Source organism: Mesorhizobium sp. B3-1-6, from assembly GCF_006439555.1.
Classification (GTDB): domain Bacteria; phylum Pseudomonadota; class Alphaproteobacteria; order Rhizobiales; family Rhizobiaceae; genus Mesorhizobium.
The window spans coordinates 1-57,671 of sequence record NZ_VFTM01000023.1 but is presented as its reverse complement, the minus strand read 5'-3'; the positions used below and the strand labels follow the sequence as shown (position 1 = coordinate 57,671).

Below are 57,671 nucleotides of genomic sequence, written 5' to 3'. Positions count from 1 at the left end.
CATGCGTTGGAGATTGGCCTAAACGCCCGTCGCGATCGTCATTCCAGGGCGAAGCAGGAGCGAAGCTCCGTCGCGAAGACCCTGGAATGACGAGGTTGGGGCGGCTTCGACAATCCCCGGCGTTTGCGCTGAAATCCTGCACAAGGCAACGACAGCCCTTCAAAATCCCTGTGTCGGGGAACTAGCCGCTTCACACTTTTCCTGAAATTGCTTTGAATCAGGCGAATTTGCGCGGCGCGGCGCAGAAGCTGGCGATGATCTGGCAAAGGTCGGGCTCGTTGACCATGCGGACGGCTTCGTTCGGGCCAACCCATTTGCGCGTTCGTGCGCGCTTCTCTTTCCAGCGATCCGCGACACGGTCGACATGCAGCGGAAAGACCAGGACCTCGCAAGGCACTTCCTCGCCGGAGGCGAGGACTTTGGCATAGAAATAGCGACCGGCTTCAAGATGCGATACCTTGCCGCGCAACCCGGCTTCCTCGCCTGCTTCACGGGCAGCCGCCTCGCAAAGCGGCTCCCTGGCCTCCGGCCAGCCCTTGGGCAGCACCCAGCGCCCGGTGTCGCGGCTGGTGATCAGCATGATCTCGACGCCGTTCTCGCCCTCGCGCCACGGCAAGGCGGCAACCTGCAGGCGACAAGGCGCGACGCCGAAGAGCCGCCGGACTCTTTCGGCCATCTGGTTGTGCGTCGTTGGCCTCGTCAACATGGTAAGAAGCTGCCCCAAGCCTCCAGAATCGTTTTGCCACCTTACGAATCTTAGGGCGAATTGTGGGCTTTAAAAGTAAAAAACTTCACTCCACCGGAAAACCCCACCAGAAAAAGTCAGTCTCGCAAAGTAGTCGTGCCCGTCAACTCGACCACGCGACGCCGTTTGAGGCAGATTCTCTGGAAAATATGATGGCCGTTCAGCCGGCGTGATCGTCCGCGATCGGCTTCTGATAAGTGAAGCCCATGTCCCAGGGAAAGTAGATCCAGGTGTCCTGGCTGACCTCGGTGACGAACGTGTCGACCAGCGGCCGGCCCTTCGGCTTGGCATAGACGGTGGCGAAATGCGCCTTGGGCATCATGGCGCGCACGATACCGGCCGTCTTGCCGGTATCGGTCAGGTCGTCGATGATGAGCACGCCGGCCCCGTCATCGGCGAGCAGCGGAGGCGAAATCTCCTTGAGGACCTGCAGCTGACCCTGGCTGGTATAGTCATGATAGGAGGCGACGCACACCGTCTCGATGACGCGGATGCCGAGCTCGCGCGCGATGATGGCCGCGGGCACCAGGCCGCCGCGGGTGATGCAGACGATTGCTTTCCACTGTCCCTTGTTGGCGCCGGACAGCCGCCAGGAAAGCGCGCGGGCATCGCGGTGGAACTGGTCCCAGGAGACGGGAAAGGCTTTTTCGGGAAGGGACATGGTTCGCACTCCGCAAGGCGCGCCGTGGCGCGCAGAAACACTGGAATGCAGGCGGAATTAGCCGGAAAGCGCCAGGCTTGGCAAGGGCAGGGCCGGCGATGGCTGTGGACTCAGGAAATACACCCTAACGCGATAGGAAAGCCGCCACGTTCGTGGTGCGCAGCACCGTGCGGGTGACGCCGCCGAACAGAAGCTGGCGCAGCCAGGAGTGACTGTATGCGCCTAGCACCAGAAGATCGGCGCCGGATTCTGCGATCCTGGCCTGAATCATGTCGTCGACCGAAGTGCCGCCGGATTTCTGCACGCAGACGCTGACATTGGCGCCGTGGCGAGACAGCGCCGCGGCGATCTCGGCGCCGGCGGCTTCCGGAGATTCATCCAGCGTCTCCGGCGGATCGATGACGAGAATGTCGGTCTTGTCGGCCTCGGCGATGAAGGGCAGGGCATCGAACGCAGCGCGAGCCGCTTCCTTGCTGCCGTTCCAGGCAAGCAGCACACGTCTGAAGGTGGTGACCAGCGGTCCGGCATGGGGCACGACCAGCACCGGCCGGCCGGCGTCGTAGACCAGCGTGTCGACGTCGGCGCTCGGGTCGCCGCCGGCATCGCGCTGCGCGGCGATGATCAGATCGGCGGCGCGCACGCTCGATATGCCGGTCAGCGCGCTGTCGCCGGAGAAGCTCTCCAGGCTTCGCCATTCGAAGGACAGGCCGGATTCCTCGATCCGCTGCAGGAAATAGGCCTGCAATTTGTCGGCGCGTTCCTTGTTCATCTCGGCCGAGACCTGCAGGAATTCGGTATCCGGGAAGCCGGTGGCCGACGTGTAGGGCACGGGAAGCGCCTCGGCATGGATGCCGACGAGGTGGCTCTCGAACCTGTCGGCAAGCGGAATGGCGCAATCGAGCACGCGCTCGGCGTCCTGTTCGTTCTGCAATATGGCGACGATTGTCTTGAAGCGCATGACCGGTCCCTCAATTGTCTTGCCTGCGCATCCGCGCGGCAAAGGGAACGCCTCAGCGCGTTGACTGGTTCCAGCCGAACCGCCGGGTCAGCCCGCCTCGGCGAACCCCGCCACCATCGCCTCGACGTCCTTGCGCGCGGCCTCGAGGGCTTCCTCGCTGCGGGCGCGGACGACGAGCTCGGTCCAGAACTTGCCGTCGCCATATTTGGGGTACGAGCCGATGATGGTGTCGGGATGCGCTTTTTGGATATCGGCCAGCGGCCCGCCGATCAGGCCTTCGCCGAACGGGCAATGCACGGTCGCCGACAGCATTTTTGTGCCGGCCTTGAGCGTCGGCACCACATTTTCGAGCATGGCCTGGAAGATCGACGGCACGCCGGCCATGACATGGACGTTGCCGATGCGGAAGCCCGGCGCGACGGAGACCGGATTGTCGATGTGGTCGGCGCCGCGCGGCATGCGCGCCATGCGCTTGCGCGCTTCGGTGAATTCGATGCCGCGCCCGGCATAGCTTGCCTCGAGCAGCGCGTAGGCCTTGGCGTCGTATTCGCAGGGCACGCCGAAGGCCTTGGCGATGGAGTCGGCGGTGATATCGTCATGCGTCGGGCCGATGCCGCCGGTCGTAAAGACATAGGTATAGCGGGCGCGCACGGCATTCACCGCGGCAACGATCTCGTCCTCCTCGTCGGGGACGATGCGCACTTCCTTCAGGTCGATGCCGATCGCGGTCATGATGTCGGCGAGGTGGCCGATGTTCTTGTCCTTGGTGCGGCCGGAGAGGATTTCGTCGCCGATGACGAGCATGGCGGCGGTGACGATTTCAGGCATGGCGGGCTCCGGCGCAAAAGGTCGCCTGAGATAACGCGGCCGGCGGCCGGCCGCAATGTGAAAGCCGGATATCCGCTTGTGGCGGCGGCCGTTGCGGATATGGTGCGGTCGGTCGGCCTGGGGTGAAAGCATGCTGATATGGGTTGTCTCGTGGCTGGTTGCCGGCTTGCTCGTTGCGGTGGCCATCATCGTGCTTGCCCTGATGGTTGCGACCTGGCGGATCGCGGCAAAGGCCGAGAGACTGGTGCCGGCTTGCGGGAAATTCGTCGAGATCGACGGCAACCGCATCCACTATGTGGAAGAGGGCGACGGCAGGCCGATCGTCTTTGTGCACGGGCTCGGCGCCCAACTCCACCATTTCCGCCACACGCTGTTCGGGCGCTTCGGCGCCGGCTACCGGCTGATCGCGCTCGACCGGCCGGGCTCCGGCTATTCGGTCCGGGCAAGCGGCGCCACCGGCCGGCTGCCCGAACAGGCGGACATCGTGCGGCGCTTCATCGAGGAATTGCGCCTGGAGCGGCCTTTGGTCGTCGGCCATTCGCTCGGTGGGGCCATCGCGCTTGCGCTAGCGACCGGGCATCCGACAGCGATTTCCGGCATTGCGCTACTCTCGCCGCTGACGCATCTGGACGCGAGGCGTCGTCAGGGATTTGACCTGCTCTATGTTCCGTCCCGGCTGCTGCGCCGCGTCCTGGCCCATACGGTGGCGATACCGCTCGGCCTTCGCTACGCGCAGCCGACGCTGCGGTTCATTTTCGCGCCGCAAGCGGTTCCCGTGGACTACATGATCGGCGGCGGCGGTTGGCTCGGCTTGCGTCCGTCCCACTATTTCGCCACATCCACTGACGTCGTGGCCGTGGAGCGGGACCTTGGCCAGATCGAAAAGCGTTACCGCGACATGGCGATGCCGGCAGGCATTCTGTTCGGCGCCGGCGACCAGGTGGTCGCCGAGGCCGTGCATGGCGAACCGATGCTGGACAAGATCGGGGGCCTCGACTTCGAACGGGTCGAAGGTCTCGGCCACATGCCGCAATTTGCGGACCCCGAACGGGTCGTCGGCTTTATCCAGCGTATCGCCGAGCGCGCCTTCGCCAAGGTGGATTGATTTCGGCCGGCGGCTACGGCAATGCCTTGCGGCTCTTCACGCGGCGTCACGCAAAAGTGTCGGACATTCTGTCCCACCCGGAAATTCCAGGGGAACCTTCCCACCCAACCCAGGGTTTCGTTTTTGTCGCTGTGGGGCTGTGGTCCCACGAACTTTGCGATCAAGAGAATGGAGAAATCCGATGCTTACAAGACTTATTGCAGCTTCGGCGCTGGTGCTGGCCATGGGTGGCGCGGCCATGGCGCAATCATCAGATGACTGGTGGTGGTGGCACCGCGACCATCGTCCCGCCGTGAGCGAGCAGGTGGATCCCTATACCACAGGCAGCATCAACGGAAGCTCCGGGCTGGCTACCTACGGCAGCACCGGTGCTATCGGGCCATGCGCCGACACCACACCCGGTCCGGATGCCAACTCGCAACAGAACGTCAACGACCATTATTGCGGAAAGTAGCGCCGCATAGCCACCGGCGGCCGGCATGAAGCCCATAGGGCTTTGCCGGTCGCGGGGCGGTTCCTTAGTCGGAGACTTCGGTCTGCGGCCGGTCGCGGCCGTCGGCAAGCTCGTCATGCCACGTGCCTTCGGCGTCCTCATATTGGATGCCGTCGGTGGTACCGGCGACCTGCTGCTCGGACGAGGCGATCTCGGCGGCGCGCAGCGCCTCTTGGTGCGTGCGGAAAGTCTCGGAAAACGTTGAGCCGACCTTGTAGGCCCAGCCGCCATCATGCTCGACGATCTTGTAAGTCAGCTTCGCCATGGAATCCTCCGGTTAAGAAGCATGCTCAGTGCAGCTTTCCGTCGGGCAGCCTGTCGTCGGGAACCAGAACTTCCGATTCCCTGGCCGCCTCGACAAGGGCGCGACGTGCGTCCGCTGTCGAACGATAACCTTCTAGCGCTTTGAGGCAAGTGTCGAGAGCATCACGATGGCGATCGCCGCGATTGAGCGGCCAAACAGTCATCAGGCACTCGGCGGCCTCGCGGGTGCTGCTTATATGGCGGTATTTGCCGACATGGCCGAGTTCGACCACCACCGGCTTTTCAAAGGGTTTGTTGTCCATCATGGCCGCCAACGTAAAGCGGCCAAATTGGTTGCAGTTGTGACGAGGATCCTGCGCCCAAACGTCTCAGGACCCTGCCGATTTCCGATTTTGTTTTGACGCAATTCCGGACGGAAGGCCACGGCGAAGCCGCCGAGCCTGACCGTGTCGCACTTTTCCTGGAATTGCTTTAGCCGACGGCCTTCATCCAATGCCGCATCGTCGTCACCGAGCGCGCCAGTTGCGGCGCCGGATGGATTTCCTCGCCGAACGCCGCCGCCGCGCGCCAGCCCCAGCGCGGGTCGGCGAGGAATGCACGCGCCAGCGCCACCATGTCGGCATGACCGTCGGCAACGATCGCCTCGGCCTGGCTCGGGTCGTCGATCAGTCCCACGGCGCGCGTCGGGATACCGGCGCCCTTGCGCACAGCTTCCGCCAGATGCACCTGGTAGCCGGGGCCGGGCGGCACCTGCTGCAGGGGCGAATTGCCGCCGCTGGAGCAGCACAAATAGGCGACGCCCTCGGCCTTCAGCGCCTTGGCCACCTCGATCGCGTCCTCGACGTCGAAACCGCCGTCGACCCATTCCTTCACCGAAAGGCGCGCCCCCAGCATCATGGACGGGGCGGCCTTCCTCACCGCCCTTGCGATTTCGACCACGAAGCGCATGCGGTTTTCCAGCGACCCGCCCCAGCGGTCCGTCCGCTGGTTGGAGAGCGGCGAGAGGAACTGGAAGATCAGATAGCCATGCGCGGCGTGCAGTTCGGCAAAGTCGAAGCCGGCGCGTTCGGCGCGCACGGCCGACTGCGCAAAACGCGCAATGAGTTCCAGGATCTCGTCATCCGACAGCGCATGCGGCACATTCCAGCCCGTGTCATAGGCGATGGCGGAGGCCGAAACCGTCTGCCAGGGGTCTTCGCCAGGCTGCAGCGGACCGCCGCCTTCCCAAGGTTTGCGGTTGGAGGCCTTGCGGCCGGCATGAGCGAGCTGGACGCCGAATTTCGTGCCGGGCGCGGCGACGCGCCTGGCGGCGTCGAGCGTGCGCTTGGCGGCCGCCTCGTTGTCGTCGGAATAAAGCCCGAGGCAGCCGTGCGAGATGCGTCCGCGCCGCTCGACATCGGTCATCTCGACGGTAACCATGCCGGCGCCCGACATTGCCAGGTTCATCCAATGATAGAGATGCCAGTCGCTGGCCGAGCCGTCCTCGGCCGAATACTGGCACATGGGGGCGACCGCGATGCGGTTGGAGAAGGTGAGGCCGCCGAGGGTGATCGGCTGGAAAAGCGATGACGTCATGAAACGGGCTCCTGGGAAGATATCGCTATCTAGGCAGTCGCGGCGCGTCGCGCCAGACACGAGCCGGTGAAACGCCCGCTGGACCAGTCGGTTTCGAGGCCAATCGGTTTCCTGGATTGCGTGCGTCACCTTTCATCGTTACCCCTTTGCCGCGAATACGGAGGTCGCCATGGAAGATCGCATTCGCATCCGTTCGGAGGAGGTCCTTTCGGACGACTGGGCGGTGCTGAAGAAGACGGTGCTCGACTATCGCCGCCGCGACGGGCGATGGGAGACACAGACCCGCCAGACCTACGATCGCGGCGACGGCGCGGTGATCCTGCCCTTCGATCCGCAACGCTCGACCGTCCTTCTGGTGCGTCAATTCCGCTTTCCGGCTTACGCCGTGGGCCACCGCGAGCCGCTGATCGAGGCCTGCGCCGGGCTGCTCGACGAAAACGACCCCGAAACCGCCATCCGCAAGGAGGCGGAAGAGGAACTGGGTTACCGCCTGAAGGATGTCGAGCGGCTGTTCTCGCCGTTCATGAGCCCGGGCAGCGTGACGGAACGGCTCTGGTTCTTCACCGCGCGCTACTCGCCGGCCGACCGCATCTCGGCCGGCGGCGGCGCGCCGGAGGAGGGCGAGGATATCGAGGTTCTGGAAATGCCATTGGACGAGGCGCTGGCCGGTATCGCCGACGGCCGCATCGTCGATGCCAAGACGATCATCCTGATCCAGCATCTGAAGCTCAATCCGATCAAGGTTTGACTCTGTCTCGGCTGCGATGCTTCGGCATTCGGTGGCCTGCCACCCGAAGCTCGAAGAGCGAGGGGTGGTGCGGACGACGGGAATCGAACCCGTACGATCAGAGATCGAGGGATTTTAAGTCCCTTGCGTCTACCAATTCCGCCACGTCCGCAGGCGTGCCCCTTTTCAAATGCCTGATATGAGCCGTCAAGCGATGTTTCCGATCGTCCGCAGTTTACGCGGGCGGCCATCGCGTAGGTTTAATATTAGTGATGTTTAAAATACAAAGCTCTCCAAACCGATCTCATTAGCGTTTGTCTGCGAGCATGTGGCCGGCTTTGATGGTGGAACCATGCGTGGGGCGGGCTGGATCAGAGGGCTACGGGAGGCGGAGGCGCGGCAGCTGCGCTCCGAGATCGATCGGCTCGAGCGGGGACTGATCGAGGCCGCCAATTCGAAGGCCAAATGGAACCTGCATGAAGTCGCGCACACGCTGCGCTGGCAAAAAGCGCGGCTGCGGCGGCTGGAGGAATGCCTCAAGGCGATGCCGGAGGGAAAGACCGTCTCGCGCCGATCCTGACCGGTCGCCCGCAACCTTTCGGCAAACATATCAGCCATGTTCGTCCGCAAGGTGGCAAAGTGGCGCGATCGCGGAATTACGGATTGCTGAAGGAGCGCTAGGTTTGGCCACGCGGCGGATCGATCCGCCGAGGCCGGCGTCTATCAGGCCCCTACCCATTCCCCCGCCCCCTGCGGGCGCCGGCCACCTGAATTTTCAAGACATGCGGGAGGGGTGTTCCGCATCGTCGCGGCGCCGCGAGCCTCAGAACTTATAGCTGAAATTCACGCCAAGCGTCTGCAGCTTCACGTCCTGATCGCGGTCGGCGAAGGTGTCCGGCGCATCGAAATGCTCCTTGCCGAAATCGTAGTAGCGGTATTGCGCGCCGACGACGACATTGTTGGTCAAGGCATAGTCGACGCCGGCGCCGAGGGTCCAGCCGGTGCTGGTGCGGGTTCGGGCAAAGGCCGAGCCTGCCGCCGCCTGCGAGGTTTCGATGCCGGCGAAAGCGACGCCGCCGATGCCATAGATCAGCACGCGATCCATGGCGTAGCCGGCCTTGGCATTGATCGATCCGAACCACTTGACGTCGGTGCCGAATGTGTTTGCCGGCCCGGCGCCGGCGGTGCCGTCGATCGAGGCGTAGTTGAGATCGGCCTCGGCGCCGATCACAGCCTGGTCGAACTGCCAGAGCCCCGCGACATGGCCGCCGACGAAACCGCCGTCGATGTCGGGCTTCACCGAAAACGGGCCGCCATCGTCGCCGGTGATTTCGGACCGGCCCCAGCCATAGCCGGCCTGCATGCCGGCATAATAGCCGGTCCAGTCGAAGCCGGCTGCGGTCATCGGCAGATCGCTACCCAGATCCGCCGCCCGGGCAGATCCGGACAGCAGGGCAAGAAAGCCAGCACTGGCGAACGTCAGTCGACGCATCGAGCGCTCCGAAATGGCGGTTTCGAACAACTCCTCGCAACAGACTAGCTCCATTCGCCACGAAACGGAATTGCATCTCTGCAACAGTGGTTTACGACCTGACGCTCTGGCTCCGGACGCCGACATTTGCCAAAGTGGCCCATGCAGAGGACTCGCCGATGACGAACGCCAAGCCGACAAGCGCCGCAAAGCCAAAGCCGTGGACGGAGGTGGCGACACATCTGGTCGACGTCGCGATGGGCCGAAAGCCGGCCGATCTGGTCATCCGCAACGGTCGCTGGGTGAACGTCCATTCGGGCGAGATCATCCCCGGCACCGATATCGCGATCGCCGCCGGCCGTTTCGCCTATTGCGGGCCGAACGCCGGCCATGCCATCGGGCAGGGAACGAAGGTCGTCGATGCCGGCGGGCGCTATCTGGTGCCCGGCCTTTGCGACGCGCACATGCACGTCGAGAGCGGCATGGTGACGGTGACGGAATTCTGCCGCGCGGTCATCCCGCACGGCACGACCTCGATGTTCATCGACCCGCACGAGATCGCCAATGTGCTTGGATTGCCGGGCGTGCGGCTGATGCATGACGAGGCGGTCGCAATGCCGATCAACGTGCATGTGCAGATGCCGTCCTGCGTGCCCTCGGCGCCGGGGCTGGAACATGCCGGCGCCGAATTGACGGTCGCCGACGTGGCCGAGGCCATGACCTGGGAAAACATCATCGGCCTCGGCGAGGTGATGAATTTCCCGGGCGTCGCCGCCAACGATCCGGTGATGTCGGGCGAGATCGCCGAGACGGTCAAGGCCGGCAAGACGGTCGGCGGGCATTATGCATCGCCTGATCTCGGCCTGCCGTTCCATGGCTATGTCGCGGGCGGGGCGGAGGACGACCATGAAGGCACACGTGCCGAGGATGCGATCGCGCGTGTGCGCCAGGGCATGAAGGCGATGCTGAGGCTGGGGTCGGCCTGGTACGACGTCGCGGCGCAGATCAAGGCGGTGACGGAAGGCGGCATCGACCCGCGTAGCTTCATCCTGTGCACCGATGACAGCCATTCCGGCACGGTCGTGCATGAAGGCCATATGGACCGGGTGGTGCGGCACGCCATCAGCCAGGGCCTGAAGCCGGTGACGGCGATCCAGATGGCGACGCTCAACACCGCGCAGCATTTCAGGCTGGAGCGCGAGATCGGCTCCATCGCGCCCGGACGGCTCGCCGATCTGCTGATCGTTTCGGACCTTGCCCAGATGACCATAGATGAAGTCTATGCCCGCGGTGTCCGGCTGGCGAAGGGCGGCAAGCTGGAGATCGACATTGCGGCCTATGACTATCCGCAATCGGCGAAGAACACGGTCAAGCTCGGCAAGAAGCTCGCGGCGAAGGACTTCGACATTCCCGCGCCGCAGGGCGCCAACGAGGTGCGGGCGCGGGTGATCGGCGTGATCGAGAACCAGGCGCCGACGCGCGCTCTGGAAGCCGACCTGCCGGTCGAGGACGGGCTGGTCGCCATGGATCGCCGCAACGACATCTGCCAGATCGCCCTGGTCGAGCGGCATCGCGGCACCGGCGGCGTCACCAACGCCTTCGTTTCCGGCTTCGGCTATGTGAAAGACTGCGCGATGGCGTCCAGCGTGGCGCATGACGCGCACCACATCATCGTCGTCGGCACCAACAAGGAGGACATGGCTTTGGCCGTCAACCGGCTGAGCGAGGTGGGCGGCGGCGTCGTGCTTTATTCCAAGGGCAAGGAACTGGCGCTGGTCGAGATGCCGATCGCCGGCCTGATGTCCGACGAACGCGCCGAGATCGTCGCGGCCAAAGCCGAGCAACTGACCGAGGCGATGCGCAAGGTCGGCTGCTCGCTCAATAACGCCTATATGCAGCACTCGCTGCTGGCGCTGGTGGTCATTCCGGAACTCAGGATCTCGGACGTCGGCCTTGTCGACGTGACGACGTTCCAGAAGGTCGATCTTTTTATCTAGACTAGGGCAAGTCATCCGCCGGTGGCGATGGTCAGCACCTTGAACGGCGTGGTGATGACGACCTCGGCGACCGAGCCGACCGCCTTGCCGAGGCCCTGGCCGATATTGTTGAGCTGCACCGGGTCGGGCTCGTCCGAAGCAAGCCCGGCCGGCGTGCGCAGCCGGTTGCCCAGCAGTTGCACCAGGATCGGGTTGTCGGCGAATTTGGCATGGTTCAGGCCGCCGTCGCCGCCCTTGGCCTGGGTCAGGTCGACGACCGTCACGCCATAATTGGCGAGATCGGCCGCGTTGCCGTAGTCGCCGACGCGCGGTTTGTCGCCGGAAATGAAGCTCGACAGCTTCAGCGCCCGGTCGTCGCCCGAAAGCAGGATGGCGAAAGGCTTGTCGGGCTTGCCGTAGCGGATCATCTGCTTCTTGAAGACATCGACGTCGATGTCGGGCGAGGCGAGGATGACGTAGCCGAGCTTGCCATTGAGATCGCGGTCGCCGGTGATGGCAAGCTGGCGCAGCGCCTCCATCGTCAGCCAGGTGCCCATCGAATGGGCGATGATATCGATGCTCTTGACCTTCGTCTTGGCAAGCATCCGCAGCGTCGCCTCGAGGTCGTCGCGCGCGGCGGTCGAACTGTCCTTGTCGTAGATGTAGCCGGTCGCCTTGGCGCTCGACGCCCATGAGAACAGCACCGGCGTACCCGGATATTTGGTGTCGTGCGCGATCTGCGTCAGCCGATAGATGCCGTCGTCAAAACCGTTGTTGAAGCCGTGCACGAACACCAAAGCGCGGTCGCCGCGCATGGAAATGTCGGCGCCGACCGCCTTGGCGAATTGCTGCGCGTCGCCATAGTGGACGACATCGGTGGCGGTGAACTGCTTGGCCGGGTTAGAGTCGGCCGAGCCCTTGGCGCGCTCGATCGCGCCGACCTGATGGATCTTCGGCACGGTGACGTCGACGCGGGCATAGAGGGTGGTCAGCGAACGGTCGCCGTCGAAGACCTGGCGCGGATCCTTGGTCGCCTGCTGGCGGGTCGTGGCGACGAAGATCTCGTGTGTGCCGGCTATGTCGGAGGCAGACGCCGCGACCGCCTTGCGGTTGAGCAGGTCGTGCGTGGGACCGGCGCAGCCGGCGAGGGCGAGCGTGAAGGCAAGGCCGACAACGATCTTCACATGCACAGTCACCCGGGATCCCCCAAGGGCGGCAAACCTCTCTATTACTCCGATAAAGCCAGAGAGCGGCCGGGTCCAGTTCAAAGTCCCTACGGGCGCGGAACCCGCACCGATACGGTTACTGCGCAGCCAACTGACGGATGCGGTCCGTCACATCACGATCGCTGGCAAAGCCATCATCCTCGCGCAGACGCTGTCCGATCATCTGCACCATCATCGGGTTGTCGGCGAATTTGGTGTGGTTGAAGCTGTCAGCGCCCTTGACCTTGGAAAGGTCGACCACGGTGACGCCGTAGGAGGCGAGATCGGCGGCATCCCGATAATCGCCGACGCGCGGCCGCGAGCCGGCGATCAGGCCGGAGAGCCTCAGCGCCCGGTCGTCGTCCGACAGGAGCAGGATGAAGGGCTTGTCCGGCTTGCCATAGCGGCGCATCTGGCTCTTGAAGACGTCGACATCGATGTCGGGCGAGGCAAGCACGACGTCGCCGAGCTTGCCGCTGAGATCGCGGTCGCCGGTGATGGCGAGCTGGCGCAGCGTCTCCATCGTCACCCAGGTTCCCATCGAATGGGCGACGATGTCGATGCGCCGGGCGCCGGTCTGCGCCAGCATCCGCAACGTCACCTCCAACTGGTCGCGGGCGGCGGCGGCGCTTTCCTTGTCATAGACATAGTCGGTGGTCTTGGCGCCGGAAGCCCAGGAGAACAGCACCGGCGTGCCCGGATAGCCGGAATCGTGGACGATCTGGGTCAGTCGGTAGACGGCGTCGTCGAAGCCGGTGTTGTAGCCGTGGACGAAAACCATGACGCGGCCGCCGCGGGCGTCGATGTCGGCGTTGAGGGCGCTGGCGAATTTCGGCTGCGTGTCGTAGCCGACGACTTCGGAGGCCATGAAATACTTCGTCGGGTCGTTCGACTTGCCGCGCGAACGGCGCTCGATCTGGCCGGTCTGGTGAATGGGGGGAACGGTGACGTTGACACGCGCATAGTTGAGCGTCGCCGAGCGTTCGCCGTCAAAAACCTTGTTCGGGTCGTCGGAGCGCTTGCGGGTCGTGGCGATGAAGATCGAGTGGTTGCCGGCGATCTCGGTCGCCGTCGTCGGCACGACGACGCTGCCCAGGATTTCCTGCGTCTGGTGGCCCGCGCAGCCTGCTATCAGCAGGGCAAAGGCAATGATCAGAATTGTCTTCAACCGCACGTCGACACTTTCACTGGCAATTCCATTCCGGCCACGATTGGCCGTCCACCTCCGCGAAAACCTCCCGGACAGCCGAAGTGCGGCTAAAGTAAGTCGTGTCCAGCGGAAATTGGCTCAGCGTCGGGCGGCGGCCATCGCACTGTTGCGCGAAAGCCAAAACGGCGGCAGGAAGATTGCCGGCACGGGTCATTGCCATTCTGCCGCGTGCCGACTGTCGAAACGAGGGACTTTCAGTGAACAGCTTTTCCGCCCGCGTTGCCGTGGCCGCCGAAGCGATCCGCGGAATCTTCACGGAAACGCCGCTGCAGGAGAACAACTATCTGTCGAAGAAGACAGGCGCCCGCATCCTTTTGAAGCGCGAGGACCTGACGCCGGTGCGTTCCTACAAGATCAGGGGCGCCTTCAACTTCTTCCGCAAGGCGCTCGCCGCCGGCAACAATGCCGAACTGTTCGTCTGCGCCTCGGCAGGCAATCACGCCCAGGGCTTTGCCTTCGTCTGCCGCCATTTCGGCAAGAAGGGCGTCGTGTTCATGCCGGTGACGACGCCGCAGCAGAAGATCGACAAGACGCGGCTGTTCGGCGGCGATTTCGTCGAAATCAGGCTGGTCGGCGACTTCTTCAACGATTGCTATCGCGCCGCCTTCGAATTCACGGAAGCCGCTGGTGCGCATATGGTGCCGCCCTTCGACCACAAGGACATCATCGAGGGCCAGGCGACGGTCGCCCACGAGATCGCGGCCCAGATGCCGAGCGCCCGCGTGCCCGACATCGTCATGCTGCCGGTCGGCGGTGGCGGACTGGCTGCCGGGGTGACGCATTATTTCGCCGATCAGCATCGCGATCCGCGCTTCGTGTTCTGCGAGCCGGCGGGCGCGCCAAGCCTGCGTGAGAGCCTTGCCGGCGGCAAGCGGGTCAAGCTCGCCAAGGTCGACAATTTCGTCGACGGCGCCGCGGTGGCCGAGATCGGCCGGGAGCCGTTGCGCCATCTCAAGGACTTCACCGCCGATGCCGTCCGCCTCGTCCCGGAGAACCGGCTCTGCGCCACCATGATCGAGATGCTCAATGTCGAGGGCGTCGTGCTGGAGCCCGCCGGAGCGCTGGCGATCGACGCGCTCAAGGATTTTTCACGCAAGGAGATCAGGGGCAAGACCATCGTCGCTGTCGTCTCCGGCGGCAATTTCGATTTCGAGCGGCTGCCGGACGTAAAGGAGAGGGCGCTGCGCTTCGAGGGGCTGAAAAAGTATTTCATTATCCGCTTCCCGCAACGACCGGGCGCGCTGCGCGATTTCCTCGAAATGCTCGGCCCCGACGACGACATCGCCCGCTTCGAGTATCTGAAGAAGTCGGCGCGCAATTTCGGTTCGGTGCTGATCGGCATCGAAACCAAGGACCGGCGCAATTTCGACCTGCTGAAAGCCAACTTCGACGCCGAAGGCGTGCAATATCAAGACATCACCGACAACGAGACGCTGGCGGGGTTCATCATATGAGCGCAAAAACAAGCACGGTCTTCGTCGCGCTGTTTTCCGGCATCAATGTCGGCGGCAACCGCATCGTCAAGATGGCGGAGCTCAAGGCCTTCTTCGAAAGCCTCGGCTTCGCCGACGTCGCGACCTATGTGCAGAGCGGCAATGTCGTGTTCCGGGCGAAGAAGGAGGACGCGGCGACGCTGACCAGGGAGATCGAGGCGGCCTTCGAGAAGGAATGGGGCTTTCATTCGCGCATCATGGTGCGTGATGCCGGCTGGTTCGAGCGGCTGGTGAAGGACAATCCCTATCCCGAGGTCGCCGGCGAACCGACCAAGCTCCATGCCTATGCGTTGGAGCGCGAGCCGACCGCAGAGGAGACACAGCGGCTCTCCGACAAATGCACCGGCCCCGAACGCTTCGAGATCAAGGGCGACGTGCTTTACCTGCATGCGCCGGACGGGCTCGGCAAATCGGTCTTCGCCAATCTCATTGCGCGCACGCTGAAGGTGCCGGGCACGGCACGCAACTGGCGCAGTGTGATGGCGCTGCTCGAAATGGCCGGCAAGGCCGGCGGCTGACCAATCATTGTGCGCAATTCCGGACGGAAGGCTACGGCGAAGTCGCCGAGCCTAGCCGCGAAGCACTTTTCCTGGAATTGCTTTGGAACTTAAGCGGCCTTTTGCCAGTCGAAGCTCAATTCCTCGCGGAAGGCGAAGCGCTTGATATGGTCGGCGACGACGCTCTCCAGCCGCCCCAGCGAAGCTTCGTCGTCGGCGGCCAGAGCGATGTGCAGGGCCTTGTCGTCGGCGTCCATCACGGTGCGGCCGATCGAGAGCTGGATGGCGCCGTGCTGCGGGTCGAACTCGACCGGGAATTTATGCGACCAGTGCTTGCAGAGCTGCTGCAGGTAGCGGCTGGCATGTTCGGTGGCGACATCGGCGCGGCTGATCGGCATGAAATTCTCCTGGCGGATGAAGAAACGCCAGCCTGGATGAGGCTGGCGCCAATTCCGGATAGATAAGCAAGGCCTGGCGGAATGCCAGCGGTCGCCGGTCAAATCGGCGTGGAGCGCCGGCTTACCAGACGCCCGTGTTTGCCATCGAGGCCCACGGTTCGGCCTTTGCCTTGGCGGGACCTTTCTGCAGGAGTTCGATCGAGATGCCGTCCGGCGAGCGGATAAACGCCATGTTGCCATCGCGCGGCGGACGATTGATGGTCACGCCATTGTCCATCAGCTTCTGGCAGGTGGCGTAGATGTCGTCGACCTCATAGGCGAGATGGCCGAAATTGCGGCCGCCCTTATAGTCTTCCGGGTCCCAATTGTAGGTCAGCTCGACCAGCGGCGCCTTTTCATTGGTGCCGCTCTGCTCGTCTTCCGACGCGGCGAGGAAGACAAGCGTGTAGCGGCCCTGCTCGTTCTCGTAGCGGCGCACCTCCTTCAGGCCGAGCTTGTTGCAGTAGAAATCGAGCGACTGGTCGATATCGGCGACGCGGACCATTGTGTGCAGGTAACGCATGGCGGCTTCCTCAAAGTGTTGGGTTGCGGGGCACCATAGGGGCCGTCCGGGGAAAGGGCAATCGTCCGACAATAGCGGCGGCGCGATCGATTTCAGGCCTTGCGATTTCGGATTCCGGAAGCGCCGGCAAACGACATTTCAGCCTTTCCGGTGCTGAACGGTGAAAAAAGGCACGTCAGCCCTTGCACACCCCGGAAGTCGCAGTGTTAATCTCTTGGCAAGAATCAGTTGCGGTTCAGTTGAAAAGGGGGGCATTCTTATGGGGGAAAAAGCCTCTTTTACGAGGCGGGACGGAAGCCTTGACGACGCCTTGCAGCGGGACAATGGCGGCGACCCCGCTGAGCTTGTCGAAATCGCCGGCGCTATCAAATGGTTCGACGTGGCGAAGGGCTACGGCTTCATTCTTCCTGACGACGGCGTCTCGGGCGATATTCTCCTCCATGTGACTTGTCTTCGAAGGGACGGCTTCCAGACGGCGCTCGAGGGCGCGCGGGTCGTCTGCCTGGTCAAACAGGGCGAGCGCGGCTTGCAGGCTTTCCGCGTCCTTTCCATGGATGCCTCGACGGCTGTCCACCCAGCAGAGCAGGAACAGCGCACCCACGTTACCGTCAACCCGGAGAGCGGCCTCGAGCGGGCCTTGGTCAAGTGGTTCAATCGCACCAAGGGTTTCGGCTTCCTGACGAGGGGCGAGGAGACAGAAGATATCTTCGTCCACATGGAAACGCTGCGGCGCTACGGCATAACCGAGCTCCGGCCCGGGCAGGTCGTGCTCGTCCGCTTCGGACGCGGCGACAAAGGCCTTATGGCCGCCGAAATCCACCCCGATATGGGCACCTTGTCGGTCTCGCACTGAGGGCTTCTCGACGCAGTCGAAAGGTCCCTTTGCCGCGGCGCGACCATCTTGTCCGAAAACCGGTTCCACTTGTCCGGATCATGGTTTAGGACGAGCGTCTGGACGAGGTAACCCATGGCTCATCGCAATTGGCTGACCGCGGGCGTATTCTGCGCCGCGATCGTTTTCGCCGCCTGTTTCATCGCTGCGAAGCCGAGTTCGGCGGATGCGATGCTGCTGCCGACCGACCGGACACCGCTTGTGGTGTCGACCGGTTCGGGCGAGCGTTCCTTCTCCATCGAGATCGCCGATACCTCCGCCGAACGCGAGGCGGGACTGATGTTTCGCCGGACCATGGCAGACGATCACGGCATGTTGTTCGTCTTCGAAAGAACGGATGAGGTGGACTTCTGGATGAAGAACACGCCGATGGCGCTCGACCTCATCTTCATCGGCGAGGACGGCAGGATCAAAGCCATCAAGCGCGGCGAGCCCGAATCCGAAGCGATCATCTCGCCGGGACAACCCGTGCGCTTCGTGCTCGAACTCAAGGCCGGCACGGCCGCCCGGGACGGCATCAAGGAAGGCGATCTATTGCGTCACCCGGCTATTGGCACTGGCGCCAACTGAAAAAGCAAATCTGCCGATGCAGTTCTTTTCCCATGACGGTTTCGAACTCGCCTATCTCGATCGCCAGCCGGCCTCGGGGCAGGGCGACCCCGTGCTGATGATCCACGGCTTTGCCTCCAGCCACTATGTCAACTGGGTATCGCCGGGCTGGTTCAAGACGCTGAACGACGCCGGCTACCGGGCGATCGCCTTCGACCATCGCGGCCACGGCTCGTCGTCGAAGAGCTATGACGAGGCCGACTACACGCCGCAGAAGATGGCTTCCGACGCCGCCGCGCTGCTCGATCATCTCGGTATCGAGCGCGCGCATGTCATGGGTTATTCGATGGGCGCGCGCGTCTCGGCTTTCCTGGCGCTCTCCGATCCGGAGAAGGTGGCGACGCTGGTGTTCGGCGGTTTGGGCATCGGCATGGTCGACGGCGTCGGCGACTGGGATCCGATCGCGGCGGCCCTGTTGGCGGAAGATCCGTCCCAAACCACGCACCCGCGCGGCCGCTCCTTCCGCGCTTTCGCCGACCAGACGCGCAGCGACCGTCGCGCGCTCGCGGCTTGCATCGCGAAGTCGCGCGAGTTGCTCAGCGAGGACGACATGGCGCGCATCGCCCAGCCGACCCTGATCGCCGTCGGCACGAAGGACGACATCGGCGGTTCGCCGGACGAACTTGCGGCGCTGATGCCGAACGCAAGGGCTTTTCACATCGAAGGGCGCGACCACATGCTTGCCGTCGGCGACAAGAGCTTCAAGCAGCGCGTGCTCGAGTTCTACGCCGAAAACCCGCTCTAAGCGTGCGGGGCTCCTCGGCACAAATGGTCGATCTTCTCGTCACCTATATGGAGATGCTCGCGCCGCCTCAGGGCGCTCCGCTTGCGCCGCCTTTGCCTGGCGCCGTCGTGACGCGCGAAAGGCTCGGTCTTTCAAGCTATCTCCATCTCTACCGCGCGGTCGGCGGACCGGTGCAATGGGACCAGCATCTGCGCATGCGGGAAGCGGAACTCGAAACGTTGCTCGCCGATGACGCCACGCATATCCATGTGCTGCGCGTCGATGGCGAAGCCGCAGGTTTCTGCGAATTCAACAATGTCGGCGAAGCGGCTATCGAGCTCGTTCATTTCGGACTGGTCCCGGCTTTTCAAGGAAAGCGATTGGGGCCGTTCCTGCTCGACCGGGCGTTGCGCTCGGCGTGGTCGCACGGGCCGCAAAGGCTTTGGCTTCACACCGACACCTATGATCATCCGGCGGCCCAGTCGGTTTACGGGCGCGCGGGATTCAGAGGCTACGCCGAGAGGATCGAGACCTTTCCGGATTAGCGGAAGGCGCTGCGCGCCTTTCCTGGGATCGCCCTAGCCGCCCGCTCTCCTGTCGGCGAGGGATCTCGCCATCACGCACAGCAACTCGAACATCATCGTCGCGCCGGCCAGCGCCGTCATGCCGGCAAGATCGAACGGAGGCGAGACCTCGACGACATCGGCGCCGGCGAAATTCAATCCGTCCAGCAATCGAACCATCTCCTGCGCCTCGCGCGTCGTGAAGCCGCCGAGTTCCGGCGTACCGGTGCCGGGGGCCATGGACGGATCGATGCAATCGATGTCGAACGTCACATAGGTCGGGCTGTCGCCGACAAGATCGCGCGCTTCCTGCATGACGGAAGCGGCGCCGCGTCTGACGAACTCTTCCATATAGATGATGCGCACGCCCCGTGACGTTGCCCATTCGTGCTCGCCGGGCTCGTAGATCGAGCCTCTGATGCCGATCTGGACAACCCGCTTGGGGTCGAGCAGCCCTTCCTCGATCGCGCGGCGGAAAGGCGTTCCGTGCGTATAGGGATTGTCGCCGAAGTAGCGATCGTTGGTGTCGGAATGCGCGTCGAAGTGAACCATGCCAACAGGCGCCTTGCGGGCCACGGCGCGCAGCACCGGCAGCGTCGTCAGGTGGTCGCCGCCGGCGGCTAGCGGCAGGGCACCGTCCGCCATGATCGCGGCAATGCCGTCCTCGATGCGCTTCAACCCGTCCAGCAGGTTGATGGGATTGACCGACAGATCGCCCACGTCGGCGACATTGGCGATGCTGAACGGTTCGGTTCCCGAGACGTGGTGGACGCGACGCATCAGGCTCGACTGGTTCCTGATTTCGCGCGGGCCGTGGCGGGCGCCGGCCCGGTTGGTCGTGCCGCCATCCCATGGAATCCCGACAAGGGCGATGTCCAGCCCTTTCGCGGTCGGTACGGCCGGCAGCCGCATGAAGGTGGAAAGCCCGGCAAATCGCGGTACCTGCGCGGCGTCGACGGGTTGGTGGAAGCTGTTTTCCATGCTGGCGGCCATTCCGGAGCGGTTCACGTTCCGTAGTGATCGCAGGGCCTGGAATTCAGGCATAGGGGCAAAGCCCAGCGGGAGTATGGGCCTATCAGCGCTGGTCTTGCAGGGCTTGCAGGGAACGGCCGAGATTTTCCCTCGCCTGCGCCTCGAACCGATCCCGGAACTCCGTCGTATAGAAGATGTGCTGGCGGGCCAGGAAGCTCTGGACGACGGCGGCTCGACCGGCGCGCCACATCGGCTCCTCCACCCAGCCATATTCCCGCCGGACCGCCTTCTCATAGGCATCGAAGACCGCAGGTCTGGCGCCGAGGATCGCCAGATCCATGTCGAGCAAAAGAGCTGCATCGTTGAGCGCGTCCTCGTCGCGGAACGGCGGCAACTGGTGGGTGGCGGTGGCGTTGATCATGGCCGCGATGCAAGCGAGGCGATGGGGGTTGGCGCGCCCGGCGAGGCTTTTCTCGGCCAGTTCGGCGCTTTTTGCCTCATTGTCCTTGGCGCGGCTGTCATAGATGGCGTCGTGGAACCAGATCGCCGCTTCGACGGCCTCCGGGTCATCAAGAAGGTGCCGGTATTCGCTTGCCAGAGCCAGCATCGCTTCGATGTGAGCCAAGCCGTGATAGTGGCGATCCGCAGCCTGGTAGAGCGCTGCAAGCTCGCTTTTCAGCGCTTCGTCGATCAAGGGTTCGTTTTCCATCGTCGCTTGAATCTGCGTGAACCATGTCCATTTGACAAAGCACTAAGGAAAATTGAGTTCAACCGTGGTATGATCTAGCCTATATGTGCCGCCGCAGAATGAGTAAGGCCGGAGAGCGTCGATGAACAGCATTACGATTGCCCGTCCCAGTATGGTGCAGCCGGTCGATCCGATCTGGCGGTCGATCCGCGACGAGGCGATGGAGGCGGTGAACCGCGATCCGCTGCTCGCGGCGTTCCTTTATTCGACCATCCTCAACCAGGAGAGCCTGGAAGAAGCGGTGATCCACCGGCTTGCCGAACGGCTGGCGCATCAGGACATCGGTTCCGATCTCATCCGCCAGACCTTCAAGGCGATGCTGGACGACGATCCGGAGTGGAGCACGACGGTTCGCGTCGACATCCAGGCCTATTACGACCGCGATCCGGCCTGCGACCGCTTCATCATGCCGGTTCTCTATTTCAAGGGTTTTCACGCGATCCAGACGCACCGGCTGGCGCATTGGCTGTGGAACCAAGGCCGCAGGGACTTCGCGCTCTACCTGCAGAGCCGTTCGTCCTCGGTGTTCCAGACCGACATCAATCCGGCCGCCCGCATCGGCAAGGGCATCTTCCTCGACCATGCCACGGGCCTGGTCGTCGGCCAAACGGCCGTCATCGAGGACGACGTGTCGATCCTGCACGGGGTGACGCTGGGTGGCACTGGCAAGGCCAGTGGCGACCGCCATCCGAAGATCCGCCGCGGCGTGCTGATCGGCGCCGGCGCCAAGATCCTCGGCAATATCGAGATCGGCCATTGCTCCAAGATCGCCGCCGGCTCGGTCGTGCTGTCGCCCGTGCCGCACAACAAGACGGTCGCCGGCGTGCCCGCCCGGGTCGTGGGGGAAACCGGTTGCGACCAGCCTTCGCGGCAGATGGACCAGCTCCTGCCGTCGCAGAGCATGGACCACGTGGTCAGCTTCGACATCTGATTTCCGCCGTCGTCGGGAACCGCCGAAATCCGGCCGCCGGTTTTCGGCCGACTTGTCCTATGCAATTGTGCCGGCTTGCCTTTACATGGCCATTGTTGGCGTGTCAGAAGCGCCTTCCAACGCACGAGGCCGACATTTCGGAGAAGACTTTTGAAGCCTGACGAAATCAGAAAGCTGGACGCCTATTTCAAGCGCGTCTTCCAGAACCCCAAGCTGCAGGTCAAGGCACGTCCGCGCAAGGAAGACTCCGCCGAGGTCTATGTCGGCGACGAGTTCCTCGGCATCGTCTTCAAGGATGAGGACGACGGCGACTATAATTTCTCGATGGCCATTCTCGACATCGACCTGGCCTAAGCCAGCAACAGCTCTGGCCGAGGAGCGGAACACCGCCGCCCGGCCGGTTGCAGCCCACAGGTGAAATTCCGTCTAGGGCTTTGTTTTGAAGCATTTCCGAACGGAAAACCGCGAAGCACTTTCCTGGAATTGCTCTAATCCTGGCAGTACCGCGGGATATGCACCCGCCGCCAGCTTGTAGAACCTTCCCGCACCACCACTCGGCGCGCCACTGTCCCGTATGAAGGCGGGATTTCCCGGATGCGGACTTGTTGCGGCCGCACCAGCACTTCGTGGGCAACCGCTTCATATTCCGCCGGCTGAACGACGCGCCGAGCGCGCTCCGGCTGGACCACGACCGTTTCGGCGACGCGCGCATAGCGGGCCTTGCGCCATACCTTGCACAGCACCTTGCGGCCGTGGATGACGCGCCACTCCCAGGCATAACCGCCATCGTCGACCTTGACCGTGTGGTAGACCGTGCGTGTCACCGCCGGGACGGTCTCATAGGTGACGCGCGCCGGCGCGATCTGGTCCACGCTTTGGTAGGTGCCGTAGATCGGCGCGTCGTAATCGACCACCTGTCCGCCGGGGCTCACCATCACATCCTCGTAAACGGTGTCGTAGAGCGCCGGCCGGTGGATCGGCTCATAGCATTCGAGCGCGCGGCCGCCGGCGGCGGTTTCGGAGACGGTGGCAAGCATCGCGACTGCCGCCAGCGATGCGGAGCTTTTGCGGATCATGACATTCCCCCGTTGAAAAAGGACGCCTTCACAACGCAGGACTGTAGCGGAAGCTCCGGGGGCGGACAGCGATTTCAAGGCTTTTCGTTAAGCGGCGCGGTTAAGGAATTGCTACCTTGCGAATGGCTTTGGTCGTCAACCTCGACCGGACCCACCTCACGGAGGCAAGCCGCCCGTGCTTTGCGGGCTTGCCGCGCTTTACTCGACTTGACCAGATGGCTAGGAGAGGCGGCCTTGCGCTAGGGTGAGCCGACATCCTATTTAGGTCGTAACCAATCCAGAACGATTCCGCGCGATTGCTGATATACCGAGGCGCCGGAATCCATCTCCAACAAGGGTAGTCCATGAAGAACCCCGTTGAAACCTACATGAACCTCGTTCCGATGGTGGTCGAGCAGACCAATCGCGGCGAGCGTGCCTATGACATTTTCTCGCGCCTCTTGAAGGAACGCATCATCTTCATCACCGGTCCGGTCGAGGACGGGATGGCGACGCTGGTTTGTGCACAGCTTTTGTTCCTCGAGGCGGAAAACCCCAAGAAGGAAATAAACCTCTATATCAACTCGCCGGGCGGCGTCGTCACCTCGGGCATGGCGATCTACGACACCATGCAGTTCATCAAGCCGGCGGTGTCGACGCTCTGCATCGGCCAGGCCGCGTCGATGGGTTCGCTGCTCCTGACCGCCGGCCACAAGGACATGCGTTTTGCCACGCCGAATGCCCGGATCATGGTCCATCAGCCGTCCGGCGGCTTCCAGGGCCAGGCTTCGGACATCGAACGTCATGCGCAGGACATCATCAAGCTGAAGCGCCGCTTGAACGAGGTCTATGTCAAGCACACCGGCAAGAGCTATGACGAGATCGAGAAGACGCTCGACCGCGACCATTTCATGACCGCGGACGAGGCCAAGGACTTCGGTCTGATCGACAAGGTCATTTCCAGCCGCGAAGCCGTCGAGACAGCCACGGCTTCCGCCTGAGCATCGACGGCAAATGGCAGCATAACGCGGTTTTGGCGCGTCTTGCGGCATTTCGGCCACATTTGGCTGTTCCCACAGGCGTTGGGATTGCCTACGTTAAGGCTATGTTGATTTTCGACGGCTTAGCTTTGCGTGGGGTTGCTGCGAATCATTGCCGCGTTTTCTGATTTGTGTTTCGTACGGAATGCGCTGTGTGAGCCGGGACACTGGCGGTGGCGGATTCCCGCGATAGATTGGTGAGACGTCACTCAAAGCCAGACCACCGGCGGGCGTTGGTGAAAGGACAGAAAAATGAGCAAGGTCAGCAACGGCGGCGGTGATTCAAAGAACACGCTTTACTGCTCGTTTTGCGGCAAGAGCCAGCACGAAGTCCGCAAGCTGATCGCCGGGCCGACGGTTTTCATCTGCGACGAGTGCGTCGAACTGTGCATGGACATCATCCGCGAGGAGAACAAGACCTCGATGGTGAAGTCGCGCGAAGGCGTGCCGACACCGCAGGAAATCCTCAAGGTCCTCGACGACTACGTCATCGGCCAGCCCTACGCCAAGCGCGTGCTGTCGGTGGCGGTCCACAACCACTACAAGCGCCTGGCGCATGCGGGCAAGAGCAACGACGTCGAGCTGGCCAAGTCGAACATCCTGCTGATCGGCCCGACCGGCTGCGGCAAGACGCTGTTGGCGCAGACGCTCGCCCGCATCATCGACGTGCCGTTCACCATGGCCGATGCCACGACACTGACCGAGGCCGGCTACGTCGGCGAGGACGTCGAGAACATCATCCTGAAGCTGTTGCAGTCGGCCGACTACAATGTCGAGCGGGCGCAGCGCGGCATCGTCTATATCGACGAAATCGACAAAATCTCGCGCAAGTCGGACAATCCCTCGATCACCCGCGACGTGTCGGGCGAGGGCGTGCAGCAGGCGCTCTTGAAGATCATGGAAGGCACGGTGGCTTCCGTGCCGCCGCAGGGCGGCCGCAAGCATCCGCAGCAGGAATTCCTGCAGGTCGATACCGCCAACATCCTGTTCATCTGCGGCGGCGCCTTCGCGGGTCTCGACAAGATCATCTCGGACCGCGGCCGCAAGACCTCGATCGGCTTCGGCGCCACCGTCGCTTCGCCCGAGGATCGGCGCACCGGCGACCTGTTCCGCCAGGTCGAGCCGGAAGATCTGCTGAAATTCGGCCTGATCCCGGAATTCGTCGGCCGTCTGCCGGTCCTGGCGACGCTGGAAGACCTCGACGAGCCGGCGCTGATCCAGATCCTGACCGAACCGAAGAACGCACTGGTCAAGCAATATCAGCGGCTGTTCGAGATGGAGAATGTCGACCTGACCTTCCACGAGAACGCGCTTTCGGCGATCGCCAAGCGCGCCATCGAGCGCAAGACCGGTGCCCGCGGCCTGCGCTCCATCATGGAAGCGATCCTGCTCGACACCATGTTCGAGCTTCCGGCGCTGGAAGGCGTGCGCGAAGTGGTGATCTCGGAAGAGGTGGTGTCCGGCAACGCCCGGCCGCTCTACATCTATTCCGAGCAGAAGGAAAAGAAGGGCAATGTCAGCGCCTGAAATGGCGTTTGACCCCATAATTTTCATGGAACGGCGCCCGCGTGGCGCCGTTTTGCTGTGAAAGGCGGGAAGGCATGCGATGGAACGGGTCGAGCGACCGTGTTAACCCTTGATCTTTGCCTCGGCTGCATCCACCTAACAGCAGAAGGCCGAGGCGCCGAATTCTGTGCTGTAAAACTCCCGTCACAAACGGTGGTAGGCGGAACGACACTCGGTCGTTAATATGAGATTCGCGGTTGGCTAAAATAAGCGGCCGCGACATGAAAGGTTGGACAATGGCCAAGATATCCAAGGCTTCCGGCGACGGCGTTTTCGCAGTCCTCCCACTGCGCGATATCGTCGTGTTCCCGCATATGATCGTTCCGCTCTTCGTGGGCCGTGAAAAGTCGATCAAGGCGCTGGAAGAGGTGATGGGTCAGGAAAAGCAGATCCTGCTCGCCACCCAGATGAATGCAGCCGACGACGATCCTGAGCCCGATGCGATTTTCGACATCGGCACGCTCGCCAATGTGCTGCAGCTCTTGAAGCTGCCCGACGGCACCGTGAAGGTTCTGGTCGAGGGCGCCTCGCGCGCCAAGATCGTCTCGTTCACCGACCGCGCCGATTTCCACGAAGCCCGCGCTACCGCGCTCGCCGAACCGGAAGAGGAAGAGGTCGAGATCGAGGCGCTTGCCCGCTCGGTCGTCACCGACTTCGAGAATTATGTCAAGCTGAACAAGAAGATCTCGCCCGAAGTGGTGGGCGCCGCCAGCCAGATCGACGACTATTCCAAGCTCGCCGATACGGTTGCCTCGCATCTCGCCATCAAGATCCCCGAGAAGCAGGAGATGCTCGCCACGCTTTCCGTCAAGGAGCGTCTGGAGAAGGCGATGGGCTTCATGGAAGCCGAAATCTCCGTGCTCCAGGTGGAAAAGCGCATCCGTTCGCGCGTCAAGCGCCAGATGGAGAAGACGCAGCGCGAGTACTACCTCAACGAGCAGATGAAGGCGATCCAGAAGGAGCTCGGCGAGGGCGAGGACGGCCGCGACGAAGCCGCCGAGATCGAGGCGCGCATCAAGAAGACCAAGCTCTCCAAGGAGGCCCGCGAAAAGGCGGAAGCCGAATTGAAGAAGCTGCGCTCGATGTCGCCGATGTCGGCTGAATCGACGGTCGTGCGCAACTATCTCGACTGGCTGCTGTCGATCCCGTGGGGCAAGAACTCCAAGGTCAAGCAGGACCTGGCCTTCGCCCAGAACGTCCTCGACACCGACCATTTCGGCCTCGACAAGGTCAAGGAGCGCATCGTCGAGTATCTGGCCGTGCAGAGCCGGCAGAAGAAGCTGAAGGGGCCGATCCTGTGCCTCGTCGGTCCGCCCGGCGTCGGCAAGACCTCGCTCGGCAAGTCGATCGCCAAGGCGACCGGCCGCGAGTTCATCCGCATGGCGCTCGGCGGCGTGCGTGACGAGGCCGAGATCCGTGGCCACCGGCGGACCTATATCGGCTCGATGCCCGGCAAGGTCATCCAGTCGATGAAGAAGGCTAAGAAGTCCAACCCGCTCTTCCTGCTCGACGAGATCGACAAGATGGGCCAGGACTTCCGCGGCGATCCGTCTTCGGCCCTGCTCGAGGTGCTCGATCCCGAGCAGAACTCGACGTTCATGGATCATTACCTCGAGGTCGAATACGACCTGTCGAGCGTGATGTTCGTGACGACGGCGAACACGCTGAATATCCCTGCGCCCCTGATGGACCGCATGGAGATCATCCGTATCGCCGGCTACACCGAGGACGAGAAGATCGAAATCGCCAAGCGTCACCTGATGCCCAAGGTGATCCGCGACCATGCCCTGCAGCCGAACGAATTCTCGGTCGGCGAGGACGCGATCCGCGGCATCATCCAGACCTACACGCGGGAAGCCGGCGTGCGCAGCCTGGAGCGCGAGCTGATGAAGCTCGGGCGCAAGGCGGTGACCGAGATCCTGCGGACGAAGAAGAAGACGGTGAAGATCACGGCGGACAACCTCGCCGATTATCTCGGCGTGCCGCGCTTCCGCTTCGGTCAGGTCGAGGCGGACGATCAGGTCGGCGTGGTCACGGGTCTTGCCTGGACGGAAGTCGGCGGCGAGCTGCTGACGGTCGAAGGCGTCATGATGCCCGGCAAGGGCCGCATGACGGTGACCGGCAATCTGCGCGACGTCATGAAGGAATCGATCTCGGCGGCGGCATCCTATGTCCGCTCCCGCGCTATCGATTTCGGCATCGAGCCGCCGCTGTTCGACAAGCGCGACATCCACGTCCACTTGCCGGAAGGCGCGACTCCGAAGGACGGCCCGTCCGCCGGCGCCGCGATGGCCACGGCCATCGTGTCGGTGCTGACGGGTATTCCGGTGCGGGCCGATGTGGCGATGACCGGCGAGATCACGCTGCGCGGCCGTATCCTGCCGATCGGCGGCCTGAAGGAGAAGCTGCTCGCGGCACTGCGCGGCGGCATCAAGAAGGTCCTGATCCCGGAAGAGAACGTCAAGGATCTGGCGGACATTCCGGACAATGTGAAGAACGGCATGGAGATCGTCCCGGTCTCGCGGGTCGGCGAGGTGCTCGCGCATGCGCTGACCAGGATGCCGGAGCCGATCGAGTGGGTCGAGCCGGTCAATGCGCCCGCTCCGGTCGACAGCGGCGACGATGCCGGAAAGTCGCTTGCTCATTAGTATTTGCTAACATTGCAGCGCACAAAGAGAGAGCCGGGCCTTGAGCCCGGCTTTTTCATGTGAAAAAGCCATGAAAAAATGGAAAAAAGCCCGGAATTCTGCGGTTTTCGGCTTGGGTTCCGGAGCGCTTCTTTCTAAAGTCCGTTTCCTGCCGGATGAGTCGTAGTTCCGGTTTTCTCATGGAAGGGAATTTTTATGAACAAGAACGAACTGGTGTCCGCCGTCGCCGACTCCGCAAGCATTTCGAAGGCTGATGCGCAGTCCGCCGTCGATGCGGTGTTCTCCGTGATCACTGGCGAACTGAAGAAGGGCGGCGATGTCCGGCTTGTCGGCTTCGGAAATTTCACCGTGTCAAAACGCGCTGCTTCGACCGGCCGCAACCCGCAGACCGGCGCGGAAGTGAAGATTCCGGCCCGCACCGTGCCAAAGTTCTCGGCCGGCAAGGGCCTCAAGGACGCGGTCAACTAAGACCTTTTCTTTTAAGAGCAGAAAAGCCGGGCTTGCCCGGCTTTTCTTTTTTGCGGCTGTTCGCAGCGGCTCAGGCTGTCGGCGCGTCGACGCGCATCAGGCCTTCCTGTTTCAAATCCACCCACAGCGCCGCAGGTATTTTGGTGTCGAGCAGCGCGCGGTTGCTTTCGACTTCAGCCGGCCGCTGGCCGCCGGGGATTACCGACATCACCGAAGGATGCTGCAGCGGGAACTGCAGAGCCGCCTCGATCAGGCGCACGTCGTGGCGCTTGCAGACGGCTTCGATGCGCGCCACGCGATCCAGGATCTCCTGCGGCGCCTCGCTGTAGTTGTAGAAGGCTCCGGGCTTCGGTCCGGTCGCAAGCACGCCGGAATTGTAGGGGCCGCCCAGCACGATGCCGATGCCGCGCTTCTGGCAAAGCGGCAGGAAGGATTGCAGCGCCTCCTGCTCGAGCAGCGTGTAGCGGCCGGCGAGCAGGAACAGGTCGAAATCGCCGCGTTCGGCGAGGGTTTGAGCGACCTGCCACTCATTGATGCCGCCGCCGAAGGCCTTGATGACGCCCTGGTCGCGCAGCGAAAGCAGCCCGTAATAGCCGGACGACATGAACTCCTCGATGCGGGCGTCGGAGGCCTCCTTGCTGCCATGGGTGAAGACGTCGACGTCATGGACGAAGAGGATGTCGATGCGGTCGACGCCCAGACGCTCCAGCGAGGCCTCGAAGGAACGCATGACGCCGTCATAGCTGTAGTCGTAGACTTCCCGGCGCGACGGCGTCTCGAAGAACTTGCCGATGCCGGTGCGCTGGTCCGGCGCAGAGACGCGCATGATGCGACCGACCTTGCTCGACAAGACATAGTCGTCGCGCTTCCTGCCGCGCAGGAACGGGTTGAGGCGGGTTTCAGACAGGCCAAGGCCGTAGAGCGGGGCCGTATCATAGTAGCGGCATCCGGTCGCCCATGCCGCCTGCAGGGTGGCGTTGGCGTCCTCGTCGGAGATGGCGCGGTAGAGATTGCCGAGCGGCGCCGTGCCGAAACCGAGCTCGGTGAAGGTGATGCCGCCATTGCCGATGCGGTCGAAATGCCGTGTCTTCATGTCTGACGATGTCCCGGAGCGATTTGTCTGACATGACACTATCACGCTCGTGGCCCAGCAAAAGTGCCGAGGCTCGTTGGACAGCGATTTTCGCGGTGGTAGCATAAACAAAACAAGCCTTTCGCGGCAGCACATCACAAAGCCAAGCGATACCTCCGCAGGCAGGGTGAGCCCCATCATGACCAAAGCCGGATCAGGTATGTTCGCGACCGCGCTGAATGAGCTTGGCGCGGTGCTGGCGCGCACGGATGAAGCCCAAATCGACGCCGCCTGCGCAATGCTTGCCGGCGCCGGCAGGATCGCCGTCCATGGCTGCGGCCGCGAGGCGCTGCAGGTCAAGGGCTTCGCCATGCGGCTCTACCATCTCGGCCTGTCGGTCTCGGTCGTCGGCGACATGACCACGCCGCCATTGGGGCAGCGCGATGTCTTCCTGGCGAGTTCAGGGCCGGGCGAGACCACCACGGTGCTGACCTTGATGCGGGTTGCCCGCGCGGCTGGGGCAAAGGTGCTGCTCTTGACCGCAGAACCGGAAGGCAGCGCCGCGAAGCTTGCCGACTTCACGCTGCTCATCCCGGCGCAGACGATGGCCAGCGATCAGGGCGCCGCCCGAACCTCGGTGCTGCCGATGGGCTCGCTGTTCGAAGGCGCATTGTTCCTTTTGTTCGAAATCATGGTGCTTAAGCTCAAGGCGCTGACCGGGGCGACACCGGAAGCGATGCGCGCCAGGCACACCAATATGGAGTAGGGGATGCGCTACGAGCTGATGCTGCCGCACCAGATCCGCAAGGCGATCGAGGAGAACTGGCCGGTCGTTCTGCCGCTCGGCGTGCTCGAATACCATGGCGAGCACATGGCAGTCGGCATGGACACGCTGGCGGTGATCAAGACGGTGGAGCTGATCGAGCAGGAGAGGGACATCGTCATTTTGCCGCCCTTCTATTACGGCGCGGCAAGCTATGCGGTGGCGGCGCCGGAAGGCAGCGGCTCGGTGCAGGTCGGCGGTCCGGCGCTTTCGCCTTTCGCGGAGGAATTGTTCTACGGCCTGCTGCGCATCGGCTTCCGCAACATCCACGCCATCATCCATCATCAGACCGAGAATTTCGCGGCCGGCATGCCGACCGATCTCGCCTTCAAGACCGCCGGCCGGCAGGCGATCTTTCGTTTCCTCGAAAAGGAGCGCGGCGAGGGCTGGTGGGGCTCGAACACGATGGCCGACTACTATGCCGGCCACGCCCAGGGCGAGAATGTCTTCAACTGGGTGCAAGTGCATCCGCTGATGCCGGCCGCGATGAACGGCAAATACCCGTTCGACCATGCCGGCATCGGCGAGACATCGCTGATGCTGGCCCTATGCCCGGAGGCGGTGGACGAGAAGCATTTCGCCGACAACACCGGCTGGTACACTAAAGGCGCCGCGGAAGCCTCCGCGGGTCTCGGCAAGATCGGCGTCGCGATGATCCTCGACCATTTGCGGTCGATCCTGCAGGCCTAGCTCTCCCCTCTCCCACAAGGGGTCACAAGGGGTCACAAGGGGAGAAGGGGAAGGCGCCTATTTCACCGAGCCGGCCGTCATGCCCATGATCAGATAGCGCTCGAGCGCGATGCCGATGATGGCCAGCGGCGCGATCGCGGCCGTGGCCAAGGCCGCCATTGACCACCAGTTGATGCCTTGCGAGCCTGTTTGGCTCGCCACCATGACGGGGATTGTCTTGGCGTCCGTCGACGTCAGAAGGGCGGCGAAGAAATACTCGTTCCAACACAGCACCATCGCCAGGATGAAGGCGGCGACCATGCCGGGCAAGGCGATCGGCATGACGATGCGGAAGAAGGCGCCCCAGATCGACAGCCCGTCGACAAGGGCTGCCTCCTCCAATTCGACGGGTATCGAGTTGAACTGGTCGCGCATGATCCAGATGACGATCGGCAGCACCATCAGCGTGTAGAGGAGCACGAGCCCGATGCGCGTATCAAGGAGGGCCACTTCGCGGTAGAGCACCAGGAAGGGGAGCGCCAGAACGACCGGCGGCAGGATCAGTTGCGACAGGAAGAAGAAGGAGATGTCCTCGTTCTTGAACCAGGCGAATTTGTAGCGATAGCGGGTGAGGCCATAAGCGGCGAGGCTGCCGATGATGATGGCGAGGCCCGATGCCCCGACAGAGGTGATGACCGAGTTCATGAAGCGTTTGAGGAACTCGTCGCGCACAGTCGATGTCTGGAAGATCGAATCCGGCGACAGGCCGAGCGAGCGCCAGCCTTTCCAGTCCGGCTGGAAGTCGACGAAGGGAATGAGATGCCCTTGCGTGACGTCGACCGCGGATTTGAACGAGGTGGTGATCGTCCAGTAGATCGGGAACAGACAGACGAAAGCCCAGAAGATAAGCGCGCCATAGATGAAGACGCGGCTGGCGATGAAGGCCGCCGGCGAGCGGATTTCGGAAACGGTGTAGTCGGTGGTCTGTACGCTCATGACGGCCGCTCAGTTGACGTTGCGCACGAAGCGACTGGCGAATTTCAGCAGCCAGGTCACGAACACGACGATGATGATCAGATAGGCCATGGCCAGCATGGTGCCGTAGCCGACATTCGAGCGGTCACGATATTCGCGATAGATGAAGCTCGACACGGAATCGGTGGCGCCGCCGGGGCCGCCGGAGGTCAAGGTGATGATGATGTCGGCGAGCTTCAGCTTGAAGATGATGCGCAGGATCACGGCCGTCACCGACACCGGCAGCATCAGCGGGAAGGTGACCTGCCAGAAGGTCTGCCATGCGGTTGCGCCGTCGACGCGGGCGGCTTCCAGAACCTCGCGCGACATCGCCTGCAGGCCGGCAAGCAGCATGATCATCATGAACGGGATGAAGGTCCAGGCGTCGAGCATCATGATCGAGATGCGGGCGGTGATCGGATCGGAGAAGAAGGCGGGATTGTCCCAGCCGAGATGGCGCGCCAGCGTCGCCGCCGGTCCGAACCGGTATTCCATCAGCGACTTGCCGACCATCCAGGACACCGCGACCGGCGACAGCATCAGCGGCAAAAGGAAGACGACGCGGAAGAATTTGCGGGCACGGATCTGCGCGTTGAGCAGCAGCGCCAGGCCGAAGGCGATGACATATTCGACCAGTACCGCGAGCACGTAGAGCACCATGTTGAACAGCGCATTGCGGTAGTAGGGATCGGCCAGCATCTGCCAGAAATTGTCGAGGCCGTTGAACCTGCGTCCGGTAAACGAGCTGAGGTTCCAGTCGGTGAGCGCGATGTAGAAGCCGAACAGGGTCGGGAAGATCACCATGGCGATGGTGAAGAGCAGCGCCGGCAAAAGGAACAGCGCGCGCTGCCCGTCCTCGCCACGCGTCAGCACCTGCCAGGCGCCGAGCGCTGCGCCCCACAAGATGTAAGCGTAGATCACCGGTCGCCAGGTGTCGAAACCGACCGTGGACATTTCGGTCTTGTAGAGGACCTGCACGATGATGATCGCCAGCAGGCCAAGCGTCGCGAGAGCCAGCAGGCCCCAGCCGAGGCGCTTGCGGCCTGCCGGGATCAGATCGGCCGGATTCGCCGGCCACGCATTCGCGGTCGAAATCTGCTCAGCCACGCCTCTCGCCTTCTAAGGTTTGTTGATATTCAGGATTCCCATCTTGGCTTGGTCGTGATTCAAGCTTTTGATGGAACGATTCGTGCTGACGGACGCCCAGTGGGCGAGGATGGAACCGCATTGTCTGGGTAAGGCGATAGACCCTGGACGAAGCGGAGGTGACAATCGCCTGTTTGTTGAAGCGGTTCGATGGATCGTGCGCACTGGAAGCCCATGGCGCGATCTGCCAGCCTTCTTCGGCAAGTGGAACAGCGTCTTCACGCGATACCGCGGTTGGGTCAAAGCCGATGTTTTCATTCGGCTTTTCGAGGCCTGCTCGGACGAACCGGACATGGAATACGCCATGGTCGACGCAACCATCGTCAAAGTCCATCGCCACGGCCAGGGCGCAAAAGGGGGACTCAGAGCCAGGCCATTGGTCGCTCCAAAGGCGGCATGACGACCAAGATCTTGGCGCTTACCGACGCGCTTGGCAATCTCGTGCGCTTTGTCCTGCTGCCGGGCCAGCGGTTCGATACGGTCGGTGTTGAACCGCTCATCGCGGGCCTCTGCTTCGACGCTCTGATCGCCGATAAGGCCTTCGACAGCAACGTCATCATCGCCGATCTGAACGAGCGCGGCGCCAAGGTCGTCATTTCTCAGCACTCGCGCCGTGCAAAGCCGCTGCCGCTCGATGCCGAGATGTACAAATGGCGTCATCTGATCGAAAACTTCTTCTGCAAACTCAAGGAATTCAAACGTATCGCCATGCGCGCCGACAAAACCGACCAGAGTTTCAGTGCCATCATCCATCTCGCTGCCGCCGTCATAAACTCACGATGAATCTCAACAAGCCCTAGTTCGCGGTCACCGGAAAATCGAAACGCTGTTTTGGGAACGGCTCTTTGGCCAGCGTGAAGTGCCACCATTCGCGCGCATAGTTGCGAAAGCCGGCGGCGCGCATGGCGGTCAGCAGCGTTTTGCGGTTTGCGGTGGCTTCGGCGCCGATCAAGGCGCTGGCGGTCTCGCTCTTTGGGTCAAAGCAGTCGAAACCGGTGCCGAAATCGAGCGTGCCGCCGTCCGGCGCACCGCAGGCCGGATGAACTTCGCTTTTATTGACGGCCTCGGCGATAGCAAGGTCCACCGTCGAGCCTCGAGAATGGCTGGAGAATTCGCCGATATAGCCTTTGGCGATGAGATCGCCGCGCTCGACTGTCGGATACCATTGCGGATCGGGCTGGCCACCCTCTCTTGTCCATCTGCCCATGTCGGCGACGGCGCGCGCGGGGCGGTAGCAGTCGAAGACGACCAGCGTCAGGCCTTTGGCGGCTATTGCTTTCTGGACGGTCGACAACGCCTTGGCCGCTTGTGCGGTCAGGACGCAGACCGGCGCGTCATAGCCGTCGGCCTTGCGGTGCAGGAAGTTTTCAAGGCCGGCGTAGCGGACATCCTGGCGGATGGTCGGGTCGATATCGGCGAGCCTGACGAAGCCGGCGGGCAGGGGGTCGGCGTAAGCCGAGGGAGGGCTCGCGATCGCCAGCGCAAGCGCTGCGAAGAATGCTCCCGACAAAGGTCGGCGCGAGGCCCCCCTCTCTGCCCTGCCGGGCATCTCCCCCGCGAGGGGGGAGATTGGCAGTTTCGGCGCCGCGCCTCTCCTGCCATCGTCAAAGATTGGCGAAGGCCGCGAAGCGAATAATCTCCCCCCTTGCGGGGGAGATGGCCGGCAGGCCAGAGGGGGGTGCCTCGCGCCGAATATCAGGCGGAGAAACTCAATCCCCTGAATCGCTTGCCGCATCTTATTCGACGAACACCTTCACGCTCGCCGCGCGTCCGGCCGCGTCGATCACGGTCAGCGTCGAATAGCCGGTGCCGTCCGGTAGCCAGGTCGCGGTGCGGCGGCGGTCGATGCCGGCGAGCGGCTTGCCGTTGGCGAGCCAGCGGAACGGCGCGCGGCCGCCTTGCAGTTTCAGCACCAGCGGCGTGGCATCGGCGGAATTCGTGCCGAGGTCGACGCGCGCGCCATTGGGCGGGAAGATGATGGTCGGCGCCGGTTCCGTGGCGGTGGCCTGCACCAGCCCATCCGATCCGGGGCCGAAACGGGCGAGCGTCACCGGCAGTTCCTCGCGCTTGGGGTTGAAGACGCCCGGCGGTCGGCTTGGCAGCGGCACGCTGGCAAGGCCGGAACGGACGAAGCCTTCGAATAGGATCGGAGCTGCCGAGACATAGCCCGACAGGCCGGGGATGGGGCTGGCATCGGCGCGGCCAACCCACACACCCAGCACGTAGCGGCCGTCGAAGCCGACGGACCAGGCGTCGCGATAGCCGTAGGAGGTGCCGGTCTTGTAGGCGATGCCGCGCTGCATGGCGCCTTCCGGCGGCTTCACGCCGGACAGGATGTCGTTGATCTGCCAGGCGGCCTGGTCGTCGAGGATCGTTGCGGTGGTGCGCTCCGCATCGGCCGGCTCGGTGCCGTCATGCAGCGTATGCATCTTGCCGCCATTGGCGAGGCCGGTATAGAGCTGCACCAGGTCGCGCAAGGTCACGCCGACGCCGCCAAGCCCGATCGCCAGGCCCGGCGCCTCGTCGACCGGCAGGATCGGGTTGACGCCGGCCTGGCGGAAGCGCGCCGTGAGCCGTGCCGGACCGACGGCGTCGAGCACGCGGATCGCCGGCACGTTGAGCGACAATTGCAGTGCCTGGCGGATCGAGACATCGCCCTGGTAGCCCATGTCGAAATTCTTCGGACGGTAGCCGCCAAAATCGGCCGGGCTGTCCTCTATGATGGTTTCCTGCGCAACCAGCCCCTGCTCGAAGGCCAGGCCGTATATGAAGGGCTTCAGCGTCGAACCAGGGGAGCGCACCACCTTGGTCATGTCGATCCAGCCGGAACGGCTGGCATCGAAGAAATTCGCGGAGCCGACCTCGCCGAGAATGTCGCCAGTGCGCGCATCGGCCATGACCATGGCGACGGACAGTTTCGGGCCGAGCTTCCTGGCGGCGTCTCTTGCCACCTGTTCCAGCCCTTGCTGCACGTTTTTGCGGATTGTGAGCTGCAGCGGCTTGCCGGGCACGGCCTTGGGCAGCATGGCATAGGAGGCATGCGCGGCCAGCGCCGGTAGCTTGCGGCGCAGGCCGGAGACGTCGTCGAGCGCGGCGCGCGCGGCTTCGCGTTCGCCGAGCGCGCCGGCCGAGACCATGCGGGTGAGCACGCGGTCGCGCGCGGCGTGGGCAATGTCGAGATTGCGGTCGGGCCGGCGCCTTTCCGGCAATTGCGGCAGCGCCACGAGAAGGGCAGCCTCCGACACGGTGAGCCGCTTCGGCTCCTTGCCGAAATAGGCGAGCGAAGCGGCGCGCACGCCCTCGAGGTTGCCGCCATAGGGCGCCAGCGTCAGGTAGCGTTCGAGGATCTCCCGCTTGGACAGCCGCCGCTCGATCTGGATGGCGCGCAGCATCTGCTTGAGCTTCGAACCGAGGCTGCGGCTGTCGCGGGGCTCGATCAGCCGGGCAAGCTGCATCGACAAGGTCGAGCCGCCGGAGACGATGTGGCCGCTGGTGACGAGCTGGCCGGCGGCGCGGCAGAGCGCCAGCAGATCGACGCCGCGATGATCCCAGAAGCGCTTGTCTTCGTAGGTAACCAGCATGTCGACGAACTGCCGGTCGACCTGGTCGAGGCGGGTTTCGAGCCGCCAGTAGCCGTCCGGCGTGGCGAAGGCGCGCAACAACTGGCCGTCGCGATCTTGGACCTCCGTCGAGACCGTCAGCTTCGCCGGCAGTGGCGGCGGAAAGGCGCGGTCGAGTTCCCAGAGCTCGGCGATCGAAAGCGCGGCGAAGATGGCGAGGCAAAGGCCTGCGATCGCGGTTCGTTTGAGGATTTTTCTGGAGAGCACGGTGCTGCCCTTCATCCACCTGCCCGTCCTTCGCGGCAGCGACGCTGCAGCTTCGGAGGGTGAACCGGCACCTTCACCCCGCCCAGAGACGGGGTGAAGGGAGATATCGGTGACCTTTTCATCGCTATTCCGCCTTGACCTCCATCACCCCGGTGGCGGTGCGGGCCGAGTATTGCGGCCGGTACATGTCCTCGACCGTCGCCGCCGGATGGGCGTAGGTGCCCGGCGTCACGGCGCGCACGACATAGGCCAGCGTGATGTTGCGGTCGCCGTCGCCTTCGTTCGGGTTGAAGGCGGCGACGAAGCGGTCGTCGCGGAACTCCAGATGCGCGGCGTCGGTCTGCGCCAGCCAGGAGAAGTTCGACAATTGCGCGCTGGAAACCAGGCTCGGATTGTCGATCTCGAAGCCGGCCGGCAACAGGTCTGTGATCAAGAGCCGCGACGGCCACTTGTTCTGCTCGTAGACCTTGAGCACGACCACATAGCGCTCGTTCTGCCTGGCCTCGGTGACATTGGCCTCGGTGCCGTCGAGCCTGTAGTAGGTGCGATCGATGGTGAAGCCGTCGCCGCCGGCCGGCAGCGGCTCGACCGGCGCGGCGACCGCGGTGACCACCGCCTGCAGCGGCGTCGCGCCGGTGTTGGCGATGGTGAGGGGGCTGTCGACGAGGTCGCTGCCAGCGACCTGGTCTGAATAACCGCCCGAATGCGGCGCGCCGTTGACGGAAAGCATGATGGAATCATTGCCTTCCTTCAGCGCTCGCGCGGCGAGCAGCATCCACGATTCATCCTGCGTGCTCGTCCAGCGGGCATCGGCGCGCGCCACGCCCACCAGCTTGATCAACTGCGGCATGATGCTCGGCACCGGCTTCGATTCCGCCGCCAGCGCCAGCATCGCCGCGCCGTCACGCAGCCGCGAGCCATAGTCCGAGCGGTACCAGTCGTAGTCGGTTTCCGATTGCGCCAGCCGCAGCGCCGTCTGAAAGGTGGCTTCCGAACGCTGCGTGTCGCCGTAGAGCGCGAGGCTCGCCGCCAACTGAGCGACCGCCATCGGGCTGGAGAAGGCTTCGATCTGCGTGTCGGCGTAATAGCGCAGATCGCCGATCGAGGCCTTCTTGTTGCGGGCGAGCACGTAGAGCGCATAGGCGATCTCGCTGCCCTTGTCCTGGACGTCCTGGTCGTAGCCCAGCGAGTTCTGCAGGTTGTTCAGCGCCTGGTTCATCGCCAGCGCGGGCACATCGTATTTCTCCTCGCGCGCCCGGGTCAGGAACTCGCTGACATAGGCGTCGAGCCACAGGTCGCCGGAGCCCGGCCCCCAGAGGCCGAAGCTGCCGCTTGCCGCCTGATAGGACAGGACCTTGTAGATCGCGTCCTGGATGCGTTGATGCAGGTCCGGGTCGCTCTCCATGCCGATGCTCTTGGCCATGTCGTTGACATAGAGCAGCGGCATGGCGCGGCTGGTGGTCTGTTCGGCGCAGCCATAGGGGTAGCGGTCGAGCGACATCAGCAGCGACGGCACGTCGAGCGCGGAGGACTGCGAAACGCCGACGCTGACCGAAGCGCCGTCGAGCACGCTTGCGGCAAGCAGTTCCTTGTCGACCCGCAGCGAGCCGCCATGCGGCTTCAGGTCGACAACCATGCGGTTGGTGACCGGAAGCTGCGCCGGCCGCACCGGCAGATAGAGCGTCTGCTCGACCTGAGCGCCGCCGGCATGCGCGAGCTTGACGGTAACGGAGGCGTCGCCCGCGGTCTTGGCGACCAGCGGGAAGGTGAGCGACTGACGCTTGCCCTGGGCGAGCGTCAGCTTCTCGGGCAGCGGCTTGTCGCCGGTCGAAAGGTCGCCGGTCGTGGTGACCGACAGCGCATAGTCGCCGGCCGGACCATCGGTGTCGGCAATGTCGAGGCGCATGGTCGCCGCATCGCCCGGCGCCAGGAAGCGCGGCAGGCCGGCGGTGATCACCACCGGATCGCGCACGATGACGTCGGCCTGGGCATGGCCGACCGCATCCTTCGTCCAGGCGACGGCCATGACGCGCACGGTGCCGTTGAACTGCGGGATGTCGAAGTCGATGCGCGCCTTGCCGTCGGCATCGAGCTCGACGGGGCCGGAGAAGAAGGCGACCAGCTTTTCGGTCGGCGGGCTGCCTTGCGCCTGCATGTTCGCTCCGTCGCCGCCGGTGCGTATCTTGCCCATGGTGCCGAGCGAGCCATCGATCAGGCGTCCGTAGAGGTCGCGGATCTCCAGCCCCAGCATGCGCTGGCCGAAGAACCAGTCCTCAGGGTCGGGCGCCTTGTAATTGGTGAGGTTGAGGATGCCGACATCGACGGCCGCCACCATCACATAGGCGTTTGTGCCGGCCTGGGCGCCGTTGACGGCGACAGGGATCGACAGCTGCTGGCGCGGCAAGGTCTTTTCCGGCGGCGTCAAGCTGACCGCCAGCTTCTTCGAGCCCGGATCGACCGACAGCCATTGGATGCCGATGGCGCGGGCCGGCATGCGCGACTCCTGCGCGTCGCCGGGCCGGAACAGGGTCGCCGTGACATAGGCGCCGGCGCCCCAGTCGTCGCCGACGGGGATGTCGACCGTGCTGCCGCCGGCCGGCACCGAAGCGGTGACCGTCTTCAAAAGCTTCTCGGCGCCGATGGTGACCAGAAGTTCGCCGGCAAAATGCGGCGAGACCTTCAGCTTGGCTACTTCGCCGGCGGCGTAAGTATCCTTGTCGAGGGCGATCTCCAGGCCGTCTGGCGTCTCGGTGGTGGTCGAGGCGACGTACCAGCCGGCGTCGAACTCATAGCTGGTCGCCGGACCATCAGGATCGGCCGTCTCGACCTCGAGCCGGTAACGGCCCCAGTCGACGGGCAGCGATACCGTCGCCTCGCCATCGGCCTTCAGGTCGACCGCGCCGTTGGCTACGGCCTTGGTGAGGTTCACCGCCTCGTAGTTCCAGGAATTGTTGGAACGGTACCATTGATAGTTCCGCTCGACCTTGACCAGCGACCACTGCGCGCCCTTCAGGTCCTCGCGCTTGCCGTTCGGGTCGACGGCGATGATGCTGAACTTCGCCGTGCCGCCTTGCGGCACCTCATCATCCGCGAAATCGGGGCGAATGCCGATGACGTCGCGCTGTGGGCGAACGCCGATGTCGAGCGAGCGCTCGACGGCGCGACCGCCGGCCTCGCGCATCCGCACGGTGACCTTGGCGTTGACCAGCTTGGTGGTCGACGGCAACTGGTCGATGGTGACCGGGAAGGTCGCCTTGCCGTCGTCGCCTACGACGGGAAGATTGGCGAGAGGCGTCACGGTCGGCTCGCTCGACTGCTCGTCGGCCAGGCCGAAGGTGAAGTCCTTGAAGCTGTCCCAACTGCTCGTGGTCGACAAAGTCATCTCGCCTTCGAGCGCCAGGCCCGCGGCCGGCGCGCCGTAAAGGAAGCGGCCGTCGACGGTGGCGTTGGCGGTCTCGCCCTGGGCGATCTCCTTCTTGTCGGCGGTCAGGTCGAATTCGATGCGATCCGGCACGAAATCCTCGACCAGGAACATCTGGCTGGCGACCGGCGCCTGCTTGGGATCGGTGTAGATCGACACCGTCCAGGTGCCGCGCATGGCGTTGGCCTCGAGCGGCAGGTCGACGGCGTGGCCGCCGGCGGACTCGCCATTGCTGATGACGCGGCGGTTCTCGACGCCGTCGGGACGCGTGAAGATGAAGGTCAGCGGCAGGTTCTCGACCGCCTTGGCGGCGCCGTCGCGGGCAAGGGCGGCGACGTGAACGTCCTCGCCGGCGCGGTAGATGCCGCGCTCCGTCCAGGCATAGACGTCGAGCGCGCCTGGCGAGGCGCGCCCCTCGACGCCGCGATCCGAAAGATCGAAGCCGGCCTTGCCCATGTCGAGGAAGACGAAGTCGTTGTCGCCCTGCTTGGCCATCAGCACGGCCGGCACCATGCCGTTTTCGCCGCGGGTGAGGCCAGGATTGAAGACGGCGTGGCCCTCGGCATCGGTGGTCGCCGTGCCGAGTATCTCGTTGTTCTTGGCAAGCAACGTCAGTTCGGCGCCCGAAATCGGCTTGGCCGAGCCCAGCGAACGGGCAAAGACGTTGAGGCCGTCCTGGCCGGTATAGGTGGAAAGGCCGATGTCGGAGACCACGAACCACTGCGTGGCGCGTGAACCGTAATCGTCGCTCTTGTCGTCGACCGGCTGCGCGGTCAGCACATAGACGCCGGGCTTGCGCTGCGGGATCGCCTCGTCCACCGGAAACGAAGTGGTAACCTCCTTGTTGAGATCATTGGCGATATCGAGCGTGCCCGACCAGACGGGCGCGCCCATCTGGTCGGAAATGGTGGAGATGTCATAGCCGTCGAGCTGATGCAGGAACTGATAACCGGACAGAAGCTGCGCCAGCGAACGATCGCCGATGCGGTAGAGCGTCATCTTGGCGGCGTTCATGTTGACGGTGACGACCGGAATGCCGCGGCGGGCGCCGGCCGGCAGCACGAAGCTGTCGCCGGTGAAGCGGGCGGAGGGAGCGCGGTCCTGGACGTAGATCGACAGCACGACAGGCGCGGCGATTGTCTCGCCGATCGCGGCCGGCAGGCCGGCGCGGAAGGTTACGTCATAATGCTGGCCGTGCTCCAAGCCTTCGACGCAGATCTGCTTGTCCTTGGCCTCGACGGCCTTGGGCGCGGCGTTGTCGACGGTAACGAACTGCGCATAGTCGACGCCGGTCTTGACCAGTTCCTCGGAAAACTGGGCGCAGATGCGCGGCGAGGAGGAATCGGCATCGACGGTGTGCTCGATGACGCGAAAACCCTTGCGCGCCTTGAGGTCGGCATAGTCGGCCTGGACGGCGGGCGAACTCATCAGCGCAAGGCTCGCCTCATAGGCCTGCAGCGACGGCCGGTACAGATCGCGCTTGTCGAGGCCGGCGCCGAGCAGGGCCAGCGCCTCGGCGCGGGTCTTTGCGGTGCGCACCAGCTTGTAGGCGTTGAAGGCCGCCGAGGTGGCGTTCATCGGGAACGTCGAGGGTTCGGTGGTGTTCGAGGCCGGCTCCACGGCGAGTATCTCGCGCGCCAGCGCCAGCCACAGCGCGCCGTCATCGGGCAGGACGGAGACCGCCGCCTGGTATTTCTGCATGGCAAGGCGATGGTCGCCGGTAAGTGCTGCCTGCTCGGCGGCCGCCTGCAGGGCAGCAAGCCCTTCGGTCGGCTTGTCATAGGCCGGATCGGTCAGGTGGTTGCGGAACTGCTGGGCCTGGTCGGCCATCCAGTTCGGGAAGAAGGCCAAGGCCGGCGGGGCGCCGATATCCGGGTCGCCATCGACATTCGCGACCTTGCCGGCGACGGCGCCGGTGAAGGATTTCAACTGGTTATAGTCGGATTTGAGAAAACACCATTTGGCCTTGGTGTTGTAGGTGAAGGCACGGCAGGCCGGGTCGCCGAGGCACGTGGTCTTGCACTGGTCGAGGCTGACATTCTGCTCCGACCGCAGGTCGAAGCCAAAATAGTCGGAATTGTCGGTCGTCACGATTCGCCGGGCTTCGGCCGCAAGTGCCGTGCCGCTGAAGGCGAAAAAGACAAGGAGAAGGAAAGAGAGACCACGAGCCGCGCGCATTGCCATACCACCCTCCAGACATCGCCAGCGTCCGGGCATGATCAAGCTTCGTGCAGGCTTGTCAACGCCGGAGCGCCGCAGGTTTATCACCCGCGAACGGTTTCCATGCCGGCCAAAGGCCGGTATTTCGACAGAACCTCTGTGAGACGGATCACACTTTCTTGCGGAATCGCAAAAGGTGTGAATTCCAAGCCCAGTCTATTTCAGACAATTGGATTGTGGCCCCTTTACGAACGTTGCGGAACTTCATTCCAATTTTAGTTTTGTCGACTAGGTTGTCTTAATGCCGGCGCATGAAACGCAGATGTCAGGAGGGTACGCGCCAGGGCGCGGGCTTCCGCGCGCCCTGCTTTTCGCGCTCATCTGCTCGACCATGCTGGCCGCGGAGGTACGGCAGGTGGCGGCTTTCGAGATTTTCGGCATCAAGCTTTGGGGTTCGTCCAAGGACGAGGATGCCGATGTCGTCGATCCGCTGCGCTACTCGGTGACGATCAATGCGCCTGACGCCGACAAGGATCTGGTCAAGAAGCTCGAAAATGCCTCGGCGCTGAAAAACGACGAGGACCATCCGGTGTCGGGATCGCTCGGCCTGATGGCCAAGGCGCGCGGCGACCGCGAACAACTGGTCGCCGCCCTATACGCCGATGCCCGCTACGAGGGCGTGGTCACCATCACGATCGACGGCAAGTCGATCGACGAGTTGCCGCCGGATGCGGAGTTCAAGGGGCCGCAGCCCATTCCGGTGGTCGTCACGGTTTCCCCTGGAGCGAAATTCACGTTGGGCAACATCCGGCTGAAGGGTGATGCGGCGGGATTGGCGGCAGCCGATTTCGGCCTGATTGCCGGCGGCGATGCCGGCTCCGGCGCGGTGCTCAAGGCCGAAGCGCTGATCGTGCGGGCGCTGAAGGAAGAAGGCAGGCCGCTTGCCAAGGTGACGGACCGCGAGATCGTCGCCGAGCACGCCACCTCGACGCTGGACGTGACGCTGACGGTGGCGGCCGGTCCGGTCGCCGGCTATGGCGACACGACGGTCGAGGGCACGGAAAAGGTCGATCGCGACTTCACCGAATACATGACCGGGTTGAAGCGAGGCCAGCAATATTCGCCGCAGGAGATCGACGATGCCCGCGACCGGCTGCTCGGGCTCGAAGTCTTCAACAGCGTGACCATCAAGGAAGGCGACAACCTCGACGCCAACGGCAACATCCCGATCGATGTCCAGGTGAGCGAGCGCAAGCCACGCTATTTCGGCATCGGCGGCACGTTCTCGAATACGGAAGGCCTCGGGCTCGAAGGCTATTGGGGACACCGCAACCTGTTCGGACAGGCGGAGAAGCTGCGTATCGATGGCTCGATCAGCGGCATCGGCAGCAACAGCATTTCCGCGCTCAACTACAATGCCGGCGTCATGTTCGAGAAGCCCGGCGTGCTCGGGCCGACGTCGAAATTCTTCACCGGCATCAAGACGGTGTTCGAGCACCCCGATGCCTATGATCATTTCTCGGTCAAGGGCGACGTCGGCGTTTCCTACGACCTCGACAAGAAGCAGCGGGTCTCGGCCGAATTCGACCTCGATTATTCGAAGATCACCGACGCCTTCGGCAAGCATACCTATCTGATCGCCAGCGTGCCGCTGCAATATGTCTATGACAGCCGCGACAACAAGCTCAACCCGACCAGGGGGTTCCGCTTCCTCGCCTATGCCGAGCCGAGCTACGACATATTGAACGGCGCGACCTTCCTGAAGCTGAAGGGCGAGGGCTACACCTACCAGTCGCTCGACACGGCAAGCAGGTTCGTGCTCGCCGAACGCGCGACGCTCGGCTCGATCGTCGGCACCGGGCTGCAGAACGTGCCCGCCGACCGGCGCTTCTATTCCGGCGGCGGCGGCTCGGTGCGCGGCTATTCCTACCAGGGCATCGGCCCGAAGGATATCGACGGCCAGCCGATCGGCGGTCTCTCCTTCTTCGAGACCTCGGTCGAGATGCGCATCGGCGTCACCGACACGATCGGCATCGTACCCTTCGTCGATGCCGGCACGGTCTCGACCAAATCCTTCCCCGATTTCTCGAATGTGAAGGTCGGCGCCGGCGTCGGCCTGCGCTATATTACTCCCTTCGGGCCGTTGCGCATCGACGCTGCCGTGCCGCTCAACCGCGATCCGGGCGATCCGCATTTCGGCATCTATGCCGGCATCGGCCAGGCGTTCTGACGATGAAGATGGTCTGGCGCATCCTCCGCATCTGCCTCTACACGCTGCTTGTGCTGCTCGTGGTGGCGATCGGCGCGCTTGTCGTTCTGACCGGCACCGAAGGAGGCCGGCAGAATCTCGCCAGCTTGGTATCGAAGATGGCTTCGGATGAGGACCGCAAGGTGACGGTCGCCGGTATCGAAGGCATCTGGTCGGGCGCATTGAGGGTCGACCATGTGGTGCTGGAAGACCGCGCCGGGCCCTGGATGGTGGCGCGCAAGGTGGCGCTCGACTGGTCGCCGACGGCGCTGCTCTCCTGGAATTTCAGTGCCGACCGCTTTGCCGCCGAGCGCATCGAACTGGCGCGGCTGCCACAGCCAAGCCAGCAGCCATCACAGGGCGGCTCGACGAGCCTGCCGGTTTCGATCGACGTCAAGCAGATCGACCTGCCGGAGATCGCGCTTGGCCAGGAGCTTGCCGGCAGCGGCATCGCCGAGCTGGCCGCCAAGGGCTCGCTCAAGGCGGATCCATCGCCACTGGCGATCGAGAGCGTGCTGAACGTGAGCCGTCACGACGGCAGAGAGGGCAATGTCGACGCCAAGATCCATTTTGCGCCGGCCGACAACAAGCTCGACCTCGATCTCAAGGCTTCGGAGCCGGCGGGCGGCATCATCGCCAATTTGCTCAAGCTGCCGGATGCGCCGCCCATCAACATCGTGGTTTCCGGCAGCGGACCTTTAGCCAACTGGAGCGGCGTCGGCACCTTCATGGTCGACGGACGGATCGTCAGCCAGTTGACCGGCCGGCACCAACTCACCGACAAGGGCCACCGCATCGAGGCCAAGGGCGACGGCCAGTTCGAAGGCTTCCTGCCGGAGAAGATAAAGGCGCTTTTTGCCGGCAAGACGAGCTTCGACCTCGCCGGAACAGCGACCACGTCGGGCGGGGTCGATATCGAGCGCGCGACCATAGAGAGCGATGCTGTGCACGGCGCCGCGACCGGCAATGTCGATCCGAAGGGCGCCAGCGACCTCGCCGTCGAGCTCTCCGCCAAGGACAAGCCGGTCACTGTCGATGTCGGCAACAGCGCTGCACCGATCCTGGTCGCCGTCGAAAAGGCAACGGTGCGCGCCTTTGGCGACGGCAAGGCGCCGATGGTCGATATCGGCACGTCGCTTACCTCGGTGGCCGTCGGCGGGACCCAGCTCAACAATATTACGGGCGAGATCCATTCCGACGGCTTCGATATCGGGAACCGCAGCGGCCCGGTCAACATCAAGCTCGCGGCCGCCGGCCTAAAGACGGATGTGGCGACGCTGGCGCCGCTGGTGACCGGCAAGCTCGCCGCGGATCTTTCCGGCACGATCAGCCGCGAGACCGTGACCATCGAGAAAGGCACCTTGCGCAGCGATGCGCTCAATGCGGCGCTGACGGCGGGCGTGTCGCTTGCCGATCTGTCGATGACGCTGAAGATGAATGCCGACGCCGTCTCGATGGCATTGCCGCCGCAGATCAGCTCCCTGCTCGGCGAGCGGGTGAAGTTTTCCGCGACCGCGACCCGCGACCCGCAGGGCGCGTTCGCCGCCAACTCGCTGGAGATCAGCTCTGGCTCGCTCAGCGCCAGCGGCACCGGCAGCATGCAGGGCTCGGACATCCAGGCCAGCGTCAAGGGCACGTTGGGCGACGTCTCGCCGCTGTCGTCGCTCGCTGGCACGCCGCTCGCAGGCGGGGTCAATTTCGCGCTGAGCGCGAGCGGCCCGCGTTGGGCGCCGGATTTCACGGTGTCAGCCGACAGCGCCAGCCTGACGGCCGCCGGCCGCACGGTGAAGGACATCAAGCTCTCGGCCAAAGGCAAGGCCGACATCGCCAATCCGTCGGCCGACATCTCGCTGACCGGCAACGCCGAGGGCCAGGCGCTGGATATCGAGGCCTCGCTGGTGACCGCCGACGGCAAGCGCTCGATCAAGGGGCTGAGCCTGGCGCTCGGCGACAACAAGGTTTCGGGCGATCTCGCGCTCGACGACAAGTTCCTGCCGCTCGGCACATTGACGCTTGCCGTGCCCGACATCGGACCGCTTGCCGCCCTGGCAAATCAGACCGCGACCGGCGACATCAACGGCACGATCGCCTTTGCCAAGGAGGGCGAGGCGCCGACCGTCACCATCAACGCGACCAGCACGTCGATCGCGCGCGGCGAGCTGGCGGCAAAGACGATCACCGTCGACGCGCTGATCGCCAACTACCTCAAGGGGCCGGCGATCTCGGGCACCATCAAGGCCGACAGCGTCAGTTCCGGCGGCACGGTCATCAGCGGCATCGGCATCGATCTGAGGCGCGACGGCGACTGGACGAACTTTACCGGAGGCGCGACGGCGTCCGGCATTCCGGCCACCGCCACCGGGCGCGTGAAGATCGCCAACGGCACGACAAGCGTGGAAATCGCCTCCGGAGAGGCGACGGTGCGTGGCATCAAGGCGGCAATAGCCGAGCCTTCCAGCCTCTCCATCGCCAATGGCGTGACCGCCATCGAGAAGCTCGCGCTCAATCTCGGCGGCGGCTCGGCGACGGTTTCCGGCAGCGCCGGTCAGGCACTGGACCTGACGGCCAATCTCGCCAACCTCCCGCTGGCACTCGCCAATGATTTCGTGCCCGGCCTCGACGGGGCCGGAACGCTTGAAGGCACGGCACACGTCACGGGTCCATCGTCCAATCCCGACATTCAGTTCGACGCGAAGTTGGCGGGCGCCGAGACCAGCCAGACCAGGCAGGCGGGGCTCGGGCCGCTGGATCTGGACGCTGCCGGTACCTACACGCTGGCGGGCGGCGTCGCCCTGGACCACGCCACGCTTTCGGGCGAAGGGATTTCAGGCAAGGCCGCCGGCACTCTCAACCCGAACGGCGCCAGCGATTTCTCCCTCGACCTTACCTCATCCGGACCCAGCCTGCCGTTGACGGTCGGCAGCGCCCAAAGCCCGGTCAAGATCGCCGTCCAGTCCTTGTCGGCAAAGATGGCGGGCGAAAGCACGCAGGCGCGGCTCGATGTGTCCGCGATCCTGCCTTCCATTGCCGCCAGCCAGGCGACGGTCGACGGCCTCATCCTGGCGCTGCATTCGGATGCCTTCGACCTCAAGGGGCGGGCAGGTCAGGTTTCCGGCACGGTGTCGGTGGACAGGATTGGCCTCGACAACCAGTTGATCGCGCCGCTGATCGCCGGCAAGGTCACGGCCAAGGTCAATGGCCGCCTGACGACCGATGCCGTTGCCGTCGACAGCGGCTCCTTGAGAAGCGATGCGCTCAACAGCCAGGTCGCCGGCCGGATATCGCTGGGCGACGGTTCGGTCTACCTCAATATGAACGCCAATGTCGCCTCTTCAGCCTTGCCAGCGGCGGTACGCGGCATGCTTGGCGAGAGCGCTGCGTTGAGCGCCTCGCTGAAGCGCGATGCCAATGGCAATGTCAATATCGACGGGCTGAAGCTGAATTCGGGCGCGCTCACCGCCGATGGCCAGGCGAGCCTTGCCGACAGCAAGCTGGCCGCCGGGATCAGAGGCGCGTTGAACGACGTTTCAGGGCTCTCGAAAGACGCCAAGGGCGCCATTGCCTTTGCGCTCAATGCGCAAGGCCTGGTTACCGCGCCCGACCTGTCGATGACGGTGAGCAGCGACCGGCTTTCGGTGGCGGCGCGCGAGATCACCGGATTGAAGCTGACGGCCACCGGCAAGGCCGACGCCGCCAATCCGGCGGCCAATGTACAGCTCACCGGCAACGTCGCCGGACAAAACCTCGAGGGCAGCGCGGTGCTCGCCACGACCAATGGCAGCCGCGCGATCAACGGGCTTCTGCTGTCGCTCGGTCCGAACAAGATCTTCGGCGACCTCATCCTCGACGATGCCTTCGTGCCGGTCGGCACCGTTTCGCTCGACCTGCCCGATATCGGGCCGCTCGCCGCGCTGGCCCTGGAAAAGGCCGAGGGCAATGTGCGTGGCACGATCGCTTTCACCAAGGCGGCCAACGGACCCACCGTCGCGGTCAAGGCGAACACCTCGGAGATCAAGCGCGGCGATCTCTCGGCCAGGAATGTCGCCATCGACGCGCAGATCGCGAACTATATGGCAGCACCCGTCATTGCCGGCACGGTGCGCGCCGAGAGCGTGACGTCCGGCGGCACCGCCATCACCGGCATCGATGTCGATCTCAAGCGCGACGGCGACTGGACCGGTTTTTCCGGCGGCGCCACCGTCAAGAACATCCCGGCCAAAGCCGCCGGCCGCGTGAAGGTCGCCAACGGCACGACGACCGTCGAGCTCGCCTCTGGCCAGGCGACCGTGCAGGGCATCAAGGCCGCGATCGCGCAGGCCTCGACGATCACTGTCGCCAACGGCGTGACGACGCTCGACCGGCTGGTGCTCATTCTCGGCGGCGGCACGGCGACGGTGACGGGCAAGGTCGCGCAGGCACTCGACATCAACGCCAACCTGGCGAGGGTGCCGATCTCGCTCGCCAACAGCTTTTCGCCGGGTCTCGACGCGGCCGGCTCGATCTCGGGCACCGTCAAGGTCACCGGTGCCCCGGCATCCCCCTCGGTCGCCTTCAACATCGATGCTTCCGGCGTGCAGACCTCGCAGACACGCAGCGCAGGCCTCGGCGGCATGAATGTGTCGTCGTCGGGAACCTTCGCCGGCAACAAGCTCGCCTTCGACGCCAACATCAGCGACGGCGCCGGGCTCGGCCTTAAGGGTGGCGGCACGGTTGCGACGGCAGGCACGCCCACCTTGGCGCTCGACTTCAACGGCAAGGTGCCTTTTTCCTTCCTTGCCGCCAAGCTCGCCGCTCAAGGTCTGGCGCTCAACGGCACCGCCAATGTCGATGTGCAGGTGCGTGGCCCTGCATCCGCGCCGGTGATCAGCGGCAAAGTCACGACATCCGGCTCGCGCCTTATCGATGCCCGCTCCGGCCTGGCGGTCAACGATATCGCCGCCGACGTCGCGATTGGCGGCGGCGTCGCCAGGATCAACCGCTTGACCGGAAAGCTGTCGACGCGCGGCAACCTGTCGGCGAGCGGCACGGTGGGCATCACGCCGGCGCAAGGTTTTCCGGCCGACCTGTCGGTCAAGCTCACCGATGGCCGCTACACAGACGGCCGGGTGGTAACCGCCAATCTCGGCGGCGACCTGACGATCAAGGGGCCGCTCGTCTCTGCGCCGGTGATCGCCGGCACGATCAACCTGGCAAGGACGGTCATCACTGTCCCGGAAAAGCTGCCGGGATCGCTTTCGGCGCTGGATGTCAAGCACAAGAACGCGCCGGCGTCGGTGCGGGCGCAGGACAAGGCGCTGCGTCCGGCGACGTCCAGCGGCGGCAGCAACGGCGGCAGCGGCCTGACGCTCGACGTGACGGTGAACGCGCCGAACCAGATCTTCATCCAGGGCAGGGGCGTCGATGCCGAACTCGGCGGCTCGCTGAAGTTGACGGGCCCTGCCTCGGCGCCGCAGGCAGTCGGCACTTTCACCTTGCAGCGCGGACGGCTGATCATCCTCTCCAAGCGGCTGACCTTTACCGAGGGCACGATCGGGTTCCAGGGTTCGCTGGTGCCCTATCTCAACATGACGGCGACCACGACGACGAGCAGCGCCACGGTCACGATCCTCGTGTCGGGCGAGGCGACCAATCCGAAGTTCACCTTCTCCTCCGTGCCGGCGCTGCCCCAGGACGAGGTGATGGCGCAGCTCATCTTTGGCCAATCCATGTCCAAACTGTCGCCGCTGCAGATCGCGCAGCTTGCGAGCGCCGCCGCGCAGCTGGCTGGCGTCGGCGGCTCGACCTCGCTGCTCGAGAACCTGCAGAGCGCCATCGGCGTCGACGATCTCGACGTAACGACGGACGAGAAGGGCGGCACCGCGGTTTCGGCCGGCAAGTACCTCAACGACCGCACCTATGTGACCATACAGAAGGGCGACAAGCCGGGCTCCGGCAAGGCCACGATCGACCTCAATGTCGGCCGCGGCGTGAAGCTGCGCGGCGAGGCCAATGACGCCGGCGAGGCAAAGGGCGGCGTCTTCTACGAACGCGAATATTGAGGGTGCGCGGCCCTTCCAAGGCCAGTCGAAGCGGCCGCTCGCCATGGCCACAGAGGCCCTAATCCTCATAAAATGTATTGATTTAATCGCCCGCGACGAATTTTGGGAAAATCCGCCTCACGCTAACAAATTTGCGTCAAGACTGTCGCTATCGCGCGAACCGTATTGCAACCAAAGATGCACATTCCCTAACATGTTCCCACTTCACACCGTGTTTTGACATCACGGCTTGGATGCGGAATGTTACAAGGCGGAAAGCCAACAATGGGAGTAAGTCATGGCAATCTACAAGAGCAATGGTGACCGTGTTCCGGATCACATCCTGAAAATGGCCGAAGAAGCCAAATCGGGCGGCGTGGACCGCCGCGAGTTTCTGGCTTTGGCAAGCGTCTTCGGCGCATCGACGGCAATGGCCTATGGCATGCTCGGCCTCGCCGCGCCTACCCCGGCCCGGGCCGAGGACGTGCAGGGCAAGAAGGGCGGCGTGATCAAGGTCGCGATGTCGATCAAGGATCCGAAGGATCCGCGCACCGCCGACTGGTCCGAAATCTCCAATGCCGAGCGCCAGGCGCTCGAGCCGCTGGTGAAATACACCAAGGAATACACCTTCGCGCCGTATCTGCTGGCGAGCTGGGACATCAATGACGACGCCACGGAATATACGCTGCATGTGCGGCCGGGCGTCGAGTGGAACAATGGCGACAAGTTCACCGCCGACGACGTGATCTACAATTTCACCCGCTGGGCCGATAAGGGCGCGGAAGGCAATTCGATGCCTGGCCGCCTCGGCAGCCTCGTCGACGACACGACCAAGAAGCTGCGCGACGGCTCCGTCGTCAAGGTCGACGACATGACGGTCAAGCTCAAGCTGTCCAAGCCCGACATCGCCATCATCCCGAACCTGTGCGACTACCCGGCGCTGGTCGTGCACAAGACCTTCGACGAGAAGGGTGCCAACTTCAAGAACTGCCCGATCGGCACCGGTCCGTTCGAGCTGGTCTCCTACGACGTCGGCCAGAAGGTGGTCTACAAGCGTCGCGAGACCGGCAAGTGGTGGCAGGGCGAGGCCTTCCTCGACGGCGTCGAGTTCATCGATTACGGCACCGATCCGGCGGCGACCGTCTCGGCTTTCGAGTCGGGCGAAGTCCAGACCAACCACGAAACCACCGCCGACTACATCAAGATCATCGCGGATGTCGGCGCGCCGGTTTCGGAAGTCGTGACGGCAGCCACGGTTGTGTCTCGCTTCAACGTCACCAAGAAGCCCTATGACGACCAGAAGGTTCGTCAGGCGATGTTGCTTGCCGTCGACAATGCCACCGTGCTGCAGCTCGGCTATGGCAATGCCGGCACGCCGGCCGAAAACCACCATGTCGCGCCGATCCATCCGGAGTATGTCAAGCTGCCGGAGGTCAAGCGCGACATCGCCAAGGCCAAGCAGATGCTGACGGAAGCCGGCGCGATCGATTTCGAGCACGAGCTGATCAGCAACGACGAGGACTACCACAAGAACACCACGGACGCGATCGCGGCTCAGCTGCGCGAGGCCGGCATCAAGGTGAAGCGCACCGTGCTGCCGAGCTCGACCTTCTGGAACGACTGGACGAAGTATCCGTTCTCGGAAACCAACTGGAACATGCGTCCGCTGGGCATTCAGGTCATCGCCATCGCCTACCGCTCCGGCGAAGCCTGGAACGAGACCGCTTACGCCAACCCGGACTTCGACAAGAAGGTGAACGAGGCGCTCGGCATCGCCGATGCGGAGAAGCGCAAGGTTGTGATGAAGGACATCGAGCAGACGCTGCAGGATTCCGGCATCATCATCCAGCCTTACTGGCGCAAGCTCTACATCAACATCAAGCCCGAGGTGAAGAACCACTCGATGCACCCTACCTACGAGCACGACTTCGGCAAGGTCTGGCTCGACCAGGCGTGATCCATGGCGTGATGAATACGAGGGGCCGCGGCCCCTCGTATCTCAAGCTTCGTCGCCGCTGCATATCCTGCGGCGGTGGCGGGGCCTCATCCGCTTTTCGAAACAGGGTTGAGCCTATCTGACCCCAACCCGGCCGGCAGGGGGCGCGCATGTTCTCATTCATCGCCAGACGCATCGGCACCATACTGCTCACGATGCTGTGCCTGACGCTGGTCGTGTTCTTTCTCGTCAATCTCGAGCCCAATCTCAAGAAACTGGCGATCAGCCAGACCGAGATGCACACGCCCGCCGACCAGCTTGAAAGCTGGCTGGTCAACCATGGCTACCGGCAGAATTTCTTCGTGCGCTACGGCCAGTGGCTGGGCGTCCTGCCGAAGCATCCGATCACCGATCCGGCGACCGGCAAGACGACGCAACGCTTCTCCTTCTGCAACGACCCGATCGAACCGACATTCTCCGGCGTTCTGCAGGGCGATTTCGGTTGCTCGACCAAGTTCAAGACGACGGTCGGGGCCAAGCTTTTCCCGGCCCTCGGCGCCACCGGATTGCTGATGTTCTGGGTGCTGGCGGTGATGGTGCCGATCTCGCTGCTGATCGGCATTCTCGCCGGCATGCGCGAAGGCTCGCGCACCGACCGTGTGCTGTCCGTGGCCTCGATCGCCTCGACGGCGACGCCCGAATATGTGTCGGGCGTCATCTTCACCGTCATCTTCGCCTCCTGGCTCGGCTGGCTGAACGGCTCGGCTGCGTCCGCCAGCCAAGGCATCACCTTCTACAATTTCACGCTGCCGGTGATCACGCTGGCGATCTACGGCATCGGCTATATCGCGCGCATGACACGCGCCTCGATGGTCGAGGTGATGACGCAGCAATATATCCGCACCGCCCGGCTGAAGGGCCTGTCCTTCAGCAGCGTGGTCATCAAGCATGCGTTGCGCAACGCGTTGATCGCACCCTTCACCGTCATCATGCTGCAGTTCCCGTGGCTGCTCACCGGCGTCGTCATCGTCGAGGTGATGTTCCGCTACCAGGGCTTTGGCTACACGCTGGTCGAAGCCGCCGGCAACAATGACATCGATCTGCTGCTCGGCTGCTCGCTGGTCTCGGTGTTCATCGTGCTGATCACGCAGCTCATTTCCGATGTCGGCTACGCGTTTCTCAATCCGCGTATCAGGGTTCAGTAGGGGCAGGGCCGATGCAAACCGAATATATCAGCGCCTTCGACGTGGTTATCGGCGTGCTCTGGCGGTTCTGGCCGGTGTGGGTCGGGCTCATCCTGGTGATGGGCGCCAGCTTTACCTACAAGAAGCGGCTCGGCCTCTACGGCCAGCTTTTCGACAGCGGCGTCGGCATCGCCGGCGTCTTCATCTGCCTGTTCTGGCTGTTCACGGCGATCTTCGCCTCGACCATCTCGCCCTTCGACCCGTTGGCGCAGATCTCGGTGATGAAGGACACGCTGCCCGGCGCGATCGAGCCGGCATCGAAGCTCGTCTATTATTTCGGTGGCGACAAGCTTGCCCGCGACGTGTTCTCGCGCATGGTCTATGGCAGCCAGATCGTGCTGATCATCGCGCCGGCCGCCACCGGCTTCGCGCTGATGGTCGGCATCACGCTCGGCCTGCCGGCCGGCTACTATGGCGGCAAGATCGACACGCTGCTGTCGTTCCTTGCCAATCTGGTGCTGGCCTTCCCGGTCATCCTCTTGTTCTACCTGCTGGTGACGCCGGGCATCATGGACACGCCGATCCCCTATGCGATGGCGGGATTGTTCTTCCTGTTCCCGATCATCTTCTTCAGCGTCCTGTTTTGGACGCGGTTCAAAAACCGGCCGGATCGGCTCTATATCCTGCTTGGCATCACGCTGGTGGTCGGCGGCTGGATCTATGCGGGCCTCGTCTTCGACAAGGATCCGTTCCATATCGTCCACATCGATCCGAACCAGCTCAACATCTTCGTGGCGGTGGTGTTCGCTTCCAGCCCCGGCGTGTTCCGCATCGTGCGCGGTCTGACCATGGACATCAAGACGCGCGACTATGTTGCGGCGGCGCAAACGCGCGGTGAATCGCCCTGGTACATCATGCTGTGGGAGATCCTGCCCAATGCGCGCGGTCCGCTGATCGTCGATGCCTGCCTGCGTATCGGCTACACGACGATCCTGCTCGGAACGCTCGGCTATTTCGGCCTGGGCCTGGCGCCGGAGAGCCCCGACTGGGGCACCGCGATCAAGGACGCCAGCCGCCTCTTGCGTTCCTTCATCCACCCGGCGCTGCCGCCGACAATCGCATTGATGTCGTTCGTGCTGGGGCTGAACCTGTTGGCGGATTCGCTGCGTGAACAGTCGATGAAGGATTGATGGCGGGGCTTTCGGCCCCATCTTCCAAGAACAAGGATTGGAGCGACCCATGAACGAGGCAGTTCGAGATCCAGCCAAGGCGACCGGTCAGCCGATCATCGAGATCGAGAACCTCTCGATCTCCTTCTTCACCCGCAAGGGCGAGATCCCGGCCGTGATGGATTTTTCCTGCACGGTGATGCCCGGCGAGGCGATGGGCATCGTCGGCGAATCCGGCTGCGGCAAGTCGACCGTGTCGCTCGGCATCATGCGCGACCTTTCCAACATCGGAAAGATCGTCGGCGGCAAGATCAAGTTCCAGGGCAAGGACATGGGCGAGCTCTCCGAGGAAGAGCTGCGCTCCATCCGCGGCAACAAGATCGCCATGATCTACCAGGAGCCGATGGCGAGCCTCAATCCGGCGATGAAAATCGGCCAGCAACTGATGGAAGTGCCGCTGATCCACGACAAGGTGTCGAAGGAAGAGGCGCATAATCGCGCGCTGGAGATGGTGCGGGCGGTGAGGCTGCCCGATCCCGAGCGCATGATGCGCTCTTATCCGCACCAGCTGTCGGGCGGCCAGCAGCAGCGCATCGTCATCGCTATGGCGCTGCTGTCCAAGCCGGCGCTCTTGCTGCTCGACGAGCCGACGACGGCGCTCGACGTCACCGTCGAGGCCGGCATCGTCGAGCTGGTCAAGGGGCTGGGCGAGAAGTTCGGCACCTCGATGATCTTCGTGTCGCACAATCTCGGTCTCATCCTCGAGACCTGCGACAAGATCACGGTGATGTATTCCGGCGAGGCGGTCGAGACCGGCAAGATCGAGGATGTGTTCGACCGGATGCGCCATCCCTATACGCAAGGGTTGTTCCGCTCGATCCCGCTGCCCGGCGCCGACAAGAACTCACGGCCGCTGATCTCTATTCCCGGCCAGTTGCCGCTGCCGCACGAGCGGCCGAAGGGTTGCAATTTCGGCCCACGTTGCCACCATTTCGTCGAGGGCGTCTGCAACGCCGCGGAAATCCCGATGATCCCGGTCGACGGCCATGAGGGGCATTTCTCGCGCTGCGTGCGGTTCAACGAGATCGACTGGGAGGCACTGCCGCCTGGCGCCAAGAAGGTCAATGAGAAGGTCGAGCCCGGCGCGCCGGTGCTCAAGATCGACGATCTCAAGAAATACTACAGGGTTGGCGGCAGCGAGGTGTTCGGCTCCAGCGAAGGCCGCGTCGTCAAGGCCAACGAGACAATCTCGTTCACCGCGCGCGAATCCGAGACGGTTGCGATCGTCGGCGAATCCGGCTGCGGCAAGTCGACACTCGCCAAGGTGCTTCTGGGACTGGAGACCGCCAGTTCCGGCACGGTGACGCTGGGCAACAAGGAGATCCAGTCGACCGGCATCGAGAGCCGCAATGTCGAGACCGTGTCTTCGATCCAGATGGTGTTCCAGAACCCGTTCGACACGCTGAACCCCAGCCACAGCGTCGGCTCGCAGATCATCCGCACGCTGGAGAAGTTCAAGGTCGGCAAGAATGTCGCCGAGCGGCGCCAGCGCATGCTGGAGCTGCTCGACTTGGTGAAGCTGCCGCGCGCCTTCGAGACCCGCAAGCCACGCCAGCTGTCGGGCGGCCAGAAGCAGCGCATCGGCGTCGCGCGCGCCTTTGCCGGCGACGCCAAGGTGGTGGTGGCCGACGAGCCGGTCTCGGCGCTCGATGTCTCGGTGCAGGCGGCGGTGACCGAACTGCTGATGGACATCCAGCGCAAGAACAAGACGACGATGCTGTTCATCAGCCACGATCTGTCGGTGGTGCGCTACATCGCCGACCGCGTCGTCGTCATGTATCTCGGCTATATCGTCGAGCAAGGCACGACCGATCAGATCTTCTCGCCGCCTTACCATCCCTATACCGAGGCGCTGCTCTCGGCGATCCCGATCGCCGACACGAGCGTGGTCAAGAAGCACATCGTGCTCGAAGGCGACATCCCGTCGGCGATGAACCCGCCGACCGGCTGCCCGTTCCAGACGCGCTGCGGTTACAAGAAGCTGGTGCCGGACAATCTGTGCGAGACCAAGGTGCCGCCGGTGAAGAATCTCGGCGACGGCCATATGAGCCTGTGCTGGCTTGCCGACGACGTGCTGGCGAAGATGGAGCCGGTCATCAAGTTCGACAAGGAGCATGCCGCGCATGAGGGCGTGCCCGAAGATGCGCCGCACGGCGAAGGCCCGGGATTTGCGGCTTCGCCGCCGAAGCGTCCACGGGGCAAGAAGGCCAGTGCCGAAGCCGATGCGACCGGAGAGGCCATCGAGGAGAATGACGCCGTCTTGCGAGCCCGTCGTCACGAAGTCCGCGACGAGACATCGGAAACCGGTGTTTCAAAGCCGAAGGACACGACAAGGCGTCACTAGTGCGTTTCACCGTTTCATGGAAATGGCGAAACGCCCTATCTCTTTGTTTTGACGCAATTCCGGACGGCAGGCTGCGGCGAAGTCGCCCAGCCCAACCGCTCATACTTTCCTGGAATTGCTCTAGGCGGTGGTGACGATTTAACTATTTGAGCCAGATGGCGATAGCGGCGAGTTTGACGAAGCCCATGAAGTTGGCG

47 protein-coding genes and 1 tRNA gene are annotated in these 57,671 nt (G+C 63.7%); 26 read left to right on the top strand and 22 right to left on the bottom strand.

The features are described from left to right. Window positions 1-217: 217 nt before the first annotated feature. The 4 genes from FJ414_RS20430 to FJ414_RS20415 all read right to left on the bottom strand — a co-directional run bounded on the left by FJ414_RS20430 (window position 218) and on the right by FJ414_RS20415 (window position 3,192). On the bottom strand, window positions 218-706 hold the full coding sequence (locus tag FJ414_RS20430; protein WP_140646146.1) for an NUDIX hydrolase: 489 nt from the start codon (window positions 704-706) through the stop codon (window positions 218-220). 199 nt (window positions 707-905) lie between these two features. Then, the gene (gpt, locus tag FJ414_RS20425; RefSeq protein ID WP_095765134.1) at window positions 906-1,406 is read right to left on the bottom strand and encodes a xanthine phosphoribosyltransferase; all 501 of its coding nucleotides are present in this window, start codon (window positions 1,404-1,406) and stop codon (window positions 906-908) included. A 124-nt stretch (window positions 1,407-1,530) separates the two neighbouring features. Beyond that, on the bottom strand, window positions 1,531-2,364 hold the full coding sequence (locus tag FJ414_RS20420) for a universal stress protein (protein WP_140646145.1): 834 nt from the start codon (window positions 2,362-2,364) through the stop codon (window positions 1,531-1,533). Window positions 2,365-2,451: 87 nt separating this feature from the next. Then, on the bottom strand, window positions 2,452-3,192 hold the full coding sequence (locus FJ414_RS20415; RefSeq protein WP_140646144.1) for a competence/damage-inducible protein A: 741 nt from the start codon (window positions 3,190-3,192) through the stop codon (window positions 2,452-2,454). Window positions 3,193-3,322: 130 nt separating this feature from the next. Between FJ414_RS20415 and FJ414_RS20410 the strand changes: the two genes are divergently transcribed. Further along, window positions 3,323-4,297, top strand: coding sequence for an alpha/beta fold hydrolase (locus tag FJ414_RS20410; protein ID WP_140646143.1), 975 nt, complete (start codon window positions 3,323-3,325; stop codon window positions 4,295-4,297). 181 nt (window positions 4,298-4,478) lie between these two features. Next, entirely contained in the window at window positions 4,479-4,751 is a 273-nt protein-coding gene (locus tag FJ414_RS20405) for a hypothetical protein (RefSeq protein ID WP_140646142.1), read from the top strand. A gap of 64 nt (window positions 4,752-4,815) precedes the next feature. On the opposite strand, the gene FJ414_RS20400 is transcribed toward FJ414_RS20405, so the two are convergent. The 3 genes from FJ414_RS20400 to FJ414_RS20390 all read right to left on the bottom strand — a co-directional run bounded on the left by FJ414_RS20400 (window position 4,816) and on the right by FJ414_RS20390 (window position 6,629). Then, window positions 4,816-5,055 carry a DUF2188 domain-containing protein gene (locus tag FJ414_RS20400; RefSeq protein ID WP_095765137.1) on the bottom strand — a complete coding sequence of 80 codons (240 nt, stop codon included), beginning with the start codon at window positions 5,053-5,055 and terminating at the stop codon, window positions 4,816-4,818. Between the two features lie 25 nt (window positions 5,056-5,080). Further along, window positions 5,081-5,359, bottom strand: coding sequence for a DUF982 domain-containing protein (locus FJ414_RS20395; protein WP_140646141.1), 279 nt, complete (start codon window positions 5,357-5,359; stop codon window positions 5,081-5,083). Between the two features lie 166 nt (window positions 5,360-5,525). After that, window positions 5,526-6,629, bottom strand: coding sequence for an NADH:flavin oxidoreductase/NADH oxidase (locus tag FJ414_RS20390; RefSeq protein WP_140646140.1), 1,104 nt, complete (start codon window positions 6,627-6,629; stop codon window positions 5,526-5,528). A gap of 169 nt (window positions 6,630-6,798) precedes the next feature. Between FJ414_RS20390 and FJ414_RS20385 the strand changes: the two genes are divergently transcribed. Then, on the top strand, window positions 6,799-7,377 hold the full coding sequence (locus FJ414_RS20385; protein ID WP_140646139.1) for an NUDIX domain-containing protein: 579 nt from the start codon (window positions 6,799-6,801) through the stop codon (window positions 7,375-7,377). Window positions 7,378-7,442: 65 nt separating this feature from the next. Here the strand turns inward: FJ414_RS20385 and FJ414_RS20380 are convergent. Next, window positions 7,443-7,528: transfer RNA gene (locus FJ414_RS20380), tRNA-Leu, on the bottom strand. A gap of 180 nt (window positions 7,529-7,708) precedes the next feature. Here FJ414_RS20380 and FJ414_RS20375 point away from each other — a divergent pair. Next, window positions 7,709-7,936, top strand: coding sequence for a hypothetical protein (locus tag FJ414_RS20375; RefSeq protein WP_140646138.1), 228 nt, complete (start codon window positions 7,709-7,711; stop codon window positions 7,934-7,936). Between the two features lie 243 nt (window positions 7,937-8,179). Here the strand turns inward: FJ414_RS20375 and FJ414_RS20370 are convergent, their stop codons facing one another. Then, a complete protein-coding gene (locus FJ414_RS20370; RefSeq protein WP_140646137.1) occupies window positions 8,180-8,848 on the bottom strand; it encodes an outer membrane protein in 669 nt (222 codons plus the stop codon). Window positions 8,849-9,006: 158 nt separating this feature from the next. On the opposite strand from FJ414_RS20370, the gene ade reads away from it, so the two are divergent. Continuing rightward, window positions 9,007-10,824 (top strand): adenine deaminase, encoded by a 1,818-nt coding sequence (ade, locus tag FJ414_RS20365; RefSeq protein WP_140646136.1) that lies wholly within the window; start codon window positions 9,007-9,009, stop codon window positions 10,822-10,824. Window positions 10,825-10,835: 11 nt separating this feature from the next. On the opposite strand, the gene FJ414_RS20360 is transcribed toward ade, so the two are convergent. After that, complete coding sequence (locus tag FJ414_RS20360) at window positions 10,836-11,999, bottom strand: alpha/beta hydrolase (RefSeq protein WP_140646135.1); 1,164 nt, start codon at window positions 11,997-11,999, stop codon at window positions 10,836-10,838. A gap of 106 nt (window positions 12,000-12,105) precedes the next feature. Then, complete coding sequence (locus FJ414_RS20355) at window positions 12,106-13,182, bottom strand: alpha/beta hydrolase (RefSeq protein ID WP_140646134.1); 1,077 nt, start codon at window positions 13,180-13,182, stop codon at window positions 12,106-12,108. A gap of 233 nt (window positions 13,183-13,415) precedes the next feature. Between FJ414_RS20355 and ilvA the strand changes: the two genes are divergently transcribed. Beyond that, entirely contained in the window at window positions 13,416-14,672 is a 1,257-nt protein-coding gene (gene ilvA / locus FJ414_RS20350; RefSeq protein ID WP_140646133.1) for a threonine ammonia-lyase IlvA, read from the top strand. Beyond that, window positions 14,669-15,229 (top strand): DUF1697 domain-containing protein, encoded by a 561-nt coding sequence (locus tag FJ414_RS20345; RefSeq protein ID WP_140646132.1) that lies wholly within the window; start codon window positions 14,669-14,671, stop codon window positions 15,227-15,229. Before ilvA ends, FJ414_RS20345 begins: the two co-directional genes overlap by 4 nt. A gap of 89 nt (window positions 15,230-15,318) precedes the next feature. On the opposite strand, the gene FJ414_RS20340 is transcribed toward FJ414_RS20345, so the two are convergent. Then, window positions 15,319-15,606 carry a DUF2218 domain-containing protein gene (locus FJ414_RS20340; protein WP_140646131.1) on the bottom strand — a complete coding sequence of 96 codons (288 nt, stop codon included), beginning with the start codon at window positions 15,604-15,606 and terminating at the stop codon, window positions 15,319-15,321. Window positions 15,607-15,727: 121 nt separating this feature from the next. After that, complete coding sequence (gloA, locus tag FJ414_RS20335) at window positions 15,728-16,168, bottom strand: lactoylglutathione lyase (RefSeq protein ID WP_140646130.1); 441 nt, start codon at window positions 16,166-16,168, stop codon at window positions 15,728-15,730. A 259-nt stretch (window positions 16,169-16,427) separates the two neighbouring features. On the opposite strand from gloA, the gene FJ414_RS20330 reads away from it, so the two are divergent. The 4 genes from FJ414_RS20330 (at window position 16,428) to FJ414_RS20315 (ending at window position 18,938) form a co-directional block, all read left to right on the top strand. Continuing rightward, window positions 16,428-17,021: a cold-shock protein gene (locus FJ414_RS20330; RefSeq protein WP_140646193.1), complete on the top strand. Its 594-nt coding sequence runs from the start codon at window positions 16,428-16,430 to the stop codon at window positions 17,019-17,021. A gap of 114 nt (window positions 17,022-17,135) precedes the next feature. Then, window positions 17,136-17,630, top strand: coding sequence for a DUF192 domain-containing protein (locus FJ414_RS20325; protein WP_140646129.1), 495 nt, complete (start codon window positions 17,136-17,138; stop codon window positions 17,628-17,630). Between the two features lie 16 nt (window positions 17,631-17,646). Beyond that, window positions 17,647-18,414 (top strand): alpha/beta hydrolase, encoded by a 768-nt coding sequence (locus FJ414_RS20320; protein ID WP_140646128.1) that lies wholly within the window; start codon window positions 17,647-17,649, stop codon window positions 18,412-18,414. Window positions 18,415-18,437: 23 nt separating this feature from the next. Further along, window positions 18,438-18,938 (top strand): GNAT family N-acetyltransferase, encoded by a 501-nt coding sequence (locus FJ414_RS20315; RefSeq protein ID WP_140646127.1) that lies wholly within the window; start codon window positions 18,438-18,440, stop codon window positions 18,936-18,938. Window positions 18,939-18,971: 33 nt separating this feature from the next. Here FJ414_RS20315 and speB read toward each other — a convergent pair whose 3' ends face one another. Both speB and FJ414_RS20305 read right to left on the bottom strand, forming a co-directional pair. Continuing rightward, entirely contained in the window at window positions 18,972-19,937 is a 966-nt protein-coding gene (gene speB / locus FJ414_RS20310) for an agmatinase (RefSeq protein ID WP_140646192.1), read from the bottom strand. Window positions 19,938-20,031: 94 nt separating this feature from the next. Continuing rightward, window positions 20,032-20,637 carry a hypothetical protein gene (locus tag FJ414_RS20305; RefSeq protein ID WP_140646126.1) on the bottom strand — a complete coding sequence of 202 codons (606 nt, stop codon included), beginning with the start codon at window positions 20,635-20,637 and terminating at the stop codon, window positions 20,032-20,034. 121 nt (window positions 20,638-20,758) lie between these two features. Here FJ414_RS20305 and cysE point away from each other — a divergent pair, with 121 nt between their 5' ends. Next, window positions 20,759-21,607, top strand: coding sequence for a serine O-acetyltransferase (gene cysE / locus FJ414_RS20300; RefSeq protein ID WP_140646125.1), 849 nt, complete (start codon window positions 20,759-20,761; stop codon window positions 21,605-21,607). A gap of 150 nt (window positions 21,608-21,757) precedes the next feature. Then, a complete protein-coding gene (locus FJ414_RS20295; protein ID WP_027166457.1) occupies window positions 21,758-21,961 on the top strand; it encodes a DUF3126 family protein in 204 nt (67 codons plus the stop codon). A gap of 134 nt (window positions 21,962-22,095) precedes the next feature. Here FJ414_RS20295 and FJ414_RS20290 read toward each other — a convergent pair whose 3' ends face one another. Next, window positions 22,096-22,683: a hypothetical protein gene (locus FJ414_RS20290; RefSeq protein WP_140646124.1), complete on the bottom strand. Its 588-nt coding sequence runs from the start codon at window positions 22,681-22,683 to the stop codon at window positions 22,096-22,098. Window positions 22,684-23,027: 344 nt separating this feature from the next. Here FJ414_RS20290 and clpP point away from each other — a divergent pair, with 344 nt between their 5' ends. The 4 genes from clpP (at window position 23,028) to hupB (ending at window position 28,384) form a co-directional block, all read left to right on the top strand. Beyond that, window positions 23,028-23,663, top strand: coding sequence for an ATP-dependent Clp endopeptidase proteolytic subunit ClpP (clpP, locus tag FJ414_RS20285; protein WP_140646123.1), 636 nt, complete (start codon window positions 23,028-23,030; stop codon window positions 23,661-23,663). A gap of 291 nt (window positions 23,664-23,954) precedes the next feature. Beyond that, window positions 23,955-25,229, top strand: coding sequence for an ATP-dependent Clp protease ATP-binding subunit ClpX (clpX, locus tag FJ414_RS20280; RefSeq protein WP_140646122.1), 1,275 nt, complete (start codon window positions 23,955-23,957; stop codon window positions 25,227-25,229). Window positions 25,230-25,504: 275 nt separating this feature from the next. Continuing rightward, the gene (gene lon, locus FJ414_RS20275) at window positions 25,505-27,916 is read left to right on the top strand and encodes an endopeptidase La (protein ID WP_140646121.1); all 2,412 of its coding nucleotides are present in this window, start codon (window positions 25,505-25,507) and stop codon (window positions 27,914-27,916) included. A gap of 195 nt (window positions 27,917-28,111) precedes the next feature. Further along, on the top strand, window positions 28,112-28,384 hold the full coding sequence (gene hupB, locus FJ414_RS20270) for a DNA-binding protein HupB (RefSeq protein ID WP_027166452.1): 273 nt from the start codon (window positions 28,112-28,114) through the stop codon (window positions 28,382-28,384). A gap of 70 nt (window positions 28,385-28,454) precedes the next feature. Here hupB and FJ414_RS20265 read toward each other — a convergent pair whose 3' ends face one another. Beyond that, window positions 28,455-29,477, bottom strand: coding sequence for an aldo/keto reductase (locus FJ414_RS20265; RefSeq protein ID WP_140646120.1), 1,023 nt, complete (start codon window positions 29,475-29,477; stop codon window positions 28,455-28,457). A gap of 178 nt (window positions 29,478-29,655) precedes the next feature. Between FJ414_RS20265 and hxlB the strand changes: the two genes are divergently transcribed. Together hxlB and FJ414_RS20255 are read left to right on the top strand one after the other, a co-directional pair. Continuing rightward, a complete protein-coding gene (gene hxlB, locus FJ414_RS20260) occupies window positions 29,656-30,222 on the top strand; it encodes a 6-phospho-3-hexuloisomerase (RefSeq protein ID WP_140646119.1) in 567 nt (188 codons plus the stop codon). A gap of 3 nt (window positions 30,223-30,225) precedes the next feature. Beyond that, entirely contained in the window at window positions 30,226-30,969 is a 744-nt protein-coding gene (locus FJ414_RS20255) for a creatininase family protein (RefSeq protein WP_140646118.1), read from the top strand. Window positions 30,970-31,026: 57 nt separating this feature from the next. On the opposite strand, the gene FJ414_RS20250 is transcribed toward FJ414_RS20255, so the two are convergent. Together FJ414_RS20250 and FJ414_RS20245 are read right to left on the bottom strand one after the other, a co-directional pair. Continuing rightward, a complete protein-coding gene (locus tag FJ414_RS20250; protein WP_140646117.1) occupies window positions 31,027-31,944 on the bottom strand; it encodes a carbohydrate ABC transporter permease in 918 nt (305 codons plus the stop codon). A gap of 9 nt (window positions 31,945-31,953) precedes the next feature. Beyond that, entirely contained in the window at window positions 31,954-33,069 is a 1,116-nt protein-coding gene (locus FJ414_RS20245) for a sugar ABC transporter permease (protein ID WP_140646116.1), read from the bottom strand. Window positions 33,070-33,139: 70 nt separating this feature from the next. Here FJ414_RS20245 and FJ414_RS20240 point away from each other — a divergent pair. Continuing rightward, a protein-coding gene (locus tag FJ414_RS20240) for an IS5 family transposase (protein ID WP_140646115.1) occupies window positions 33,140-33,891 on the top strand; the annotation gives its coding sequence in 2 pieces (ribosomal slippage) (window positions 33,140-33,470 and window positions 33,470-33,891; 753 coding nt in all). Between the two features lie 13 nt (window positions 33,892-33,904). On the opposite strand, the gene FJ414_RS20235 is transcribed toward FJ414_RS20240, so the two are convergent. The 3 genes from FJ414_RS20235 to FJ414_RS20225 form a co-directional block, all read right to left on the bottom strand. Next, window positions 33,905-34,618 carry a M15 family metallopeptidase gene (locus FJ414_RS20235; protein ID WP_226892204.1) on the bottom strand — a complete coding sequence of 238 codons (714 nt, stop codon included), beginning with the start codon at window positions 34,616-34,618 and terminating at the stop codon, window positions 33,905-33,907. Between the two features lie 226 nt (window positions 34,619-34,844). Next, a complete protein-coding gene (gene pbpC / locus FJ414_RS20230) occupies window positions 34,845-36,950 on the bottom strand; it encodes a penicillin-binding protein 1C (RefSeq protein ID WP_181181664.1) in 2,106 nt (701 codons plus the stop codon). A gap of 109 nt (window positions 36,951-37,059) precedes the next feature. Beyond that, a complete protein-coding gene (locus FJ414_RS20225; protein WP_140646113.1) occupies window positions 37,060-42,540 on the bottom strand; it encodes an alpha-2-macroglobulin family protein in 5,481 nt (1,826 codons plus the stop codon). A gap of 277 nt (window positions 42,541-42,817) precedes the next feature. Between FJ414_RS20225 and FJ414_RS20220 the strand changes: the two genes are divergently transcribed. The 6 genes from FJ414_RS20220 (at window position 42,818) to FJ414_RS20195 (ending at window position 57,474) form a co-directional block, all read left to right on the top strand. Further along, on the top strand, window positions 42,818-44,746 hold the full coding sequence (locus tag FJ414_RS20220) for an autotransporter assembly complex family protein (protein ID WP_140646112.1): 1,929 nt from the start codon (window positions 42,818-42,820) through the stop codon (window positions 44,744-44,746). A 2-nt stretch (window positions 44,747-44,748) separates the two neighbouring features. Further along, window positions 44,749-50,802 carry a translocation/assembly module TamB domain-containing protein gene (locus FJ414_RS20215; RefSeq protein WP_140646111.1) on the top strand — a complete coding sequence of 2,018 codons (6,054 nt, stop codon included), beginning with the start codon at window positions 44,749-44,751 and terminating at the stop codon, window positions 50,800-50,802. Window positions 50,803-51,079: 277 nt separating this feature from the next. After that, a complete protein-coding gene (locus tag FJ414_RS20210; RefSeq protein ID WP_140646110.1) occupies window positions 51,080-52,738 on the top strand; it encodes an ABC transporter substrate-binding protein in 1,659 nt (552 codons plus the stop codon). Between the two features lie 149 nt (window positions 52,739-52,887). Further along, window positions 52,888-53,922, top strand: coding sequence for an ABC transporter permease (locus FJ414_RS20205; RefSeq protein ID WP_140646109.1), 1,035 nt, complete (start codon window positions 52,888-52,890; stop codon window positions 53,920-53,922). Window positions 53,923-53,933: 11 nt separating this feature from the next. Next, entirely contained in the window at window positions 53,934-55,091 is a 1,158-nt protein-coding gene (locus tag FJ414_RS20200; RefSeq protein ID WP_140646108.1) for an ABC transporter permease, read from the top strand. Window positions 55,092-55,140: 49 nt separating this feature from the next. Continuing rightward, window positions 55,141-57,474, top strand: coding sequence for an ABC transporter ATP-binding protein (locus tag FJ414_RS20195; protein WP_140646107.1), 2,334 nt, complete (start codon window positions 55,141-55,143; stop codon window positions 57,472-57,474). Window positions 57,475-57,671 lie beyond the last annotated feature (197 nt).

Coding starts and splice junctions, on each gene's coding strand:
- ade (WP_140646136.1), top strand. CDS start 9,007: ATGACGAACGCCAAGCCGACAAGCGCCGCAAAGCCAAAGCCGTGGACG.
- FJ414_RS20225 (WP_140646113.1), bottom strand. CDS start 42,540: ATGGCAATGCGCGCGGCTCGTGGTCTCTCTTTCCTTCTCCTTGTCTTT.
- FJ414_RS20410 (WP_140646143.1), top strand. CDS start 3,323: ATGCTGATATGGGTTGTCTCGTGGCTGGTTGCCGGCTTGCTCGTTGCG.
- FJ414_RS20250 (WP_140646117.1), bottom strand. CDS start 31,944: ATGAGCGTACAGACCACCGACTACACCGTTTCCGAAATCCGCTCGCCG.
- FJ414_RS20220 (WP_140646112.1), top strand. CDS start 42,818: ATGCCGGCGCATGAAACGCAGATGTCAGGAGGGTACGCGCCAGGGCGC.
- gloA (WP_140646130.1), bottom strand. CDS start 16,168: ATGCGTTACCTGCACACAATGGTCCGCGTCGCCGATATCGACCAGTCG.
- FJ414_RS20325 (WP_140646129.1), top strand. CDS start 17,136: ATGGCTCATCGCAATTGGCTGACCGCGGGCGTATTCTGCGCCGCGATC.
- FJ414_RS20200 (WP_140646108.1), top strand. CDS start 53,934: ATGCAAACCGAATATATCAGCGCCTTCGACGTGGTTATCGGCGTGCTC.
- FJ414_RS20430 (WP_140646146.1), bottom strand. CDS start 706: ATGTTGACGAGGCCAACGACGCACAACCAGATGGCCGAAAGAGTCCGG.
- FJ414_RS20305 (WP_140646126.1), bottom strand. CDS start 20,637: ATGGAAAACGAACCCTTGATCGACGAAGCGCTGAAAAGCGAGCTTGCA.
- lon (WP_140646121.1), top strand. CDS start 25,505: ATGGCCAAGATATCCAAGGCTTCCGGCGACGGCGTTTTCGCAGTCCTC.
- FJ414_RS20330 (WP_140646193.1), top strand. CDS start 16,428: ATGGGGGAAAAAGCCTCTTTTACGAGGCGGGACGGAAGCCTTGACGAC.
- pbpC (WP_181181664.1), bottom strand. CDS start 36,950: ATGAAGGGCAGCACCGTGCTCTCCAGAAAAATCCTCAAACGAACCGCG.
- FJ414_RS20210 (WP_140646110.1), top strand. CDS start 51,080: ATGGCAATCTACAAGAGCAATGGTGACCGTGTTCCGGATCACATCCTG.
- gpt (WP_095765134.1), bottom strand. CDS start 1,406: ATGTCCCTTCCCGAAAAAGCCTTTCCCGTCTCCTGGGACCAGTTCCAC.
- FJ414_RS20215 (WP_140646111.1), top strand. CDS start 44,749: ATGAAGATGGTCTGGCGCATCCTCCGCATCTGCCTCTACACGCTGCTT.
- FJ414_RS20390 (WP_140646140.1), bottom strand. CDS start 6,629: ATGACGTCATCGCTTTTCCAGCCGATCACCCTCGGCGGCCTCACCTTC.
- FJ414_RS20420 (WP_140646145.1), bottom strand. CDS start 2,364: ATGCGCTTCAAGACAATCGTCGCCATATTGCAGAACGAACAGGACGCC.
- FJ414_RS20290 (WP_140646124.1), bottom strand. CDS start 22,683: ATGATCCGCAAAAGCTCCGCATCGCTGGCGGCAGTCGCGATGCTTGCC.
- FJ414_RS20370 (WP_140646137.1), bottom strand. CDS start 8,848: ATGCGTCGACTGACGTTCGCCAGTGCTGGCTTTCTTGCCCTGCTGTCC.
- FJ414_RS20340 (WP_140646131.1), bottom strand. CDS start 15,606: ATGCCGATCAGCCGCGCCGATGTCGCCACCGAACATGCCAGCCGCTAC.
- FJ414_RS20265 (WP_140646120.1), bottom strand. CDS start 29,477: ATGAAGACACGGCATTTCGACCGCATCGGCAATGGCGGCATCACCTTC.
- FJ414_RS20255 (WP_140646118.1), top strand. CDS start 30,226: ATGCGCTACGAGCTGATGCTGCCGCACCAGATCCGCAAGGCGATCGAG.
- FJ414_RS20375 (WP_140646138.1), top strand. CDS start 7,709: ATGCGTGGGGCGGGCTGGATCAGAGGGCTACGGGAGGCGGAGGCGCGG.
- speB (WP_140646192.1), bottom strand. CDS start 19,937: ATGGAAAACAGCTTCCACCAACCCGTCGACGCCGCGCAGGTACCGCGA.
- FJ414_RS20400 (WP_095765137.1), bottom strand. CDS start 5,055: ATGGCGAAGCTGACTTACAAGATCGTCGAGCATGATGGCGGCTGGGCC.
- hxlB (WP_140646119.1), top strand. CDS start 29,656: ATGACCAAAGCCGGATCAGGTATGTTCGCGACCGCGCTGAATGAGCTT.
- FJ414_RS20405 (WP_140646142.1), top strand. CDS start 4,479: ATGCTTACAAGACTTATTGCAGCTTCGGCGCTGGTGCTGGCCATGGGT.
- clpX (WP_140646122.1), top strand. CDS start 23,955: ATGAGCAAGGTCAGCAACGGCGGCGGTGATTCAAAGAACACGCTTTAC.
- FJ414_RS20315 (WP_140646127.1), top strand. CDS start 18,438: ATGGTCGATCTTCTCGTCACCTATATGGAGATGCTCGCGCCGCCTCAG.
- FJ414_RS20395 (WP_140646141.1), bottom strand. CDS start 5,359: ATGATGGACAACAAACCCTTTGAAAAGCCGGTGGTGGTCGAACTCGGC.
- hupB (WP_027166452.1), top strand. CDS start 28,112: ATGAACAAGAACGAACTGGTGTCCGCCGTCGCCGACTCCGCAAGCATT.
- FJ414_RS20205 (WP_140646109.1), top strand. CDS start 52,888: ATGTTCTCATTCATCGCCAGACGCATCGGCACCATACTGCTCACGATG.
- FJ414_RS20195 (WP_140646107.1), top strand. CDS start 55,141: ATGAACGAGGCAGTTCGAGATCCAGCCAAGGCGACCGGTCAGCCGATC.
- FJ414_RS20415 (WP_140646144.1), bottom strand. CDS start 3,192: ATGCCTGAAATCGTCACCGCCGCCATGCTCGTCATCGGCGACGAAATC.
- clpP (WP_140646123.1), top strand. CDS start 23,028: ATGAAGAACCCCGTTGAAACCTACATGAACCTCGTTCCGATGGTGGTC.
- cysE (WP_140646125.1), top strand. CDS start 20,759: ATGAACAGCATTACGATTGCCCGTCCCAGTATGGTGCAGCCGGTCGAT.
- FJ414_RS20385 (WP_140646139.1), top strand. CDS start 6,799: ATGGAAGATCGCATTCGCATCCGTTCGGAGGAGGTCCTTTCGGACGAC.
- FJ414_RS20345 (WP_140646132.1), top strand. CDS start 14,669: ATGAGCGCAAAAACAAGCACGGTCTTCGTCGCGCTGTTTTCCGGCATC.
- FJ414_RS20320 (WP_140646128.1), top strand. CDS start 17,647: ATGCAGTTCTTTTCCCATGACGGTTTCGAACTCGCCTATCTCGATCGC.